The organism is Streptomyces sp. NPDC048612, from assembly GCF_043199295.1.
Lineage (GTDB): Bacteria > Actinomycetota > Actinomycetes > Streptomycetales > Streptomycetaceae > Streptomyces.
In genome coordinates this window covers 114,074-157,063 of record NZ_JBICVV010000016.1, presented here as the reverse complement: position 1 = coordinate 157,063, position 42,990 = coordinate 114,074, and the positions used below count along the sequence as shown (strand labels likewise).

General features: G+C 72.8%; 28 protein-coding genes (1 of these 28 running past the window's edge). 9 read left to right on the top strand and 19 right to left on the bottom strand.

Annotation, left to right across the window (positions count from 1 at the left end; translation table 11 throughout):
• Positions 1-136: 136 nt before the first annotated feature.
• From ACGFN2_RS23695 to ACGFN2_RS23675, 5 genes are all read right to left on the bottom strand, one after another.
• Entirely contained in the window at positions 137-2,692 is a 2,556-nt protein-coding gene (locus ACGFN2_RS23695; RefSeq protein ID WP_393363552.1) for an ABC transporter permease, read from the bottom strand.
• Positions 2,693-2,773: 81 nt separating this feature from the next.
• The gene (locus tag ACGFN2_RS23690; protein WP_362610462.1) at positions 2,774-3,574 is read right to left on the bottom strand and encodes an ABC transporter ATP-binding protein; all 801 of its coding nucleotides are present in this window, start codon (positions 3,572-3,574) and stop codon (positions 2,774-2,776) included.
• 173 nt (positions 3,575-3,747) lie between these two features.
• Positions 3,748-4,476 (bottom strand): helix-turn-helix domain-containing protein, encoded by a 729-nt coding sequence (locus ACGFN2_RS23685; protein WP_393363549.1) that lies wholly within the window; start codon positions 4,474-4,476, stop codon positions 3,748-3,750.
• 96 nt (positions 4,477-4,572) lie between these two features.
• Positions 4,573-5,262, bottom strand: coding sequence for a response regulator (locus ACGFN2_RS23680; RefSeq protein WP_393363546.1), 690 nt, complete (start codon positions 5,260-5,262; stop codon positions 4,573-4,575).
• A 40-nt stretch (positions 5,263-5,302) separates the two neighbouring features.
• A complete protein-coding gene (locus ACGFN2_RS23675) occupies positions 5,303-6,973 on the bottom strand; it encodes a sensor histidine kinase (protein WP_362610455.1) in 1,671 nt (556 codons plus the stop codon).
• 165 nt (positions 6,974-7,138) lie between these two features.
• On the opposite strand from ACGFN2_RS23675, the gene ACGFN2_RS23670 reads away from it, so the two are divergent.
• The gene (locus tag ACGFN2_RS23670) at positions 7,139-8,542 is read left to right on the top strand and encodes a cation:dicarboxylate symporter family transporter (RefSeq protein WP_393363543.1); all 1,404 of its coding nucleotides are present in this window, start codon (positions 7,139-7,141) and stop codon (positions 8,540-8,542) included.
• A 319-nt stretch (positions 8,543-8,861) separates the two neighbouring features.
• Here ACGFN2_RS23670 and glgB read toward each other — a convergent pair whose 3' ends face one another.
• The 6 genes from glgB to ACGFN2_RS23640 form a co-directional block, all read right to left on the bottom strand.
• Positions 8,862-11,351: a 1,4-alpha-glucan branching enzyme gene (gene glgB, locus ACGFN2_RS23665; protein WP_393363540.1), complete on the bottom strand. Its 2,490-nt coding sequence runs from the start codon at positions 11,349-11,351 to the stop codon at positions 8,862-8,864.
• Between the two features lie 82 nt (positions 11,352-11,433).
• The gene (locus tag ACGFN2_RS23660) at positions 11,434-12,942 is read right to left on the bottom strand and encodes a maltokinase (RefSeq protein WP_393363537.1); all 1,509 of its coding nucleotides are present in this window, start codon (positions 12,940-12,942) and stop codon (positions 11,434-11,436) included.
• 328 nt (positions 12,943-13,270) lie between these two features.
• Complete coding sequence (gene treS / locus ACGFN2_RS23655) at positions 13,271-14,989, bottom strand: maltose alpha-D-glucosyltransferase (RefSeq protein ID WP_362610446.1); 1,719 nt, start codon at positions 14,987-14,989, stop codon at positions 13,271-13,273.
• Entirely contained in the window at positions 14,986-16,989 is a 2,004-nt protein-coding gene (locus tag ACGFN2_RS23650; protein ID WP_393363534.1) for a maltotransferase domain-containing protein, read from the bottom strand. Before ACGFN2_RS23650 ends, treS begins: the two co-directional genes overlap by 4 nt.
• Before the next feature lie 614 nt (positions 16,990-17,603).
• Positions 17,604-19,169, bottom strand: coding sequence for a sensor histidine kinase (locus ACGFN2_RS23645; protein ID WP_393363531.1), 1,566 nt, complete (start codon positions 19,167-19,169; stop codon positions 17,604-17,606).
• A complete protein-coding gene (locus tag ACGFN2_RS23640; protein WP_393363528.1) occupies positions 19,166-19,855 on the bottom strand; it encodes a response regulator in 690 nt (229 codons plus the stop codon). The genes ACGFN2_RS23645 and ACGFN2_RS23640 overlap by 4 nt, the downstream gene beginning before the upstream one ends.
• A gap of 229 nt (positions 19,856-20,084) precedes the next feature.
• Between ACGFN2_RS23640 and ACGFN2_RS23635 the strand changes: the two genes are divergently transcribed.
• Positions 20,085-20,678, top strand: coding sequence for a hypothetical protein (locus ACGFN2_RS23635; RefSeq protein ID WP_362610437.1), 594 nt, complete (start codon positions 20,085-20,087; stop codon positions 20,676-20,678).
• 163 nt (positions 20,679-20,841) lie between these two features.
• Here the strand turns inward: ACGFN2_RS23635 and ACGFN2_RS23630 are convergent, their stop codons facing one another.
• The 7 genes from ACGFN2_RS23630 to glgX all read right to left on the bottom strand — a co-directional run bounded on the left by ACGFN2_RS23630 (position 20,842) and on the right by glgX (position 35,294).
• On the bottom strand, positions 20,842-22,473 hold the full coding sequence (locus ACGFN2_RS23630) for a M4 family metallopeptidase (RefSeq protein ID WP_393363524.1): 1,632 nt from the start codon (positions 22,471-22,473) through the stop codon (positions 20,842-20,844).
• Between the two features lie 287 nt (positions 22,474-22,760).
• Positions 22,761-25,040: a M4 family metallopeptidase gene (locus tag ACGFN2_RS23625; RefSeq protein ID WP_362610434.1), complete on the bottom strand. Its 2,280-nt coding sequence runs from the start codon at positions 25,038-25,040 to the stop codon at positions 22,761-22,763.
• Positions 25,041-25,494: 454 nt separating this feature from the next.
• Complete coding sequence (locus ACGFN2_RS23620) at positions 25,495-27,339, bottom strand: ABC transporter ATP-binding protein (RefSeq protein WP_393363520.1); 1,845 nt, start codon at positions 27,337-27,339, stop codon at positions 25,495-25,497.
• Complete coding sequence (locus tag ACGFN2_RS23615) at positions 27,336-29,144, bottom strand: ABC transporter ATP-binding protein (protein ID WP_393363517.1); 1,809 nt, start codon at positions 29,142-29,144, stop codon at positions 27,336-27,338. Before ACGFN2_RS23615 ends, ACGFN2_RS23620 begins: the two co-directional genes overlap by 4 nt.
• A gap of 28 nt (positions 29,145-29,172) precedes the next feature.
• Positions 29,173-31,077, bottom strand: coding sequence for an ABC transporter ATP-binding protein (locus ACGFN2_RS23610; protein WP_393363514.1), 1,905 nt, complete (start codon positions 31,075-31,077; stop codon positions 29,173-29,175).
• Entirely contained in the window at positions 31,074-32,960 is a 1,887-nt protein-coding gene (locus ACGFN2_RS23605) for an ABC transporter ATP-binding protein (protein WP_393363511.1), read from the bottom strand. The genes ACGFN2_RS23610 and ACGFN2_RS23605 overlap by 4 nt, the downstream gene beginning before the upstream one ends.
• An 84-nt stretch (positions 32,961-33,044) precedes the next feature.
• Complete coding sequence (glgX, locus tag ACGFN2_RS23600) at positions 33,045-35,294, bottom strand: glycogen debranching protein GlgX (protein ID WP_393363508.1); 2,250 nt, start codon at positions 35,292-35,294, stop codon at positions 33,045-33,047.
• Between the two features lie 235 nt (positions 35,295-35,529).
• On the opposite strand from glgX, the gene ACGFN2_RS23595 reads away from it, so the two are divergent.
• From ACGFN2_RS23595 to ACGFN2_RS23565, 7 genes are all read left to right on the top strand, one after another.
• Entirely contained in the window at positions 35,530-36,846 is a 1,317-nt protein-coding gene (locus ACGFN2_RS23595; RefSeq protein ID WP_362610422.1) for an Ig-like domain-containing protein, read from the top strand.
• Between the two features lie 177 nt (positions 36,847-37,023).
• Positions 37,024-38,262, top strand: coding sequence for an Ig-like domain-containing protein (locus ACGFN2_RS23590; RefSeq protein ID WP_393363504.1), 1,239 nt, complete (start codon positions 37,024-37,026; stop codon positions 38,260-38,262).
• An 83-nt stretch (positions 38,263-38,345) separates the two neighbouring features.
• Positions 38,346-39,113 (top strand): enoyl-CoA hydratase/isomerase family protein, encoded by a 768-nt coding sequence (locus ACGFN2_RS23585; RefSeq protein WP_393363501.1) that lies wholly within the window; start codon positions 38,346-38,348, stop codon positions 39,111-39,113.
• A gap of 275 nt (positions 39,114-39,388) precedes the next feature.
• Positions 39,389-39,916: an ATP-binding protein gene (locus ACGFN2_RS23580; RefSeq protein WP_393363498.1), complete on the top strand. Its 528-nt coding sequence runs from the start codon at positions 39,389-39,391 to the stop codon at positions 39,914-39,916.
• Between the two features lie 127 nt (positions 39,917-40,043).
• Complete coding sequence (locus ACGFN2_RS23575) at positions 40,044-40,520, top strand: hypothetical protein (RefSeq protein WP_393363495.1); 477 nt, start codon at positions 40,044-40,046, stop codon at positions 40,518-40,520.
• Positions 40,521-40,578: 58 nt separating this feature from the next.
• Complete coding sequence (locus ACGFN2_RS23570; RefSeq protein WP_362610414.1) at positions 40,579-41,361, top strand: DsbA family protein; 783 nt, start codon at positions 40,579-40,581, stop codon at positions 41,359-41,361.
• Positions 41,358-42,197, top strand: a complete 840-nt coding sequence (locus tag ACGFN2_RS23565) for a cytochrome c biogenesis CcdA family protein (protein ID WP_393363492.1) — start codon at positions 41,358-41,360, stop codon at positions 42,195-42,197. Before ACGFN2_RS23570 ends, ACGFN2_RS23565 begins: the two co-directional genes overlap by 4 nt.
• Positions 42,198-42,296: 99 nt before the next feature.
• Here ACGFN2_RS23565 and dgt read toward each other — a convergent pair whose 3' ends face one another.
• Positions 42,297-42,990: the 3' portion of a dGTP triphosphohydrolase gene (gene dgt / locus ACGFN2_RS23560; protein ID WP_393363489.1), read on the bottom strand. The gene runs 632 nt beyond the window's last position; 694 of the gene's 1,326 nt are visible here — the last part of the coding sequence; its start codon lies beyond the right edge, outside the window; its stop codon occupies positions 42,297-42,299.

The following is a 42,990-nucleotide window of genomic DNA, read 5'->3' as shown; positions in this document are numbered from 1 at the left end:
GGCCGGGGGGGGGGGTGGGCGCGGGCCGGGGGGTCCTCGGCCCCCCGGGCCCCCCCCCCACAACCCGGGGGGGGCGCCCGGGCCCGCGCCCGCGCCCGGCCCCCCCGCCTTTGTGTGGGGGGTGGCGGTCAGGTGGTCACTGGGCGCCGATGGCCTCCAGCATGTTCAGCCGGGCCGCCCGGCGGGCCGGCCACAGCGCGGCCAGCACCCCCACGACCAGCGCGATCAGCACGAACAGTGCGAGCCGGCCCCAGGGCAGCAGCAGCTCGTAGGTCGGCATGCCCTGGCTGACCAGGTTGCCCACGGCCCAGGAGCAGAAGACACCCACCGCGATGCCCAGGCCCGCGCCGAACAGCGCGATGACCACCGACTCCAGCCGGACCATCTGCTTGATGCCGCTGCGGGCCAGGCCGATCGCCCGCAGCATCCCGATCTCACGGGTCCGCTCGAAGACCGACATGGCGAGGGTGTTGACCACACCCACCACCGCGATGATGACGGCCATGCCCAGCAGCCCGTAAGAGACGTTGAGCACCATCTCGATGCTCCGGGCGTTCTCCGTGCGCAGGTCGGCGTGGTCCTGGACCAGCAGCAGCGGGCTGTCGCCGAGGGCGTGCCGGATCTGCTTCTCCAGCCCCTCCGACGGACCGTCCTTGCCGTTCACCAGCAGGGTCTCGACGTTCCGCTCGTACTGGTGCGGCGCCACCGTCGAGGCGGCTCCGATCGAGTCGCCGAGCAGCTCGTTGTCCGCGAAGATTCCGACGATCTTGAGCTTCGCCTTCTTCTCGTCGAAGAAGGTGCCGTCCAGGGTGTCGCCGGTCTTCCAGCCCTTCATCTTGGCCATCTCCTCGGAGACCGCGATGTCGTTGCCTCCGGCGCCCTTCAACGAACCGCTGATGAGGTCCAGTTGGACGACCTTGCCGATCGTGCTGAGGTCGGTGCCCTTCAGGCTCATGGAGGATTCAGGGGTGTCGAAGCTCGTACCGCTCAGCGGAGCCGCCGCCTCGACGCCGGGGAGATCCGCCACCTTCTGCGACCGCTCGGGGTCCAGACCGGTGTACGTCGTGGTCCCGATCTTGTAGTCGGCCTTCAGCCCCTGGGCCGTCATCTTGTCCATGGCCTGCCCGGCCGAGTTCCCGACGACCGTCATACCGGTGATCAGGGTGAGGCCGATCATCAGCGCCGAGGCGGTCGCCGCCGTACGGCGGGGGTTGCGCAGCGTGTTCTCCTTGGCCAGCTTGCCGCTGATGCCGAAGAGCCGGGTGGTGACGACGCCCGCCAGCGAGACCAGCGGCCGGGACAGCAACGGCGCGAGGATGATGACGCCGGTCAGCATCAGGACTCCGCCCACCATCGCGATCGGCAGGTCGTCGGACTCCTCCAGCGTGGAGACGTAGAACATGGTCGCGACACCGAGGCCGGTGATCACCGTGCCGAGGGAGTTGCGGAGCACCAGGCTGCGCAGGGCCGGCGGCGCCTCGACGGTGTTGAGCGCCTCCACCGGGGCGATCTTCGCCGCCTTGCGGGAGGGCAGCCAGGCGGCCAGTACGGTCACCACGACGCCCACACCGAGCGCGGAGAGCACCGCGGCCGGACTGATGACGACCGGTCCGTCCGGGAAACCCGCGCCGTTCGCCGCGAGCACCGCCCGCAGACCCACGGCGAGGCCGATGCCCAGCGCGAATCCGACGCCCGACGAGATCAGGCCCAGCAGGGCCGCCTCCGCGAGCACCGCGCGCACGACCTGACGGCGGGAGGCGCCGATCGCGCGCATCAGGGCGATCTCCCGGCTGCGCTGGGAGATCAGCATGGTGAAGGTGTTGGCGATGATGAAGACGCCGACGAACAGCGCGATCCCGGCGAAGGACAGCAGCGTCTGGGTCAGGGAATTGGTCGCCAGGGCGACCGACTTGGACTGCTCGGCGGCGAGCTCGGTGCCGCTGGTCGCCGTGGCGCCTTCCTTGGGCAGCGCCTCGCTGACCTTGGCGGTCAGCGCCTGCTGATCGGTGCCGGGCGCGGCACCGATCAGCAGCTCGTCGAACTGGCCGGGGTGCAGGAACAGCTTCTGCGCGGTGTCGGTGTCGAAGAGCGTCAGACTGCCGCCCGCGGTCACCTGCGGGTCGTCGGTGGTGACGATGCCGACCAGCTTCTTCGTCAGCACCGGCCCGTCGGTGGCGAACCGCACGGAGTCACCGATGGTGTGGCCGGACGCCTTCGCGGTCGCCTCGTCCAGCGCGATCTCGTCGGCGGCGGCCGGCCCGCGGCCCTTCAGCAGCGGGTAGCGGGGGTCGTGACCGTCCTTGCCCGGCTGGAAGTTGCCGGCGAGGTTCTGCCAGCCGTTGCCGAGCGGCACATTGTCCGGACCGGCGACGGTGGCCTGGCCGATGACATTGGTGCGTACGGACTGTACGCCGGGCAGTGCGCGGATCTTGTCCGCCAGCTTCTGGTCGACAAGGGTGCTGCGCTTGCCGTCCTTGCCGGTGCGCGAGGTGGCGTCGGGGCCCTCGCTGGCCTTGACGGAGACGGCCACCCCGTCGAGGTTCCTCATGGACGCCTTCTGGACGGCCGAGCCGGTGGTGTCACTGAAGATGAGGGTGCCGGTGACGAAGGCGACACCGAGCAGGACCGCGAGTGCGGTCATCATCAATCGGGCTTTGTGCGCAAGCACGTTGCGCAGGGCGGTTCGCAGCATGGTGGTGGTGTCAGTCCTGGTCCGGTGGCTCGGGATGAAGGGCGGCGCGTGGGGGAGCGCGGTGGTGCGAGGGGCCGGGCGTCAGCTCGTACGTCCCTTGGCTTCGAAGAGCCGCATCCGGTCCAGGACGGTGTCCGCGGTCGGCTCGTGCAGCTCCTCGACGATGTGACCGTCGGCCAGGAAGACCACCCGGTCCGCATAGCCCGCGGCGACCGGGTCATGGGTGACCATCACCACCGTCTGCTGCATGGCCCGCACCGACTCCCGCAGAAAGCCCAGCACTTCGGCGCCGGAGCGGGAGTCGAGGTTGCCGGTCGGCTCGTCCGCGAAGATGATCTCCGGCTGGGCGGCCAGCGCACGGGCCACCGCGACCCGCTGCTGCTGACCGCCGGAGAGCTGCGCCGGCCGGTGCGACAGGCGCCCGGACAGGCCGACCGTCTCGATGACCCGGCTGACCCACTCCCGGTCCGGCTTGCGGCCCGCGATGTCCATCGGCAGCGTGATGTTTTCCAGCGCGGTCAGCGTCGGCAGCAGATTGAACGCCTGGAAGATGAAGCCGATCTTGTCCCGGCGCAGCCGCGTCAGCTGCTTGTCGTTCAGCGACCCCAGCTCCACGTCGCCGATCCGGGCCGAGCCGGACGAGATGGTGTCCAGACCGGCCATGCAGTGCATCAGCGTCGACTTGCCGGAGCCGGAGGGGCCCATGATGGCGGTGAACCGGGCCTTGCCGAACTCGACCGAGACGGAGTCCAGTGCGACCACCCGGGTCTCCCCCTGGCCATAGACCTTGTTCAGATCCGTGGCGCGGGCAGCGACCGCGGCGGAGGCACGGGTGGGGGCGGGGGAACCGGGGACGCCCTGAAAGGCAGCCGCGTGGGACACGGGGACTCCTGGAGAAGGAACGGAAGATTTGCGACGTTCCTATTCTTGAATGCGCAGGTCAGCGCGGTCCTCACCCGGAGGGACCGAAAGCCGGACCGGCCGGAAGTGCGATCCCCCCTCCCGGCGTCATCCTCTGGACGGACGGCCCTCCGTCCGGAGGCCGACGGGAAAGATCAGGGTCGCCGACCGCTTTCGGTGTCCGGCTCGCCCGCCCGCGCCCAGAATTCCGCCACGATACCGGCGAGGAAGGCGCGCCCCGCCTTCCCGGATTCCTCTGCGCCGCCCCCGCCGCCCCACTGGAGCGTGCCGGCCATGAGCGTCTGATATGTGCTGTGCAGATCCCGCAGCACGTCCTGGAGCCGCTGCCGGGGCAGCGGTACCAGCTTGCCGACCGGCCGGACGCAGGCCTGCCAGCGGGTGGTGGCGGCGCTGGTCAGCAGCCCGGCCAGGGCCTCGTCCCGCCCGGTGAAACGGAGCAGCGCGGGCAGCGGCAGCCGCAGCACCTCGGCGAGCGCCGCGGCCTGCCGGTCGGTGCCGCGCCAGGTCCCGCCGGCCTCCAGACGCTCATAGGCACGCGGCTCCATACCGGTCCGCAGCGCGAGGTCCGCCGGGGCGAGGCCGAGCGCCAGCCGGTATTCGCGCAGGGTGCCCGGTGTGCCGATCAGTTCGCCCGGCGCGCACCACAGGGCACCGGCCAGCGCGGTCAGTTCGGCTTCCGTGGGACGGCTCTCACCCCGCTCCCAGGACGCCACGGTCCCGGGCGCGACGCGCATGCCGAAGGCGGCCCCTATCCCGTACGCGACATGGGCAGGCGTCATGCCGAGGGCCTCACGGAGCCGGCGGGCGGCCTCGGCGTCGAAAGGGGGGCGGTGCGGCTCCCCGGCATGCGTGTTCACCGGCACACGGTAGGTGACGGGGTGGAGCCGTACCTATGGTGCGGATGCCCAAGAAGGGAAGTCGTAGGAAGCTCCTAGCCGGCCGGTTTTCCGCCCGGCGGGTCAGTGGCCCGACCAGCGGTAGCGCAGTTCGGGGCGGCCGACCTGGCCGTACTGGGGGGCGCGGGCGGCCCGGCCGCTCTCCACGAGGTGTTCGAGATAGCGGCGGGCGGTGATCCGTGAGATGCCCACGTCGGCGGCCGCCTCGGTCGCCGTCAGCCCGCTGCCGGCGGACCGCAGCACCGTGGTCACCGCGTCCAGGGTGGCCGCGGTCAGCCCCTTGGGCAGCGCGGCAGGGCGCGGCGCGCGCAGGGCGGCGATCGCCCGGTCCACCTCGTCCTGCCCGCTGGCCTCGCCGGTGGCGGCCCGGAACTCCGCGTAGCGGGTGAGCCGGTCGCGCAGGGTGGCGAAGGTGAACGGCTTGAGGACGTACTGCACCACGCCGAGCGAGACGCCCTCGCGCACCATCGTCAGATCCCGCGCCGAGGTGACCGCGATGATGTCGGCGGTGTGCCCGGCCGCGCGAAGCGTCCGCACCAGCTGCAGCCCGTGGCCGTCGGGCAGGTAGAGGTCGAGCAGCAGCAGGTCGACGGCGTGCTGTTCGAGGTGGCGGCGGGCGTCGGCGCCGGAGTGCACGGTGCCGGAGACGGTGAAGCCGGGCACCCGCCCGACATACAGGGCATGGGCGTCCGCCGCGACCGGATCGTCCTCGACGACGAGGACCCGGATGTCGGAGGGGGTCACCGGTTCCATCCTCTCCCGGCCGGACGGCCCGCGCAGGGCGCCGGCCCGCTCATCCGGCGGCCCCGGCCCGCAGCGGCAGCCGTACGGTGAACCGCGCGCCGCCCTCCGGCGCCCGGTCCAGCGTGACGGTGCCGCCGTTGCGCCGTACCGCCTGCTGGACCAGGGCCAGCCCCAGACCGCGGCCCCGGGCGGGGGCGGCGGTGCCCGGCTTGGTGCTCCAGCCCCGGCGGAAGATCTCCCCGGCGGCGTCCGCGGCCACCCCCGGGCCGGTGTCCGCCACCCGCAGCAGCAGCTCGTCCCCGGCCGCCCGTGCGGTGACCCGCACCCGCGGCGGCTCGGTGGCGCCGTGCTCCGGGGTGGGCGCGGCGGCGTCGATGGCGTTGTCGAGCAGGTTGCCCAGCACGGTGACCAGGTCGCGGGCCGGCAGTCCGGGCGGCAGCAGCCCGTCGTCGATCCGGCTGTCGGGCGTCAACCGCAGGTCGACACCGCGCTCGTTCGCCTGCGCCGCCTTGCCGAGCAGCAGCGCGGCCAGCACCGGTTCGGCGACCGCGCCGACGACCTGGTCGGTCAGCACCTGCGCCAGTTCCAGCTCCGCGGTGGCGAACTCCACGGCCTCCTCGGCACGCCCCAGTTCGATCAGCGAGACCACGGTGTGCAGCCGGTTGGCGGCCTCATGGGCCTGTGAGCGCAGTGCCTCGGTGAAGCCGCGCACGGAGTCCAACTCCCCGGAGAGCGCCTGGAGTTCGGTGTGGTCGCGCAGGGTGACGACGCTGCCGCGCCGCTCACCGCCGGAGACCGGCGCGGAGTTGACGACCAGCACCCGCTCGCCGGTCAGCTGGAGTTCGTCGACCCGCGGACCGGTCGCCAGCAGCGCCTCGGTCAGCGCCTCCGGCAGCCCCAGCTCGGTGACCTGCCGGCCCACCGCGTCGCCGGACAGCCCGAGCAGCTCCCGCCCGCCGTCGTTGATCAGGGCGACCCGGCGCTGCCCGTCGAGCATCAGCAGCCCCTCGCGCACGGCGTGCAGCGCGGCCTGGTGGTAGTCGTGCATCCGGCTCAGCTCCCGGGCGTTCATCCCGTGGGTGTGCCGCCGCAGCCGGGCGTTGATCACGTACGTCCCCAGGCCGCCCAGCGCCAGCGCCGCCGCGGCCACGCCCCCCAGCGCGAGCACCTGGGCGCGCAGCTGCGCACTGATCGTCTTGATGGTGATCCCGGAGCTGACCAGCGCCGTGATCCGGCCGCCGTGCGCGGGGTCGCGCACCGGCGCGACGACCCGTACGGACGGCCCGAGCACCCCGAGGTGGGTCTCGGGGAAGATCTCGCCGCGCAGCGCCGGGCCGATGTGCCCGAAGTACTTCTTGCCGATCGCGGACGGCTCGGGGTGTGTCCAGCGGATGCCCTTCGGCGACATGACCACCACGAAGTCGACCCCGGCGTCGCGCCGCAGCCGTTCGCTGTACGGCTGGAGCGCGGCCGTCGGGTTCTTGGTGCGCGCCGCCGCCACGACCGCCGGGGAGTCGGCGACGGCGGTGGCCGCCGCGGTCGCCTGCCGCCGCGCGGTCTCCTCCGCCTGCCGTCCGGCGCTCACATACGCGAAGACGGCGCAGCCCAGCACGACCACCGCCACCAGCACCACCTGCATGGCGAAGAGCTGCCCGGCGAGGCTGCGGGGGCCGCGCAGCCGGCCGGGACGGCGCGGCCCGCGGGGTCGGGGGAGTCGCATGCAGAACAGTCTGCACGGTGACCACCGAACCGTCTGCACGGTCACTTTTACGTGAACGAAATGTACGTAAGGGTGACGGGCGCCACAGTGGCGTGCATAGTCGCCGGGACTTGTTGTGTGGCAGAGCCGCAGATCAGCGCACAGCCGTAGACCGAGGAGACAGCCGTGGCTGCACAGACCCCACCCGGGGGCACCACCGAGGAGACCGCGCCGGTGAAGCGGGACCGGACCCACTTCCTCTACATCGCCGTGATCGGCGCGGTGCTGCTCGGCATCGTCGTGGGCTTCGCCGCCCCCGGTGTCGCCGTCCAGCTCAAGCCGCTCGGCACCGGGTTCGTGAACCTGATCAAGATGATGATCTCGCCGGTCATCTTCTGCACCATCGTGCTGGGCGTCGGCTCGGTGCGGAAGGCCGCCAAGGTCGGCGCCGTCGGCGGCCTGGCCCTCGGCTACTTCATGGTGATGTCCACGATCGCGCTGGCCATCGGCCTGGTCGTCGGCAACCTGCTGGACCCCGGTTCCGGCCTCCACCTGACGGAGACCGTCAAGCACGCCGGGCACGCCCAGACCGAGGGCGGCGGGGAGTCGCTGCCCGAATTCCTGCTGGGCATGATCCCCACCACGCTGGTGTCCGCGTTCACCCAGGGCGAGGTGCTCCAGACGCTGCTGGTGGCGCTGCTGGTCGGCTTCGGCCTGCAGGCGCTGGGCACGGCGGGCGAGCCGGTGCTGCGCGGGGTCGGGCACCTCCAGAAGCTGGTCTTCCGGGTGCTGGCCATGATCATGTGGGCGGCGCCGGTGGGTGCCTTCGGCGCCATCGCGGCGGTGGTCGGCGAGACCGGCCTGGACGCGCTGAAGTCGCTGGCCGTCATCATGGTCGGCTTCTACGTCACCTGCCTGCTGTTCGTGATCGTGGTGCTCGGCACGCTGCTCCGGCTGGTCGCCGGCGTCAACATCTTCCTGCTGCTGAAGTACCTCGGCCGGGAGTTCCTGCTGATCCTGTCCACCTCCTCCTCGGAGTCGGCGCTGCCCCGGCTGATCGCGAAGATGGAGCACCTGGGCGTCAGCAAGCCGGTGGTCGGCATCACCGTCCCCACCGGCTACAGCTTCAACCTCGACGGCACCGCCATCTACCTGACGATGTCCTCGCTGTTCGTGGCCGAGGCGATGGGCAAGCCGCTGCCGCTCGGTCAGCAGATCTCCCTGCTGGTCTTCATGATCATCGCGTCCAAGGGGGCGGCCGGGGTCACCGGCGCGGGCCTGGCGACGCTGGCCGGCGGCCTTCAGTCGCACCGCCCCGAACTGGTCGACGGCGTCGGCCTGATCGTCGGCATCGACCGCTTCATGAGCGAGGCGCGGGCGCTGACCAACTTCGCGGGCAACGCGGTGGCCACCGTGCTGATCGGCACCTGGACCAAGGAGATCGACAAGGGCCGGGTGGGCGAAGTGCTCGCCGGAAAGGCCCCGTTCGACGAGAAGACCCTGGCCGCCGACGTGCCCGTCGCTCCGGTCCCGGCTGAGGTCGTCGCGCCGCGGGACGGCGGGACGGAGAAGACGTCCGCCACGGTCTGACGCCGGGCCGCAGGAGGGGAGAAGGGGCGGGTGCCGGACGCGGCACCCGCCCCTTCGGCACGACCGGGCGCCGGGCACCGCGCGACCGGCACCGCACCTCTCCTCAATGCCCCTCTGGCCTGCGGTTTTCCTGGCCCGGGCCGATTGTCAGTGCCCCCTGACACCATGGTGAAGACACGGAGAACGCGGCCGGTCGCGACCGGTTGCGCGGGGGTGCGGACAAGGAGGAACGGGTCATAAGGACAGGGGGGACGGATCTGTTCGGTGGGGGTGCCGCAGTCGCGGCTGACGGGTCCGACAACCATCAGCCGTGAGGTGGTCAGGACGGTCGCAGCCAGAGGGTGGTCAGCGGGGGGAGGACGAGGGAGACGGACGCCGGGCGGCCGTTCCAGGGGGCCGGTTCGGCCTTGAGCGGCTCGGGGTTGCCGACGCCGCTGCCGCCGTAGCGCGGGTCGTCGGTGTTGAGGACCTCACGCCAGGCGGGGAAGCGGTCGGGGACGCCGAGCCGGTAGGCGTGACGGACGACGGGGGAGAAGTTGGTGACCGAGATCAGCGGGGATGCGTCGGCGGCGAAGCGGAGGAAGGGGAAGACGTTGTCCTCGCTCGCGTCCCCGTCGATCCAGGAGAAGCCGGCCGGGTCGGTGTCGCGTTCCCACAGCGCGGGCGTGGCCGCGTAATGACGGTTCAGCTCGCGCACGAGATCGCGTACGCCCCGGTGGTCCGGCTCCGCCTCGTACGACGGGTCGAGCAGCCACCAGTCCGGGCCGTGGCTCTCCGCCCACTCCGCGCCCTGGGCGAACTCCTGCCCCATGAAGAGGAGTTGCTTGCCGGGGTGGGCCCACATGAAGCCGAGGTAGGCCCGGTGGCCGGCGCGCTGCTGCCACCAGTCACCGGGCATCTTCGACACCAGGGCGCGCTTGCCGTGCACCACCTCGTCATGGGAGATCGGCAGCACGTAGTTCTCGGAGTAGGCGTAGATCATCGAGAAGGTCATCTCGCCGTGGTGGTACTTCCGGTGCACCGGCTCCTTGGCGACATAGCCGAGGGAGTCGTGCATCCAGCCCATGTTCCACTTCAGGCCGAAGCCCAGTCCGCCGAAGCCGCCGGGGCCGACGTGATGGGTGGCGCGGGTGACACCGTCCCAGGCCGTGGACTCCTCGGCGACGGTGACGACGCCGGGGCAGCGGCGGTAGACCGTCGCGTTCATCTCCTGGAGGAAGGCGACCGCGTCGAGGTTCTCCCGCCCGCCGTGGACGTTCGGCGTCCAGTCGCCGTCCGCACGCGAGTAGTCCAGGTAGAGCATCGAGGCGACGGCGTCCACCCGGAGGCCGTCGATATGGAACTCCTCGCACCAGTAGACGGCGTTGGCGACCAGGAAGTTACGGACCTCGGTGCGGCCGTAGTCGAACTCCAGGGTGCCCCAGTCCGGGTGCGCGGCCCGTGCCGGGTCCTGCGGCTCGTAGAGCGGGCGGCCGTCGAACTCCGCCAGCGCCCAGTCGTCGCGCGGGAAATGCGCCGGCACCCAGTCCATCAGCACCCCGATGCCCGCCTGGTGCAGCGCGTCGATCAGGAACCGGAAGTCGTCCGGGCCGCCCATCCTGGCGGTGGGCGCGTAGAAGCCGGTGACCTGATAGCCCCAGGAACCGCCGAAGGGGTGCTCGGCGACCGGCATGAACTCGACGTGGGTGAAGCCCAGGTCCTTGACGTACGCGGGGAGCTGCACGGCCAGCTTGCGGTAGGTCAGACCGGGCCGCCAGGAGGGCAGATGCACCTCGTAGACCGAGAACGGGGCCTCGTGCACGGGGCGCGCGCCGCGCCGGGCCATCCACGCGGCGTCGTTCCAGTGGTGGTGCGAGGCCTCCACGACCGAGGCGGTGGCGGGCGGGCACTCGGTCCGCCGGGCCATCGGGTCCGCCCGCACGGTCCGGGAGCCGTCCGGCCGGGTGATCTCGAACTTGTACAGCTCGCCCTCGCCGAGGCCCGGGACGAAGAGCTCCCAGACGCCGGACGAACCCAGCGAGCGCATCGGGGCGCCGGTGCCGTCCCAGTAGTTGAAGTCGCCGACGACCCGGACCCCCTGGGCGTTGGGCGCCCAGACCGTGAAGCGGGTGCCGGTCACCCCCTGGTGCTCCATGATCCGCGCGCCGAGCGCCCGCCACAGCTGCTCGTGCCGGCCCTCGCCGAACAGATGCAGATCCAGCTCGCCGAGCGCGGGCAGGAAGCGATAGGGGTCCTGCACGGTCACGGTGTGCTCGCCGTAGTCCACCAGCAGCTCGTAGTCCGGCACGGTGCGCAGCGGCAGCACCCCGGCGAACAGCCCGTCGCCCTCGAAGGGCAGATCGGCGCGCAGCCCCTTCGCCAGGACGGTGACGCCCCGCGCGTACGGCCGCAGGACCCGGATGAGCAGCCCGCCGCGCACGGGGTGGGCGCCGAGCAGTCCGTGCGGATCGTGATGGGCACCGCCCAGCAGCCGGCCGCGGTCCTCGTCGGACAGCGGCGTGGCGGGCCGGACCCCGTGACTGCCGTTCGTGCGGGCCGGGCCCGCGGACCCGTCGTTCCGGCCGGGCGCCGCGGCCGCCTCCCGGAGACCGTGCGGCCGGCCGGTGAAGGTGGGGCCGGCGGTGCCCGGCCGGACCGGCGGCGCCGTACCGGAGGCGGGCGGCCGTGGCGCGGCCGGCCGGGACGGCGGCGAGCCGGCGGGGGAGGGCGATGTCATACCGGTAGAGCCGGTGGCAGGTGACGGGGCGTCGGAGGCGGACGGCGAAGCCGTTCCGGACGGAGGGGTGGCGGACGATGGGCGGGCGGTCACGGGAGGGGCCTCCTCGGTGCGCGGCAGCGGACGGGTCTCAGCGGTGGACGGGCGGCGGGTGCGGCGGTTCGGCTGCGGCCCCTCACCCCCGGCCGTCGGGCTCGCCGGACCGGGACGGGCCGGTCCCGTCCACCCCGACGGCCCGCTCCCCGCCCGCCGCCAGGCGCCGGACGGCGGCCATCGGGACGGCCAGCCAGTCGGGCCGGTGCCGGGCCTCGTAGAGCACCTCGTAGACGGCCTTGTCGGTCTCGTAGGCGCGCATCAGTTCGGGCGCGGAGCGGGGATCGAGCCCGCCGGCCTCCGCGTAGCCCAGGCAGTAGGCGTCGCGGGTGCGCCGTGCCCACTCCAGCGACCAGGGGTCGCCGCCCGCGGGTCCGCTGCGCGCGGCGTAGTCGAAGGAGCGCAGCATCGCCGCGACATCGCGGACCGCGGGCTGCAGCCGGCGCCGCTCGGCCAGCGGCCGGGCCGGTTCGCCCTCGAAGTCGATCAGCGACCAGCGGCCCTCGTCGGCGGAGCGCAGCGTCTGGCCCAGGTGCAGATCGCCGTGGATGCGCTGGGCGGCCCAGCTGCGGCCGTCCTGGCCGGTCGCGGCCAGCGCGTCGAAGGCGGTACGCAGCCGGGCCCGGTAGGGCTGGAGCACCGGCACGGCGCGGGCGGTGGCCGTCAGCCGCTCGTGCATCCGGGCGGCGATCGCCGCCAGCTGCGGGCGGCGCAGCTCGGTGGTCGGCAGCGTCTGGGCGAGCGCGGTGTGCACCTCGGCGGTGGCATGGCCCAGCGCCCGCGCCGAGCCGGTGAAGTCGGCGCGTACGGCCAGCGCGTTCAGCGCCAGCTGCCAGCCGTCCGCCGAGCCCGGCAGGAAGGGCTGCAGCACACCCAGCGTGGTCGGCTCACCGCCCCCCTCGGGGGCCGCCGACTCGAACCACGCCGCGGGCGCCGGCACCCGCGCGCACTTGGCGTCCGCGAGCGCCCGCGGCAGCTCCAGGTCCGGGTTGATGCCCGGCTCGGTCCGCCGGAAGACCTTCAGGATGAAGGAATCGCCGTAGACGATCGAGGAGTTGGACTGCTCGACGGCGATCGGCCGGCCCGCCAGCCCGGAGGGGATGTCGGCATCGGGCTCCCGGCAGAAACGCAGCGCGCCCATCCGGCCCGGCACCCGCAGCCGCTCCAGCAGCAGCCCGCAGAGCCGGCTGTCGAGGAGCGCGTCATAGACGGCGCGGCCGCGCAGCGGCCCGCCGCCGGGGCATCCGATCATCGCGGGCGCCAGCTGGGGCGGTGGTGCGGGGTGCACCCCCAGCAGCAGCTGGTAGCAGTCGCCGCCGGCCGGGGTACGGCTCGGTGGTGCGCTCTGGTGGGCGCGGACGAGCAGGTGCAGCAGGCCCGGTGCGGTGCCGTCGGGGGTGCACGGCAGCAGCTCGGTCGCCGAGAGCAGCGTGAAGCCGGTGACCAGCCGCCCCTTGCCGGCGAACCAGCGCTGGCGTGGCACCCAGTCGGCGAGCAGGGGAACCAGCGAGGGCAGCAGATCGGGGGCGGAGACGAGCGGGCGGCGGTCAGGGGTGTTGCGGGTGGCACGGGTCGAGGCGGTGTCCGACATGGCGTCGCGTCCTTTCCCCGGGCACACGACAGATAGGGCAAAGTGTCCCGGAATGCGGCCTTGACTGTGCGGCGGCGCGGTGGGGGTACCCCCAGACGGAGTCCGGGGCCCGGTGCGCGAGATCGTCCGTACGGCAGCGGTCTGCCGGCGTGTGCTGCTCCGCCGCCCGGCGGTCCCCCACCCGAGCCGGAGGGCCTACGAGGGCTCGCCCGGCCCGTGCGTACTAAGGAGGCTGCCCGAGCGAAAGGTCAGAAAACGCCCGTACGCGCCATGGTGCCGCGTACGGGCGTCCGTTCCGTCCGGCGCCCGTGCCCGGTCGGGGCACCGGCTACCCCGCGTTCCTGCGCAGCCGGAACCAGTAGAAACCGTGGCCCGCGAGGGTCAGCAGATACGGCAGCTCCCCGATGGCCGGGAAGCGGACCCCGCCGATGAGTTCCACCGGATGGCGGCCGCTGAACGACCGCAGGTCCAGCTCGGTGGGCTGGGCGAAGCGCGAGAAGTTGTGCACGCACAGCACCAGGTCGTCGTCCGCGCCGTCGGTGCCCGGAGCCTCCCGCAGGAAGGCCAGCACCGCCGGGTTGGTGGAGGACAGCTCGGTGTAGCTGCCGAGCCCGAACGCCGGATTCTGCTTCCGGATCTCGATCATCCGCCGGGTCCAGTGCAGCAGCGACGAGGGCGAACTCATCGCGGCCTCGACATTGGTGACCTGATAGCCGTAGACGGGGTCCATGATGGTCGGCAGGGACAGCCGCCCCGGGTCGCAGGAGGAGAAACCGGCGTTGCGGTCCGGGGTCCACTGCATCGGCGTGCGCACCGCGTCCCGGTCACCGAGCCAGATGTTGTCGCCCATGCCGATCTCGTCGCCGTAATAGAGGATCGGCGAACCCGGCAGGGACAGCAGCAGGGCCGTGAAGAGCTCGATCTGGTTGCGGTCGTTGTCGAGCAGCGGGGCCAGCCGCCGGCGAATGCCGATATTGGCGCGCATGCGCGGGTCCTTGGCGTACTCCGCGTACATGTAGTCGCGCTCTTCGTCCGTGACCATTTCGAGGGTCAGCTCGTCGTGGTTGCGCAGGAAGATGCCCCACTGGCAGCCGGACGGAATGGCGGGGGTCTTGGCGAGGATTTCCGATACCGGATAGCGCGATTCCCGCCGTACCGCCATGAAGATGCGCGGCATGACCGGGAAGTGGAAGGCCATATGGCATTCGTCGCCGCCGACGCGGTAATCGCCGAAGTAGTCGACGACGTCCTCCGGCCACTGATTGGCCTCGGCCAGCAGCACGGTGTCCGGATAATGCGCGTCGATCTCCGCACGGACCCGCTTGAGGAAGGCGTGCGAGGCCGGCAGGTTCTCGCAGTTGGTGCCCTCCTCGGCGTAGAGGTAGGGCACCGCGTCCAGCCGGAATCCGTCGATCCCCAGGTCGAGCCAGAAACGCAGGGCGGAGATCATCTCCTCCTGGACCGTCGGGTTCTCGTAGTTGAGATCCGGCTGGTGGGAGAAGAAACGGTGCCAGTAGTACTGCTTGCGGACCGGGTCGAAGGTCCAGTTGGAGGCCTCGGTGTCGACGAAGATGATGCGGGCGTCGGCGTACTGCTTGTCGTCGTCGGCCCAGACGTAGTAGTCGCCGTACGGCCCGTCGGGATCGGTGCGCGACTCCTGGAACCACGGGTGCTGGTCGCTGGTGTGGTTCATCACCATGTCGATGATGACCCGCATACCGCGATGGTGCGCGGCGTCCACGAATTCCACGAAATCGGCGAGGTCGCCGAATTCGGGAAGCACCGCGGTGTAGTCGGCGACATCGTAACCGCCGTCCCGCAGCGGGGATTTGAAGAACGGCGGCAGCCAGAGACAGTCGACCCCCAGCCATTGCAGGTAGTCGAGCTTGGCCGTGATGCCCTTGAGGTCGCCGATTCCGTCGCCGTTGCTGTCCTGGAAGGAACGCACCAGGACTTCGTAGAAGACGGCCCGTTTGAACCAGTCGGGATCGCGGTCCTTCGCCGGGGTGTCCTCGAACGTGTCGGGGACAGGCTCATTGACGATCAATTGGGTGACCCTCCGATCGGTGAGGACGGTCGCAGCGACAGCACATGGGCGGGCGCGAGTGAGCGGCCCGGCTCCAGGCGCACATAGTTGTCCCTGCCCCAGTGGTAGGTGTCGCCGGTGAGCTCGTCGCGCACCGGAATGGACTGGTGCCGGCCGAGGCCGAGTTCCGGCATGTCCAACGACACCGTCGCCTCGTGGGTGTGGTGCGGGTCGAGGTTGACCACGGTGAGCACCGTGTCGGCCCGGTCGCCGTGCCCCTCGCGCTTGGAGTAGGCGAGGACGGCCTCGTTGTCGACGTGGTGGAAGCGCAGATTGCGCAGCTGCTGCAGGGCGGGGTGCCGGCGGCGGATGCGGTTGAGTGCGGTGATCAGGGGGGCGATGGTGTGCCCCGCCCGGGCCGCCGCGTCCCAGTCGCGCGGCCTGAGTTGGTACTTCTCCGAGTCGAGGTACTCCTCGCTGCCGCGGCGCAGCGGCGTCGACTCGCAGAGTTCGTATCCCGCGTAGACGCCCCAGGTGGGGGAGAGGGTGGCGGCCAGCACGGCGCGCACCTCGAAGGCGGGGCGGCCGCCCTCCTGGAGGTAGGCGTGCAGGATGTCCGGGGTGTTCACGAAGAAGTTGGGCCGCAGGTAGGAGGCGCCCTCACCGGTCAGTTCGGTGAGGTAGTCGGTCAGCTCCTGCTTGGTGTTGCGCCAGGTGAAGTAGGTGTACGACTGGTGGAAACCGACCTGGGCGAGGGTGTGCAGCATGGCCGGGCGGGTGAACGCCTCGGCGAGGAAGAGCACGTCCGGATCGGTGTGGTTGATGTCGCCGATCACCTTCTCCCAGAAGGCCACCGGCTTGGTGTGGGGATTGTCCACCCGGAAGATCCGTACGCCCCTGGCCATCCAGAAGCGCAGCAGGCGTTCGGTCTCGCGGACCAGCCCGCGGAAGTCGGTGTCGAAGGCGAGGGGGTAGATGTCCTGGTACTTCTTCGGCGGGTTCTCGGCGTAGGCGATCGAGCCGTCCGCGCGGCGGTGGAACCACTGGGGGTGCAGGGTGACCCAGGGGTGGTCCGGGGAGCACTGCAGCGCGAAGTCCAGGGCCACCTCCATCCGCAGGTCACGGGCGGTGCGGACGAAGTGCTCGAAGTCGTCGAAGGTGCCCAGGTCCGGGTGGAGGGCGTCATGGCCGCCGGCCGGTGACCCGATGGCCCAGGGGGAGCCGACGTCGTCCGGGCCGGCCGACAGCGCGTTGTTGGGGCCCTTGCGGTAGGCGGTGCCGATGGGGTGGACGGGCGGGAGATAGACCACGTCGAAGCCCATGGCGGCGACGGCCGGCAGCCGGTCGGCGGCGGTGCGCAGGGTGCCGCTGACGGCCGTGCCGCAGGGGCCGACCGTGGCGCCCTCGGAGCGCGGGAAGAGTTCGTACCACGAGCCGTACAGGGCCCGGCGGCGCTCGACGACCAGCGGCATCGGGTGCGAGACGGTGAGCAGTTCGCGCAGCGGATGGCGTCCCAGCACCTCGGTGACCTGCGGGGACAGCGCCGCGGCCAGCCGGGTCGCGGCGGGCAGCCCGGTGTCGCGCAGGGTGTCCACGGCGGTGAGCACCGTCTCGCGTCCCTCGCTCTTGGGGACCTCCGCCGCCGCCCGTTCGTGGAGTGCGGCGCCCTCGGCGAGCACCAGCTCGGTGTCGATCCCCGCCGGGATCTTGATGGCGGCATGCCGCCGCCAGGTGGTGACCGGATCGGACCAGGCCTCGACGGTGAACGTCCAGCGGCCCTCCAGGCCGGGCGTGACCTCGGCGCTCCACCGGTCGGAGCCGGGCGCCCGTTCCTGCATCGGGGTCCAGGGCCCGCAGCGGCCGGCCGGATTGCGCAGCACCACGTTGGCCGCGACGGCGTCGTGCCCTTCGCGGAAGACGGTGGCCGAGACCTCGAAGGTCTCACCCACCACGGCCTTCGCCGGGCGGCGGCCGCAATCGATCTGCGGGCGGATGTCCAGAACAGGAATACGACCGATCATGGGCTCACCTGGTCTTGTGATGCTTTACGGCGTTTTGTCCTTTGTATCCGCTTCATGGCGGGCGGACCGGGTGCGGGCATGGGCGCTCCTGTCCGCTTTCACTCGGCTGGCGGAGGGTGCGGCGGGGCGGGTCGGCGCCCCTCCGGCCTCCGGTCGGTGGTTCCCCCGATGAATCCTGTGCGGGTGCGTGATGCGGGCGAGGGCCCTGACCGGCGGACCCTCCCGCGGGCGGTGACCGGGACGGCCGGCGGTGTGCCGCCCGCCGCCGCCTCGCCGCCGGCCCGCCTTGCCGCGGCGGACCTGCCTCGGCCCCCGCGCCGGCGACTGCGGCGCTGCGCTGACACGGTCGGCGTTCGCCTCCTCAACCCGTTCTGATCACAGCGGAGTTGCGGTGTGCGGATGTCCGGTGCCGCGCCGGGGCCCGTCGGCGCCACACCGCAGCCTCTCTCCAGGAGGGAGTCCGTACAAGAGCGCATGACGGGGTGGAATCAGCCATATCGGCGGACGGGGCGGTAGGGAGGCGCGAGGCCCCGGCGGGAGGGTGAAATCGCCGGTATGCAGGGCGAGTTGAGGGAGCACCCTACGGGATCGGATGGTGGGAGGGCTGGGGCGCTCTAACGGTCCCGCCGGTGGACCACGCGCTTCCTGACCAGCCGGTCGTCGGTGAAGCAGAGCTGATAGGCGTCGTCGGAGCCCGCGCGGACGCTGTAGTACCTGCAGGTCCAGTCGTGCGGGGGCGGTGGGGTGCCGTCCGGCGGGGCGTCCAGGGCGAAGAACGGCAGGAAGGACTCCACCCCGGAGCGGCCGGCGCCGGGGCGGAGCACCGCGTAGCGCTCCCGTTCCAGCACCGTCCAGGACGGGCTGACCAGATGGAAGGTGCTGCTCAGCACCACCAGGGCGGCCAGCAGCGCCAGCGGGACCGTCACCATCTGCCGGAGCCGGCGCTGCACCTTGTGCTGGGCCTGGGCCAACTCCCGTTCGGAAGCGGTGGGTTCGGGGAGCCGGACGGACTCCGGCAGGAGGGCGCCGGTCGTCGGCAGCCGCGCCGAGACGGTGAAGCCGCCCTCCGGGGTGGGGCCGGCCCGCAGGGTGCCGCCCGCCAGCCGTACCCGCTCGTCCAGCCCCACCAGGCCGCTGCCCCCGGAGACCGGGGCGGCCGCCGGCCCGTCCGGGGGAGCGGCGTTGGTCACGGCGACCCGCAGCTGTCCGCCGGCCCGCCCGATCCGGACCCGGACGGCCGCACCGGGGGCGTGCTTGGCGGCATTGGTCAGGGACTCCTGGACGACACGGTGCAGGGCGGGGCCGGTCATGGCCGGAAGAGGGGTGGTCCCGGTGTCGTCCGGCTGCTCCAGGTCCACCGTCATCCCGGACGTCCGCGCCCGGTCCACCAGCCGGGTCACGCTCGCGTCGGCCGGGGCCCGGGGCGCGCCCTCGTCGTCGGTGCGCAGCACGCCGATGATGTCCCGCAGCCGTTCGGTCGCCGTCCCGGCCGCGGCCCGCAGCTCACCGGCCGCCGCCTGACGGTCCGCGTCCAGCCGTGGATCGACCTCCAGCGCCCCGGCCCGCAGGGCGATCAGGGCCAGGTCGTGGCCGAGGGAGTCGTGCATGTCACCGGCGATCCGGGCGCGTTCGCGCAGCCGGGTGCGGTCGGCGACGGCCCGCTGTTCGCGCTCCATCCGCTCGGCGAGCTGCCAGCCGGTGCGGGCCAGCGCGGCGTACTGCCGGCGGTAGCGGCCCAGCAGCCACGGCAGCATCACATTGAGCAGCAGCGTCAACAGCAGCGAGAACCACGGCCACACCGTCCGGCCGACGACCGCGGCCAGCGGCAGCCCGCCGGCCGCCACCGCGGAGAAGAACCACAGCGCCGGGCGGGCCCGGGACATCCGGGCCCCGGCCAGATAGCCGAACACCGCCAGCGCCGCGCAGTAGGCGACGGTGAACAGGTCCAGCGAGATCACCAGGCTCGGCGCGACCGGCAGCGCCAGCGCCGTCAGCGGCCGCCGCCGGTGCAGCAGCACGGACACCGCGAGCAGCGGGAAGGCGGCCGCGGTGGCCCATGGGTGGGTGGCGGCGAGGGAGGGGAAGGCGAGCGCCGGCGGACCGCACACCAGGAGGTAGAGCCCCAGCCCGGGGACCAGCGCGCGCAGCTGCCGGGCGTCCGGGCGCCGCCGGCGCGTCATGACGCCGGGACCAGGCCCGCCTCGTAGGCGAGGACCGCCGCCTGGACGCGGTTGCGGACGTCCAGCCGGGCGAGGACCGCGCTGACATACGCCTTGACGGTGCCCTCGACCAGGGACAGCCGCTGGGCGATCTCCGCGTTGGACAGCCCGGCGCCGACCAGCCCCAGCACCTCGCGCTCCCGCCCGGTCAGCTCGGCGACCCGGGCCCGGGCGGTCACCCCGCGGCCCAACTGCCCGGCCGCCAGGTGCGAGATGACCCGCCGGGCGACGGACGGCGAGAGGCAGGCACCGCCCTCGGCGACGGCCCGGACCCCGGCGATCAGCTCCCGCGGATCGCCGGACTTGAGCAGGAATCCGGCCGCGCCCGAGCCGAGGGCCTCGGCGATGTACGCGTCCTCGGAGAACGTCGTCAGCATCACGACGGCGGTGCCGGGCAGCTCCCTGGCCAGTTCCGCGGCGACGCCGAGGCCGTCCAGACGGGGCATCCGGATGTCCAGCAGACAGACGTCGGGCCGGTGCCGGAGCGCCAGGCCGACCGCCTCGCGGCCGTCGGCGGCCTCCGCGACGACCTCGATACCGGGTGCCGCGCCGAGGATCGCACGCACCCCGGCCCGTATCAGGGGCTCGTCGTCGGCGAGGAGGACCCTCGTACAGCTCGTGGGCGGGCCGCCGCGGGGCTCAGTCATACCGCCAGATTATGCGGCGGCAGGCCCACTCCATGCGGGGAAGAGGCGCATTCCCGTGCCGGGACCCCGCGGACCGGACGGAGTGCGCGGCGCGTGCCGTCCGTCGCCGCGCCGGTGGGCGCGGTGCCTCCCCCAACCGGGCGGGGGCGCGGGCCCGTCCGGCACGGTGCCGGGGCCGGCGGCGCGGGGTGCCGGATGCTGGGGGCCTTCCGAACCGCAGGAGCGGCCCGTGAACCAGCCCAGCCCGCACGGCACCCGGGGACCGGCACCCGCCGGCGCCGGCCGGGGCGCCGGTCAGCCCGGGGTCATCGGCATCGCCCTCGCCGCCGTGCTGACGGCCACGCTCGCGCAGGGTTCCTGGCAGTGGTTCGCCACCTACATCGGGGTGACGCTGCTCGCCGTGGTCTTCTCGTTCTACGGGCTGCCGGACTGGACGCCAGGGGTCCGCACCCCGTACGTCCGCCAGCTGACCGCGTTCTCACTGACCGTCGGTCTGTGTGTGGCGATCGCGCTGGCGCCCATGCTGCAGCGCTGGGGCTGGCTGTTCCCGATGCCGGGGACCCGGAACGTGTGCCCCGCACTGGGCCGGTACGAGGGCATCCGGGCGGAGGCCGAGCTGGCACAGCTGACCGGCCGCGACCGGGCCGCGCTGGCGCACGCGCAGGAGGCCCGGAGCCATGTGGCGGTCTCCGAGTGCCTGTCGGCCACCACGACGCAGTGGCTGCCGGTGTACGGGGCCGGGGCGGCCCTGCTGGTGGCCGCGGGGGCCTGGACCCGCGACCGGGCCCGGTCGCGGAAGGAGAGCCGGCCGGAGTCGTCTTAGGCCGGAGCCGCCTCAGGCCGGTGGCCCGGTGGCCCGTCGGCCCCGCGGAGGGATGCCCCGTCGGGCCCGGGACGCGCGAAGGCGGTGCCCGGAGAGTCTCCGGACACCGCCCGCTCCGGGGTCAGTTCACCCCGGGATGTTCAGCACGTTCCCGCATGTTGCGTCACTTGACGGCGACACCGGTCCAGGCGGCCTCGACGCCCTTGACCTCGGCGCTGTCGGCCTTGTACAGGTCGGTGGCGGCCTTGACGGTCGCCTCGCGCGCGGCCTTGTAGTCCGTGTTCGAGGTCATGTACTCGGTCAGGGCCTTGAACCAGATCTTCTCGGCCTTGTCCCGGCCGATGCCCTCGACCTTCTTGCCGTCCGCCGTCGGGCTGTCGTACTTCACGCCACCGATCTCCTTCGCGCCGCTGCCCTCGGACAGCAGGTAGAAGAAGTGGTTGGCGACACCCGAGGAGTAGTGCGGGTCGAGGCCACCGGTCTTGGAGTCCCAGTTGTCCTGCGACTGACCGTCCTTGGACGGCTTGTCCATGTAGCGCAGCGGCTTGCCGTCACCGTTGATGTCGATCTTCTCGCCGATGAGGTAGTCGCCCGGGTCCTTCTCGCTCTTGGCGAAGAACTCGGCCGACGTGCCGAAGATGTCCGAGGTGCCCTCGTTGAGACCGCCGGACTCACCGCTGTAGGTGAGGTTGGCGGTGGCGGAGGTGACACCGTGCGACATCTCGTGCGCCGCGACGTCCAGGGCGGTCAGCGGCTTCTTGTCGCCCTCACCGTCGCCGTACGTCATGCAGAAGCAGCTGTCGTCCCAGAAGGCGTTGACGTAGCTCTTGCCGTAGTGCACGCGGGACGAGGCGCCCTTGCCGTCGCCCTTGATGCCGGCGCGGCCGTGCACCTTCTTGTAGTAGTCCCAGGTCACGGCCGCACCGTAGTGCGCGTCCACGGCCGCGGTCTGCGGGTCGTCCGGCTTGCCGGTGCCCCACTTGTCGTCCTCGTCCGTGAAGGCCTTGCCGTCACCGGACTCGCTGTTCTCGAGGTTGGTGGTCTTGTGGTCACCGCGGTCCTTGTCGGTCAGCGTGTAGCCGCTGCCCGACTTGGTGGTGCCCAGCTCGACGCTGCCGCTGTACTCGCTCTCGCCCTTGCCGGTACGGATCTCGTCGTACTGGAACAGCTTCTTGCCGCTGTTGGCGTCGGTGATGACGTGCATCCGGCTGGGGGTGCCGTCCTTCTTCACGCCGTTGACGACGGTGTCGTAGGCGAGAGTCGGGGTGCCGGAGGCGGCCCAGACGACCTTCTTGGGCGCCTGCGCGTCGGCCTTCTTCGCGCTGAGCGACTTCACCGCGGTGCCCTGCGCCGACTTCGCGGCGGCGGTCGGGGCGATCTTGGCGGTGGTGGAGGCCACCTTGACCGTCTTGTCGGTCGACTTGGTGGTGCTCTTGACCGCGCCGCCCTTGGCGGTGTGCACGATCAGGTCGCCGCCCAGCACCGGCAGGCCGGCGTAGGTGCGGTCGTAGCGGGTGTGCGTGGTGCCGTCAGCGTCCTTGATGACGTCCTTGACGACCAGCTTCTCCTGCGCGCCCAGGCCCAGTTCCTTGGCGGCCTGCGCCTTGGTGGCGCTCGCGTCACGCAGCAGTTCCGCGCGGTGCGAGGCACTGAGCTTGAGGGGCGAACCGTCCGCGGTGGGGGTCTGGGCGGGGGAGGCGCCGGCGGTACCTGCGGTGATGCCGGCGGCCACGAGGGCGGCGACGGCGAACGAGGTACCGATGACACGGGTCTTACGGGATATGCGGGGGGTCACGCGTGCTCCTTCAACTTTGCCAAGTGGTGGGGGTGCAAAGCGATGCGGGTGTGACGTGCGTTCGGAGAGACTGCCATTCGAACGCGTGCATGTCAGGAGGGTGTAAAGGGATTGGCTGAAAAATGTCCGTGGAGAGGTGAGCGCCGTTCGCATAACGGAGCTGGGCGCCGCCCCCGGCTATCAGGGGGCGACGCCCAACGCGCTTGCCTCGTACCTCAGTTGTGCGGTGGCGTGATCTATGACCCGCCTATGTCATACCCGGGTGACGGCTGGGTGCCGCCACCAGGTCAGAACGTCAGCTTCCAGCCGTTGATGTAGCCGGTGTCCTGGGAGTAGACGTCCTGGACCCGGAGCTTCCAGGTGCCACTGGCCTTCTCCGAGGAGGCGTTGACGGTGTACGTGGTCTTCACGTTCGCCGCCGAGTCGAACGCGCTGGCGTTCTTGAGCCGGTAGGCCGTGCCGTCCGGGGCGATCAGGTCCACGACCAGGTCACCGCGGTAGGTGTGCACGATGTCCACCCCGACCTTCAGGGTGCTCGGCGCGTTGCCGGTGCGGCCGACGGTGATCGGCGAGGTGACCGCCGAGCCGGCGTCCGGGATCTGCACATCGGCGGCGTTCTCGAAGACATTGCCGCCGCCGGCCGGGTTGACCGTCCAGGTGAAGGCGGCGGTACCGGTCTTCTTCGCGGCGTCGGTGACCGTGACCGTCACGTTGCTGGTGCCGGCCGCGGTCGGCGTACCGGAGATCAGACCGGTGGTGGCGTTGATCGAGAGCCCGGCGGGCAGCCCGGTCGCCGCGTACGTCAGTGCGCCCGCGGTACCGCTGCTCGCCTTGATCTGGAGGCTCGCCGCCTGGCCCACGGTGCCGCTCTGGTTGCCCGGGTTGGTGACGGAGACCGCGCCGCTGTCCGGGACGCGGGAGCCGACGTTGACCGCCGCCCAGGTGTTGGCGACCGTGTTGTAGGAGGCGCTGCCCTCACCGAACAGGTCGGCGGCGGCCTTGAGGGTGGCGGTGCGGGCGGCCGCGTAGTTGGTGTTGGCGCTCATGTACTGGCTGAGTGCCTTGAACCAGACCTTCTCGGCGTTGGCCCGCCCGATGCCCGGGACCGGCAGGTTGTCGGAGGTCGGGCTGTCGTAGTGGACGCCGCCGATGTCCTTCGGGCCGCTGCCCTCGGACAGCAGGTAGAAGAAGTGGTTGGCGACGCCGGACGAGTAGTGCACGTCCTTGTTGCCGACGTTGCTCGACCAGTAGTCGGCCGAGGCCCCGTCCTTGGACGGCTTGTCCATGTAGCGCAGCGGGGTGCCGTCGCCGTTGATGTCGATCTTCTCGCCGATGAGGTAGTCACCGGGGTCGGAGGTGTTGTTGGCGTAGAACTCCACCGCCGTACCGAAGATGTCGGAGGTCGCCTCGTTGAGGCCGCCGGACTCGCCGCTGTAGGTGAGGTCGGCGGTGGCCGCGGTGACACCGTGCGACATCTCGTGGCCGGCCACGTCGATGGAGGTCAGCGGGGCGGCGTTGCCGCTGCCGTCGCCGTACGTCATGCAGAAGCAGCCGTCGTCCCAGAAGGCGTTGACGTAGCTGTTGCCGTAGTGCACCCGGGAGTAGGCGCCGACGCCGTCACCCTTGATGCCGCTGCGGCCGTGCACGTTCTTGTAGTAGTCCCAGGTCACCTGGGCACCGAAGGCCGCGTCGGCACCCGCCGTCTGGGCGTTCTGCGGGGTGCCGTCGCCCCAGGTGTCGTCGGCGTCGGTGAAGAGCGAACCGGTGCCGGACGAGCCGTGCTTGAGGTCGTAGGTCTTGTGGTTGCCGCGGGTGGGGTCGGTCAGCGAGAAGTTCGGCGCCGAGCCCGACGATCCGACGGTGACCTTGCCGCTGTACTGGGTGTTGCCGACGCCGTTCTCGATCCCCTGGTACTGGAAGATCTTGGCGCCGGTCGTGGCGTCCGTGATGACGTGCAGCTGGTTGGGGGTGCCGTCGTCCTGCAGCCCGCCGACCACCGTCTCGTAGGCGAGCAGCGGCTTGCCGTCGGCGACCCAGACCACCTTGCGCGGCGCCTTCGCGGCCTCGGTCTTCTTCGAACCGAGCGACTGCGCGGCCTTGACGGCCTTCGACTCGGCCGTGGCGGGCCGCACCTTCGCGGTGGTGCTCGCGACCTTCAGCTGGGAGCGCACGGCCTTGGTGACGCCCTTGAGCGTGCCGCCCTTGCTCTCGTGGACCACGAGGTCGCCGCCGAGGACGGGCAGCCCGTCGTAGGTGCGCTCGTAGCGGGTGTGCACGGTGCCGTCGACATCCTTCGAGACGTCCTTGACGACCAGCTTCTCCTGCGCGCCGAGCTTGAGCTGCCGCGCGGTCTCGGCGGTGGTGGCCCCGGCTGCCCGTATCAGCTCCGCACGCTGGGACGGGGACAGCTTGGCCGGCAGGGCGCCGGGATCGGGGGTGGCGTGCGTGGTGCCCGGCCGCGGGGCGGCCGCCGTACCGGTACCGGCCTGGACTCCGACGGCCAGCATCGCGGTGACAGCGACGAGTGCGCCGGTGGCGACGGCGCGTCCATGGGGGGTGCGTCTCACACTGACTCCTTCTGCGGTGGCCGCCATGAAGCGCTGCGGCCGAGGGGGACCGGGCGGCAAAGCGGCCGTCCGGGCAGAGCGAGGCAGAACTCTTGGAGCGTGTGGGGGGAGACGTACGGGAGGTGCTGGGCGAACGGGTGGAACGGGTGGTGCGGATGAAGCCTCCGGCCGCAGGGAGCTGATGCTGTGGGGGTCCGTGCGGCGGTTGCGGGGAAGAGTCCCACCACCGGTGGCTTGTTGTCAGGCTCCGTTCAACTAATTGGCCGGAAACCGTCCGTTGCCCGAAATCGGTGTCCGGAAGCCGGACAGCCCGTGATCGGCCACGCAAGCCGTCCCCGGCCCTCCACAGCACCGGAAACCGCCCGGACGGCAGTTCACAGCCGTCCGGATCACGACCCCCGCACGGCGGGCCGGGCGGGGGCGCGATCCGGACGCCCCGGTCCGGCGACGCGCCTCAGCTGTGCCAGGAGCGCCACAGGGCGGCGTACGCCCCGTCCGCCGCCACCAGCGCGTCATGGGTGCCGAGTTCGGTCAGCCGGCCCTCCTCCATGACGGCCACCCGGTCCGCGTCGTGGGCGGTGTGCAGACGGTGCGCGATGGCGATGACCGTACGGCCCGTCAGGACGGCGGCCAGCGCGCGCTCGGTGTGCCGGGCCGTCCGCGGGTCGAGCAGCGCGGTCGCCTCGTCCAGGATCACCGTGTGCGGGTCCGCCAGCACCACCCGCGCCAGGGCCAGTTGCTGGGACTGCGAGCCGTCGGGGCGGTGGCCGCCGTCGCCCAGCTCGGTGTCCAGGCCGGCCGGCAGCTCCGCGGCCCACTCGGCCCCCACGGCGGCCAGCGCGGCACACAGCGCTGCGTCCCCGGCGCCGGGCGCGGCGATCTGCAGGTTGTCCCGGAGGGTGCCCAGGAACACATGGTGCTCCTGGGTGACGAGGACGACCTGCCGGCGCAGCGCCGCCGGGTCCAGCGCGGTGACCGGCACCCGCCCGACCGTCACCGAGCCGCTGCGCGGTGCGTCGATCCCGGCCAGCAGCCGCCCCAGGGTGGACTTGCCGGCGCCGGACGGGCCGACCACGGCGAGGCGCTCGCCGGGGCGGACCGTCAGGTCCACACCGCGCAGCACGTCACGCCGCGCGGCGGGCTCCCGGCTGCCGCCCGCGGCCCCGTAGGCGTAGTGGACGCCGGTGACCTCGATGCGGTCGTCGGCGGGCAGGGCCGGGGCGGCGGACTCCGGGGCGGGATGCGGGAGGTGGGCCACGGCGGCGGTCCCCGCGGTCCGCCGGGCCTCCCCGAGCCCCTCGACACGGGCGAACGCGGCGCCGCTGCTCTGCAGTTGCTCGGCCCAGAACAGCACCGTCGCCAACGGGTCGGACAGCTGCCGCAGATACAGCGCCGCGGCGATGACCACACCCAGGCTGATCCCGCCCCGCCCGTGCAGCGCCCCGCCGGCCAGCAGGACACCGGCCACCGGGAGGACGTAGGCGACATCCACCGCGGGCAGCAGCACACTGCGCAGGAACAGCGTGCGGGTGCGGGTGCGGCGGCACCGCTCGACGGCCCGCTCGCCCGCCGCCGCCCGGCTCTCCTGGAGGCCCAGCGCCTCCACGGTCCGGGCGCCCTCGGCGGTGGCCGCCAGGAGCTCGGCGAGCGCCGAGGTCGCCGCGCCCTCCGCCAGATACGCGCCGTGCGCCCGGCGCAGATACCACCGGACCGCGAACACCCCGCTGAACACCAGCAGCCCGCACAGGCCGAGCCGCGGATCGAGCACCACCACGGCACCCAGCAGGAACAGCGCCTGCGCCGCGGCGACACACACCTCCGGCACGGCGTCCCGCAGCGACCGGGCGACCGAGGCGACGTCCGACGTCCCGCGGGCCGTCAGATCGCCGGTGCCGGCCCGCTCCACAACCGCGGCCGGCAGCGCCAGCGCCCGCTCCACGTACTGCTCGCGGACCCGCGCCACGGTCCGCTCGCCGAAACGGTGCCCGACATACCGGGCGTAGCGCGCCAGCAGCAGCTGCGCCAGCCCGCACACCAGGATGACCAGCGCCAGCCGGTCCACCGCGCGCACCCCGCCGCCGGCCCGCACCGTGTCCACGATCCGGCCGAGCAGCCAGGGGCCGGCCACCCCCGCGGCGGCCGCCAGCGCGTTCAGCGCGAGCATCAGGGCGAAGGCCCGGCCGTCCCGCCGGATCAGCCGGCCCGCCGCCCGCCGGGTCGTGGCCGGACCGGCCACCGGCAGCGCACCGTCCGACGGCGCGTCCGCGGACCGTCCGGGCCGGGTGGCGGTCGCCGTCATCGTGCGTCCTCCTTCGTCACGGGCGCCCCGGCCGCCTGCGCGCGCCGGGAGCCGCTGCCCTCGTCCGGGCCGTCCGCGCCCTGCACGCCCTCCGCGTCCCGGACGTCCTCCGCGTCCTCGCCGCGGGACACCAGACGGCGGTACCCGGGCTGCTCGTCGAGGAGTTGCCGATGGCTGCCGACGGCGGCGGTCCGGCCGTCGACGAGGTAGTAGACCCGGTCGGCCCGGTCGAGCAGCAGCGGGGAGGTGCTGGTGACGACGGTCGTACGGCCTTGCCGCGCGTGGTGGAGCCGGGCCGCGACACCGCCCTCGGTGTGTGCGTCGACCGCCGAGGTCGGCTCCACCGCCAGCAGCACCTCGGGGTCGGCCAGCAGCGCCCGCACCAGCCGCAGCCGCTGCCGCTGCCCGCCGGAGAGGCTGCGGCCCTGTGCCTCGACCGCCGAGTCCAGCCCGTCCGGCAGCCCCCGGACGATGTCCTCGGCCAGCGCCGTGCGGAGGGCCTCCCCGATCGCCTCGTCGGTACGGTCCCGGCGCCCGGACACCACCTCGCGCAGCGTCCCGGCGAACAGCGTGGCCTCGTTGTCCGCGACCAGCACCCGGTCGCGTACCTGCGGCAGCGCGATCTCGTCGAGACGTACCGTGCCCCAGGTCGCGGCCGAATCCGCGAACCGGCCCAGCCGGTCGGCCACCGCCGCCGACTCGGCCGGCCGGGCGGCGGCCAGCGCGGTCAGCAGACCGGGCACCACCTCGACACCCGACGCCGGATCGTGCAGCACGGACGCGGCCTCGGGGGCGTCCGCCGTCCCGTCGGCGGCATCCGGCTCCAGCCGCAGGAACCGGATCACCCGCCGGGCCGCGACCAGCCCGCGGGTGAGGTCGTAGCCGCCCTCGATGAAGAACGACACCGGCACCACCAGCGCCGCCGCGTAGCCGTACACGGCCACCAACTCGCCCACACTGATGGCCCCCTGGGCCGCCATCCGGGCCGCGAGCCAGGTCACCGCGGCCAGGAACAGCGTCGGCAGGCCGACGCCGAGGGCCTGCACCCAGCTCGTCACCGCGCCGACGCGGTAGCCCTCGCCCTGCAGCGCCCGGGAGTCGCGCCGGTAGCGGTCGGTGAACACCTCCTTGCCGCCCAGGCCGTTGAGCACCCGCAGCCCGCCCACCAGGTCCGTGAGCCGGGCCGCCAGCCCGCTCTGCCGCTCGCGGTAGCGCGACTCGGCCCCCTGCAGCCGCCCCAGCAGCGGCCCGACCAGCACCGCGAGCAGCGGGACCCCCAGCAGCACCACCCCGGCGAGCAGCGGCGACACGGTCAGCAGCAGGACGGCGACGGCCCCGTAGGCCAGCACCGCGCCGACCCCGGGACCGGTCATCGTCAGGGTCTGGCTGATCACCGCCACATCGCCGATCCCGATCGTGACGACCTCCCCGGCCGTCACCTGGCGCGGCAGCGCCGCCCCCAGCCGCAGGGTGTGCGCCACGATGACCCGCACCGTACGGAACGTGGCGTCCATCCGGATGCGGGTCATGGTGCGGTGCCGCATGACCGCCAGCCAGGCGTTCGCCACCCCGACCGCGAGCAGCACCGCCACCCAGCCCAGCAGCACCGGCAGCCGGCCCGGCACCAGCCCCTCGTCGATGGCCCGGGACAGCACATAGGGCGGCAGCATCAGCCCGACCATCCACAGGCTCCCGTACGTGGCCCCCGCCGCCGCCCGCCCCCGTTGACGGACCACCAGCCACCACAGATACCGTCCGGCACTGCGGCGGTCGGGGACCTCCGGTCTCCTCGCGGTGTCGGTCATGCCGCGTCCCCCTCGCGTCGTCTCCGCCCTACCCCACGCTGTCCCGCCACGCCTGGTGCAGCTGCGCGAACCGGCCCCGCCCGGCGATGAGTTCGGCCGGCGGGCCGTCCTCGACGATCCGGCCGTCGGCCATGACCAGCACCCGGTCGGCGATGTCCACGGTCGACAGGCGGTGGGCGATCACCAGGGCCGTACGGCCCTCCAGGACAGTGTCCATGGCGTGCTGCACCGCGCGTTCGCCGGGTATGTCCAGCGAGCTGGTGGCCTCGTCGAGGAGGAGCACGACGGGGTCGGCGAGCAACGCGCGGGCGAAGCCCACCAGTTGGCGCTGGCCCGCGGAGATGCGGCCGCCGCGCTTGCGGACGTCGGTGTCGTAGCCGTCCGGCAGGGCGGCGATGAAGTCGTGGGCGCCGATGGCCCGCGCGGCGCCCTCGATCTCCGCGCGGGTGGCGTCCGGGCGGCCGAGGGCGATGTTGTCGGCGACGGTGCCGGAGAACAGGAACGCCTCCTGGGTGACCATGACGACATTGCGGCGCAGCGCGGCCGTGGACAGCTCGCGCAGATCGACGCCGTCGAGCAGCACCTGGCCCTCGGTGGGGTCGTAGAAGCGGGCCAGGAGCTTGGCGAGGGTCGACTTGCCGGCGCCGGTGGCGCCCACCACGGCCACCGTCGTCCCGGCGGCCAGGGTCAGCGCGAAGCGCGGCAGCACCTCGCCGCCGGTGCGGTAGGCGAACCGGACGTCCCGGAAGGTGACCTCGCGGCCCGGCCGCCCGGCGGCGGCGGGCGGCAGCGCGGCGGAGGTGGCCGGCTCCGGGACACCGGGGCGCCGGGCGAGCAGACCGGCGATCTTCAGGAGTGAAGCGGCCGCGGACTCATAGGAGTTGAGAAACATCCCGAGCCGGTCGATGGGGTCGTACAGCCGGCGCAGATAGAGCACCGCGGCGGCGAGCACGCCGAGCGCCAGACCGCCCGTGGCCACGCGGTAGGCGCCCCACAGGACGATCCCGGCGACCGCGGTGTTGGCCACCAGCCGGGAGGCGACGACATAGCGCGCCATCTCCAGCAGCGTGTCGCCGTTGAGCCGCTGGTGGCGGTGGTTCAGCCGGGCGAAGACGGCGTCGTTCGGGCGCTCGCGGCGGAACGCCTGCACCGGGCGGATGCCGTTGAGCGTCTCGGTGAACTTCACGATCACGGCCGCCGTCGCCGTGGACTTGGCGCTGTAGGCCCGGTGCGAACGGCGCCGGAAGGAACGGACCAGGAGGGCCAGCGGCCCGGCGGAGGCGAGGGCGGCGGCGCCCAGCCCCCAGTCCAGCCAGAGCAGGGTCACGCTGATGAAGACCGTCGAGAGGACGATCATGACCAGCTCCTGCAGCCCCTCTTCGAGGAGTTCGCGCAGCGACTCCACGTCCGTGGTGGCCCGGGAGATCAGCCGGCCGGAGGTGTAGCGCTCGTGGAAGTCCAGGCTCAGCGCCTGGCCGTGCCGGAAGATCCGGCCGCGCAGGTCGAGCAGCACATCCTGGCTGACCCGCGCGGACAGCTCGACGAAGCCGAACTGCAGCCCGCCGGACGCCGCCGCGCACAGCGCCGCCGCCACCGCCACGGCGAGCAGCGGCCCGTGGTCACCGGCCCGCAGTGCGGGCACCGCGCGGTCGAGCGCGTAGGCCACCAGCAGCGGCCCCGCCTGCACGGCGGCCTGCTGGAGCAGCAGCAGGACGGCCACCAGCCCGACGCGGCGCCGGTGCGGGCCCAGCAGGGAGGCGAGCAGCGCGCGGGCGGCCCCCTTGGGCGCGGGCAGGGCGTCCTGGGCGAGCGCGTCGGGGGAGAGGTCCTCGGACTCCGGTGGCGGCGGCGCGGGCTGCTGCCGGGGGCCGGGGCGGTCGTCGGGGTGGTCGTCGGGGCCGTCGGACGGGCGGCCGGTCGTGGTGGTGGTCATCGGGCACCCGCTCCCTCGCCGGACATCAGGATCGCGTACTCGGGGTGGTCCCGGAGCAGTTCGTGGTGGGTGCCGACGGCGGCGATCCGTCCGCCGGACAGCAGGGCCACCCGGTCGGCGAGCAGGACCGTGGACGGCCGGTGGGCGACGACCAGGGCCGTGGTGGTCGCCAGGACCTGGCGCAGCGCCGCCTCCACCCGTGCCTCGGTGTGCACATCGAGGGCGGACAGCGGGTCGTCGAGGATCAGGAAGCGCGGCCGGCCGACCACGGCACGGGCCAGGGCGAGCCGCTGCCGCTGCCCGCCGGACAGGCTCAGGCCCTGCTCACCGACCTGGGTGGCACCGCCCTCGGGGAGCGCGTCGACGAAGCCGTCGGCCTGCGCCACCTCCAGCGCCCGCCGCAGGTCGCTCTCCTGGGCACCCTCCCCGCCCATCAGGACGTTCTCCGCCGCGGTCGCCGAGAACAGCGTCGGCTCCTCGAAGGCCACCGCGACCAGCGCACGGACCTCCTCCCGGCGGAGCGTCGCCAGATCACGGCCGTCGAGGCTGATCCGGCCCGCGGTGGGGTCGTACAGCCGCGGCACCAGCGCCGTCAGCGTGGTCTTGCCGCTGCCCGTCGCCCCGACCAGCGCCATGGTCTCGCCGGGCCGGATGTGCAGGGTGATGTCCTGGAGCAGCGGCGGGGAGCCGGGCGGCGCGTCGGGGTAGCGGAACTGCACACCGGAGAAGAGCAGTCCGCCGGTGTGGGCGGTGTGGGCGGTGTGGGCGGTGTGGGCGGTGTCGGCGGGAGCCGCTGCGCCGGGCGCCGGTGCGGCCCCGGCGTCCCGCGCCAGGACCCCGGCGCCCGCCTCCGCCGCCGCCCCGTCCACCGCCGGTTCGTCCAGCACCTCGAAGTACCGGTCGGTGGCCGTCGCCGCCTCGTTGCTCATGGCCAGCAGGAAGCCGATCGACTCCACCGGCCAGCGCAGCGCCAGGGCGGTGGACAGGAAGGCGACGAGGGTGCCCGCGGACAGCTCGCCGTCGGCCACCTGGAGCGTGCCGAGCACCAGCGCCCCGCCGATCGCCAGCTCCGGCAGGGTGGTGATGCACCCCCAGATCCACGCCAGCAGCCGCGCCTTGCGCAGCTCGGAGGTCCGCAGCGCACGGGTCAGCCGCCGGAAGGCCTCCGCCTGGCTGCGGTGGCGGCCGAAGCCCTTGATGATGCGGATGCCGAGCACCGACTCCTCGACCACCGTCGTCAGATCCCCGAGCTGGTCCTGGGTGCGGCGCGCCGCCCGCCCGTACTTCGCCTCGAAGACGGCGCACAGCACGATCAGCGGCGGCACCGGCGCCAGCAGCACCAGCCCCAGCGACCACCGCTGGGCCAGCAGCAGCACCGCGCCCACCAGGATCGTGACGCCGTTGACCAGCAGAAAGGTCAGCGGGAAGGCGAGGAACAGCCGCACCGTCTGGAGATCGGTCGTGCCCCGCGACAGCAACTGGCCCGAGGGCCAGCGGTCGTGGAAGGAGACCGGCAATCGCTGCAGATGGCGGTACAGCGCCGCACGCATCGCCGCCTCGACCCCGGCCAGCGGACGCGCCACCAGCCAGCGCCGCAGCCCGAACAGCAGCGCCTCCGCGAGCCCGAGCAGCAGCAGACACCCGCCGCCGAGCCAGGCCCCGCCCGGATCGCGCTCCGCCACGGGCCCGTCCACCAGCCACTTGAGCACCAGCGGAATGACCAGGCTGACGCACGAGGCGAGCACCCCCACGCACGCGGCCGTGAACAGCCGCGCCCGCACCGGCCGGGCGAACGGCCACAGGCGCAACAGCGAGCGCACGGCGGAGCGTTGGGGTACGTCGGTTCGGTCGGTCCGGTTCGTCGTCTGCGCGGTGTCGGCCATCACTCGTGAGCGTACGGCGCGGCACTGACAACGCTCATGTGGATTTCCGCCGGCGGCCCCGCCCCGCGCCCCCGCCCGTGGACCTCAGCCCGGCACCGCCCGGAACAACAGCACCGACCTCCCGCCCACCGTGACCGGGGCGCCCGCCGCGTACGGCTCCGCCCCCGGCTGCTCCTCCCGCCCGGTGTCGACCAGAAGCTCGTAGCTCTGGGCCCAGGGCGGCCCGGGGAGGGTGAACGGGCGCGGGGAGTCGGCGGCGTGGAGCACCGCGAGGAAGCTGTCGTCGACGATCCGCAGGCCCCGGGCGTCGCGCTGCGAGATGTCGTTCCCGGAGAGGTACATCCCCAGCGTGGCCCCCGGGGTGTACCAGTCCCGTTCGGTCATCTCCGTGCCCTCCGCGGTGAACCACGCGAGGTCGCGCAGACCGCCCTGCCGGTGCGGCCGGCCGGAGAAGAACGCCCGGCGGCGCAGGACGGGGTGGGCGCGGCGCAGCGCGACGAGACGGGCGACCAGACCGGCCAGCGGGCGCCACTCCGGGTCTTCCAGGAGCGACCAGTCGACCCAGCTGGTCTCGTTGTCCTGGCAGTAGGCGTTGTTGTTGCCGTGCTGGGTGCGGCCCATCTCGTCGCCGGCGACCAGCATCGGCACGCCCGTCGACAGCAGCAGGGTGGTCAGCAGGTTCCGCAGCTGGCGGTGGCGCAGCGCGGTGACCGCCCGGTCGTCGGTCTCGCCCTCGGTGCCGCAGTTCCACGACCGGTTGTCGTGGGTGCCGTCGCGGTTGCCCTCGCCGTTGTCCGCGTTGCGTTTGTGCTCGTAGGTGACCAGGTCGCGCAGGGTGAAGCCGTCGTGTGCGGTGATGAAGTTGACCGAGGCGTACGGGCGGCGGCCGCCCCAGGCGTAGAGGTCGCTCGACCCGGAGAGCCGGTAGCCCAGGTCGCGGACATCGTGCTGGGCGCCGCGCCAGAAGTCCCTGACGGTGTCTCGGTAGCGGTCGTTCCACTCCGTCCACAACGGGGGGAAGGCGCCGACCTGGTAGCCGCCGTTGCCCACGTCCCAGGGTTCCGCGATCAGCTTGACCCGGCGCAGCACCGGGTCCTGGGCGATCACGGCGAGGAACGGGGAGAGCATGTCGACGTCGTGCAGGGAGCGGGCCAGCGCGGCCGCCAGGTCGAAGCGGAAGCCGTCCACGCCCATCTCGGTGACCCAGTAGCGCAGCGAATCGGTGAGCAGCCGCAGGACGTGGGGCTGGACGACGTGCAGGGTGTTGCCGCACCCGGTGTAGTCGGCGTAGCGGCGGGCGTCGCCCGCGAGACGGTAGTAGCCGCGGTTGTCGATGCCCCGCAGGGAGAGCGTCGGGCCCAGCTCGCCGGCCTCCGCGGTGTGGTTGTAGACGACGTCGAGGATGACCTCGATCCCGGCGTCGTGCAGCGCCCGCACCATCCGCTTGAACTCGCCGACCTGCTGCCCCCGGGTACCGGTGGCGGCGTATCCGGCGTGCGGCGCGAAGTAGCCGATGGAGTTGTAGCCCCAGTAGTTGCGCAGCCCCCGGCGCACCAGGTGGTCCTCGTGCGCGAACTGGTGGACGGGCAGCAGCTCGACGGCGGTGACCCCGAGCCGGACGAGGTGCTCCAGCGCCGCGGGGTGCGCCAGCCCGGCATAGGTGCCGCGCAGCCGCTCGGGGACACCGGGGTGGCGCATCGTGAAACCGCGCACATGCAGTTCGTAGAGCACCGAGTCGGGCCAGGGCGTCTTGGGCCGGCGGTCGTCCCGCCACTCGTCGACGCCGTCCTCGCCCCCGGTGTCGTCGCCGACCACGACGCCCTTCGGGACGTACGGCGCCGAGTCCCGGTCGTCGCGCACGGTGTCGGCGGCCTGCTGCTGCGGCCAGTCGCGGACGTGCCCGTAGAGCTGGGCGGGCAGCGCGGCCCCGGAGCCGGATTCCTCCGTCCGCGTGCCGAAGTCGCCGTCGACGGCCCGTGCGTACGGGTCGAGCAGCAGCTTCGCCGGGTTCCAGCGGGCGCCGGACCAGGGGTCCCAGCGGCCGTGCACCCGGAAGCCGTAGCGCTGTCCGGGGCGGACCCCGGGCAGGAAGCCGTGCCAGATCTCATGGGTGAGCTCGGTCAGCGCATGGCGCGTCTCGCGCTCCGCGTCGTCGAAGAGACACAGCTCGACGGCCTCGGCGCCGCCCGCCCACAGGGCGAAGTTGGTACCGGCGACGCCATCGGGGCCGGTGCGGTAGCGGGCCCCCAGGGGGGTGGGACTGCCGGGACGGATGTCCGCGGGTGGGGCGAGTGGTTCGTCCGCCACTGCCTCCTGCTCGGGTGCGCTCGACACGTGCCCGCCTCCTGCGGCTCATGGCTCGGTCGGGCGGTGGGTCCCGGCAGGGGGTACCGCCCGGCGCGCGCCGGGGAGTCCCGTGCGGGTGTCCGCCCTCCCCGTTGTTCTTCCCGCAACCGGGCGTTGCCTCACGCTTCCCGGGCGAGGCTCCTGGCTCCGCTCCGGTCCGTCCGTGACATTCCGCTCCGCGGCATACCTCCTAACCTGGGCATCATCCGTCACAATTCGGTATATGACCGCCCATCAGCACGACCGAGCAGGGGACCGAGCGAACCGCAGCGGCAGCACCCGTGGACGCGACCGGCTGCCGGACCGGGCGGGCGGCCGGACGGCCCGTGGCGCGGCGGTGCGGGCGGCCACCCGCACCCGCGTCGCGCTCCTGGTCCTGGCCGGACTCGCCGGGGCGGCGGCGCTGGCCGGCTGCGGGGACCCGGAGGCCCTCGTCGGCGGCACACCGCGCTCCACGGAACAGACGATCCGTGTCGTCCCGCACCACGGCGCGCACGGCGTACGGGCCGACGGGCGCTTCGAGGTCCGGGTCCCCGAGGGGCGGCTGGAGCGGGTCACGGTCAGCCGGACCGGTGACGCCGGCCGGCGGTCCGTCGCCGGGCGGCTCTCCCCGGACGGCATGGTCTGGCGGCCCGCCCCCGGGCGCCTCCAACTCGGCGCGAAGTACACCGTCGACGCGATCGCCCTGGACGGCGCGGGCCACCGCTTCGCCCGCCACAGCACCTTCACCACCGCAGCCCCGGTCCGCCGCCTCGTCGGCCACTTCGCGCCCCAGCGCGACGCCACCGTCGGCACCGGCCTGATCTTCTCGATCGTCTTCAACCGGCCGGTCGCCGACCGCGCCGCGGTCGAACGCGCCGTCCGGGTCGGCGCCCGCCCCGGTGTCGAGGTCGCCGCCCACTGGTTCGGCCGCCGGCGGCTGGACTTCCGGCCCCGGGAGCGCTGGCGGCCGGGCACCGAGATCACCGTGCAGCTGCGGCTGCGCGGGGTGAAGGCCGCACCGAACGCCTATGGCACGCAGCGCAGAACCGTCCGCTACCGGGTGGGCCGGGACCAGGTCAGCACCATCGACGCCGCCCGGCACACCATGACCGTGCGCCGGGACGGCCGGGTCGTGGCGGTGCTGCCGGTCACCGCGGGCGATGCCGAGAACCCCACGTACAACGGGCGGATGGTGGTCCTGGAGCGCCACTCGCGCACGCGGATGGACGGGGACACCGTCGGCTTCGGCGGCGAGTACGACATCCCCGACGTGCCGCACGCCATGCGTCTCACCAGGTCGGGGACCTTCCTCCACGGCAACTACTGGGCGCCGCCGGAGGTCTTCGGCGGGGTCAACACCAGCCATGGCTGCGTCGGGCTGAAGGACATCAGGGGCGGCGGCCCGGACACCCCGGCGGGCTGGTTCTTCGGCCAGTCGATCGTCGGCGACACCGTCGTGGTGCTCAACTCCCCGGAACGCACGGTCGCGCCGGACAACGGCCTCGGTGGCTGGAACATGCCCTGGGAGTTGTGGCGGGCCGGGTCCGCGCTGCGCTGAAGGGGGGAGCCGGGCGCCGGGGCAAGTCCCCCGCACCACCCCCGCACTTGGGACTGAACAGTGACATTCAGGGGGAGTTCACTGTCACCGCGGTGTGGTTATCTAACGGCAAGCGCGCGGCTGCCCGCATCTGCGTGCGGGGGACCGCGGGCCGTGCGAGGGGAAAAGGGGCCAGTCGTGAACGTCCAGCCGAATTCGGGGGTGCCGGCTCGCCGGCGTCGGTGGTCGCGGAGGGGCGGTGGCCCGCTCGCCGCGGTGCTCGCCGCCACGCTGTTGCTGGTGACGGGGTGTGGCGGCGACGACGGTGACGGCAAGAAGGCCGGCCCGGCGGGCGGCGGCAAGACCGCCTCGCAGGCCGCGGTGACGATAGCGCCCAAGGACGGCGCGGACGACGTCGCCACCAGCGGCGCGCTGAAGGTGACCGCCCAGAAGGGCCGCCTCACGTCCGTCAGGGTCAAGGACGGCAAGGGCAACGAGGTCGACGGGAAGATATCCGGCGACGGCGCCGTGTGGAAGCCGAGCGGCCATCTGGGCGCCTCGACGAAGTACACCGTCGACGCGATAGCGGTGGACGGTCAGGGCCGTAAGGCCGCCGAGCACTCCGGCTTCACGACGCTCGTCCCCAAGAACACCTTCATCGGCCAGTACAGCCCCGAGAACGGCCAGCGGGTCGGCGTCGGTATGCCGGTCTCGATCCGCTTCTCGCGCGGCATCACGGACCCCGGGGCCGTCGAGGACGCCATCAAGGTCAGCGCCGAGCCGTCGGTCCCGGTCGAGGGCCACTGGTTCGGCAACGACCGGCTCGACTTCCGCCCCGAGAAGTACTGGGCGCCCGGCACCAAGGTCACCCTCGAACTCGACCTCGACGGCGTCCAGGGCCGGCCCGGTGTCTACGGCACCCAGACCAAGAAGGTCTCCTTCACCGTCGGCCGCAGCCAGGTCAGCACGGTCGACGCCGAGTCGAAGCAGATGACCGTGGTCCGCGACGGGAAGAAGATCAAGACCATCCCGATCACCGCGGGCGCGCCGGGCACCGAGACGTACAACGGCAAGATGGTGATCAGCGAGAAGCATCTGGTGACGCGGATGAACGGGGACACCGTCGGCTTCGGCGGGGAGTACGACATCAAGGACGTGCCGCACGCGATGCGGCTGAGCACGTCCGGCACCTTCATCCACGGCAACTACTGGTCGGGCCGCCCGGCGTTCGGCGCCCGCAACGCCAGCCACGGCTGTGTGGGCCTGTTCGACCAGCGCGGCGGCGGCGACGGTTCCACCCCGGCGGCGTGGTTCTTCCGGAACTCCGTCATCGGCGATGTGGTCGTCGTCAAGAACTCGCACGACGAAACGATCCAGCCGGACAACGGCTTCAGCGACTGGAACATGTCCTGGGAGAAGTGGAAGGCCGGCCGGTAGGACGGACGGCAGGCGACCGGGCCCGCTGCACTGTGACCGAGTGCACCGGGTCCGGTGTCGTTAACGCGTACTAACCTTCCGGCATGACTGTGAATCTCGAGGTCGCCGACGGCGTCGGCACCATCCGCCTGGACCGTCCGCCGATGAACGCGCTCGACATCGCCACCCAGGACCGGCTGCGCGAGCTGGCCGAGGAGGCCACCCGCCGCGACGACGTCCGCGCCGTCGTGATCTGGGGCGGCGAGAAGGTGTTCGCGGCCGGAGCGGACATCAAGGAAATGCAGGTCATGGGCCACGCGGACATGGTCGTGCGGTCCAAGGCCCTGCAGGACGCGTTCACCGCCGTGGCCCGCATCCCCAAGCCGGTGGTCGCCGCGATCACCGGCTACGCACTGGGCGGCGGCTGTGAGCTGGCGCTCTGCGCCGACTTCCGGATCGCGGCGGACAACGCCAAGCTCGGCCAGCCGGAGATCCTGCTGGGGCTCATCCCCGGCGCCGGCGGCACCCAGCGGCTGGCGCGGCTGGTGGGCCCGTCCAAGGCCAAGGACCTGATCTTCACCGGCCGTCAGGTGAAGGCGGAGGAGGCGGTCACCCTCGGACTGGTCGACCGGGTGGTGCCGGCCGCCGAGGTCTACGAGCAGGCGCACGCCTGGGCGGCGCGGCTGGCGGCGGGCCCCGCGCTGGCGCTGCGGGCCGCGAAGGAATCCGTCGACGCGGGCCTGGAGGCGGACATCGACACCGGCCTCACCATTGAACGGAACTGGTTCGCGGGGCTGTTCGCGACCGAGGACCGGGAGACCGGCATGCGCAGCTTCGTCGAGGACGGTCCGGGCAAGGCCAAGTTCCGCTGAAACACCTGGTGTTGACGGGACGTCTGGGGTTTGGCCGGGACGTGATGCCCCTTGTGGGGGAACGAGACCCGGCTTAAATGCGCCTTAAGGCAGCCTTGTTGGGGCCTTCCGACGGCTCTGCGTGCGGCGGTCGTCGTCGCAGGTCAGCAGGCACGGCCCGGAACCTTAACTGCCTTTGGCATATGTCCCGGCGCGGGGATGGAACCGACGATTCCGGACAGCTCATTCCGTCGGTTCCACCCCCGTGACCGTCAAGTAGCAGCCATGATGGGGGCATGGCGGGCCTCGAAGGAATGGAGCAGCCGCGGCCGCGGAGCGATCCGGCCGCCGCGCCCCCGGGCATCCCCGACGCGGACCCGGACCGGACACCGGCTTCCCGCAGACCGCTGAACGCGGTACCCGAACCGGCCGGGGAGCAGACCCTCGGCGAGGTCCGGCTCCCCTCGCGCCCCCAGTCCGCCGGGATCGCCCGCCGGCTGACCGCCGCCGTCCTCCTCAGGCAGTGGTCCCTGACGCCCCAGCTCGCCGAGCACGCCGTGCTGCTGGTCTCCGAACTCGTCGGCAACGCCGTACGGCACACCGGCGCCCGCACCTTCGGGCTGCGGATGCTCCGGCGCCGCGGCTGGGTCCGCATCGAGGTGCGCGACCCGTCCCGCGGCCTGCCGTGTCTGATGCCGGTGCAGGAGATGGACATCAGCGGCCGCGGGCTCTTCCTCGTCGACAAGCTCTCCGAACGCTGGGGCGTGGATCTGCTGCCCCGCGGCAAGACCACCTGGTTCGAGATGCGGATCGCCGACCGCTGAACGCCGTTCCCGTACCGCCGGACCCGCGGGCCGCGACAGGCGCCGGGGCCCGGCGGTGCGCCGTGCGCGCGGCGACGGTCCGTAGGATGGGCTGTTGATGCTCGCGCCAGGTACGGAGAGGAAGGACATGCACCATGTGCGCCGGTCGGCCGCGCTGACGCTGCTGCTCCTCCTCACCGTCGCCTTCGGGCCGCTGCTCTGCCGCAGCGGCGGCGACCTGGCCTGGCTGGAGGGCCGGGCGGCGACGGCCACCACGGCCTGGCGGACGGCTGACGCCGCGCCGGCGGCCGCCCCGGATGCCACGGCCCCGGACCGGCCCGCCACCGGGCGGCCCGCCGCCGCGCACGGCGGCCCGCGGCTCGACCCCGACGCCCCCCTCGCCGTCGCCCAGGCACCCAAGCGCTGTTCGGGCCGGCACGCGCCGTCGCCCGACGAGTCCGCCCCGCTGCCCGCACCGCAGCGCGGTGAGCCGCTCGCCCCCGCGACCACCGGGGCGGGCCCGCTCACCATGGACCTGCCCGCGCAGTGCGCGCTCGCCCGGCCGCCGACGGACAGCGCCGCCGCCACCGACCACACCGCGCTCCTCCCCGTACTGCGGATATAGGCCGCTGCCCCGACGCACCCGGCCCTGACCCTCCCCTCCGTACGTCTGGAGCTTCCGCATGCCCGCTTCCCTCCCTCCCGCCCGCAAACTGGCCGCCATCGGCGCGGTCATCGCCCTCGTCGTCGCCGTGATCGCCATCGGTGTCGCGGTCGGCACGTCCGTCGAGGGCGGCCGTGACACCGGCCGCGCCGACACCCCCGAGGCCGCCGCCTCCAGCGGTCCCGAGGAGGACCCCGCCCAGCAGAAGATGTTCGACGACCTCGCCGAGCGGACCAGCCGGCGCGCGGACGGCGACCCGCTGGCCGTCGGCAAGAAGGACGCCCCGGTGGTCCTGGTCGAGTACGCCGACTACCAGTGCTCGTTCTGCGGCCGCTTCACCCGCGAGACCCAGCCGGACCTGATCAAGAAGTACGTCGACGCGGGCACCCTGCGCATCGAGTTCCGCAACTTCACCGTCTTCGGCGCGCACTCCGAGCGGGCCGCCCGCGCCTCCTGGGCCGCCGGGCAGCAGGGGAAGTTCTGGCAGCTGCACGACGCGCTGTACGCCAAGACCCGCAAGGGTGCGGCGCTCGCCGAGGACAAGCTCGTCGACCTGGCCCGCAGCAGCGGCGTGCCCGACCTCGACAAGTTCCGTTCGGACATGAAGAGCGCGGACGCCGACCGGGCGCTGAAGAAGGATCAGGACGAGGGCTACCAGCTCGGTGTGCAGTCCACCCCGTCCTTCCTGGTCAACGGCCGGCCGGTCGCCGGGGCGCAGCCGTACGAGGTCTTCGCGCAGGCCGTCGAGCAGGCCGCCGACCGCGCCGGGCACGGGCCCGGGGCCAAGGGGGCCGCGAAGTGAACGACATCGGCTATCTCGCGGCGTTCCTGGGCGGTGCGCTCGCCCTGCTCAGCCCGTGCAGCGCACTGCTGCTGCCGGCGTTCTTCGCGTACTCGCTGTCCACGCCCGGCCGGCTGGTGGCCCGTACCGGTGTGTTCTACCTGGGACTGGCCACCACCCTGGTGCCGCTCGGCGCGGCCAGTACGGCGGCCAGCCGGCTGTTCAACGGCCACCGTGACCTGCTGATCTCCGTCGGCGGCTGGGTGGTCGTCGCGATGGGCCTGGCCCAGATCCTCGGTCTGGGCTTCGCCTCCCGGCGCGCCCAGGCGGCCGCCGCCCGGATCACCCCGCGCTCCGCCGTCTCCACCTTCCTGCTCGGCTGTGTCTACGGCCTGGCCGGCTTCTGCGCGGGCCCGATCCTCGGCGCGGTGCTGACGGTGACGGCGGTCAGCGGCTCACCGGTGTACGGCGCCTCGATGCTCGCCGTCTACGCGCTGGGCATGGCGCTGCCGCTGTTCGTGCTGGCGCTGCTGTGGGACCGCTGCCAGCTCGGCACCCGGGGCTGGCTGCGGGGCCGCGAGTTCACCCTCGGCAGGCTGCGGCTGCACACCACCTCGCTGCTGTCCGGGGTGTTCTTCATCGGCATCGGCGTGCTGTTCCTGCGCTTCAACGGGACCAGCGCACTGCCCGGAATCCTCGACGCGGACAGCGAGTTCCGGGCCGAGGAATGGGCGACGCGGATCGGCAACGGCGTCCCGGACACCGTCCTGATCGCCGTGGCGGCGCTGGTCGTCGCCGCGGTGCTCGGCCGGTTCGCGCTGCGGCCGGAGAAGAAGCAGCGGGACGGCACCGAATAGCCGGGGACGGGAGCGGGGCGCCGAGGGGGCGGTGCCCCGCGCCCCGGGCTCACCGCCCCGCGGTGCCCCGGGGCGCACGTCCCCCTCCCGTCCCGGGCCTCAGAGCCACACGTTGTCGTTGACCGAGCCCAGGCCCGTACCGGACAGCCGCCGGTGGAGGGCCAGCGCCTGATCCTCGGTCAGCGAGGCGACATGGTCGGCCGCGGCACGCAGCCGGTCGCCGTGCAGCGCCAGCTCCTCGGCGCGGTCCGGCGGCAGCAGCTCGGGCGCGTCATGGGACCAGCGCAGCAGCTCGCTCACCACCCGCCGCTTGCCGTGCTGCTGGGTGGCCAGCGCCGGGCGGTCGATGACGTAGCACCACACCAGCTCCTTGAGCAGATCGCAGGCGGCCCGCCGGTCCGGCGGGATCACCAGCCGCGCCCCGTAACGGATCGCCGCCGCGCCGCCCACCTCCAGCTCGATGCCTCGGGTGAAGTACGAGATCAGGTCGGCGGTGCGGCGGTTGACCGCCACCGCGTCCTCATGGCTGCCGCTGTACGGTGCCGGGACCGCCAGCCGCTTGCCGATGTCCGCCATCATCACCAGCGCCGCCGCCCGGTCGAAGACCTCGCCCGCCCGTGCCCGCTTGGCCTGCACGTAGTCCAGGAAACGGCAGGTCTCCCGCTCGGTGTCGCTGCCTGCGGCACCGTCCGGCGGGAACAGCGCGGCCAGCGGGATCAGGCCCGTGCGGTAGAAGTCCTCGACGTCATGGCAGGCGTAGGTGACATCGTCCGCCCAGTCCATGACCTGTTCC

Coding starts and splice junctions, on each gene's coding strand:
- ACGFN2_RS23605 (WP_393363511.1), bottom strand. CDS start 32,960: ATGGCCGACACCGCGCAGACGACGAACCGGACCGACCGAACCGACGTA.
- ACGFN2_RS23620 (WP_393363520.1), bottom strand. CDS start 27,339: ATGACGGCGACCGCCACCCGGCCCGGACGGTCCGCGGACGCGCCGTCG.
- ACGFN2_RS23595 (WP_362610422.1), top strand. CDS start 35,530: ATGACCGCCCATCAGCACGACCGAGCAGGGGACCGAGCGAACCGCAGC.
- ACGFN2_RS23585 (WP_393363501.1), top strand. CDS start 38,346: ATGACTGTGAATCTCGAGGTCGCCGACGGCGTCGGCACCATCCGCCTG.
- ACGFN2_RS23695 (WP_393363552.1), bottom strand. CDS start 2,692: ATGCTGCGAACCGCCCTGCGCAACGTGCTTGCGCACAAAGCCCGATTG.
- ACGFN2_RS23615 (WP_393363517.1), bottom strand. CDS start 29,144: ATGACCGACACCGCGAGGAGACCGGAGGTCCCCGACCGCCGCAGTGCC.
- ACGFN2_RS23645 (WP_393363531.1), bottom strand. CDS start 19,169: ATGACGCGCCGGCGGCGCCCGGACGCCCGGCAGCTGCGCGCGCTGGTC.
- ACGFN2_RS23610 (WP_393363514.1), bottom strand. CDS start 31,077: ATGACCACCACCACGACCGGCCGCCCGTCCGACGGCCCCGACGACCAC.
- ACGFN2_RS23570 (WP_362610414.1), top strand. CDS start 40,579: ATGCCCGCTTCCCTCCCTCCCGCCCGCAAACTGGCCGCCATCGGCGCG.
- ACGFN2_RS23575 (WP_393363495.1), top strand. CDS start 40,044: ATGCACCATGTGCGCCGGTCGGCCGCGCTGACGCTGCTGCTCCTCCTC.
- ACGFN2_RS23675 (WP_362610455.1), bottom strand. CDS start 6,973: ATGCGACTCCCCCGACCCCGCGGGCCGCGCCGTCCCGGCCGGCTGCGC.
- ACGFN2_RS23650 (WP_393363534.1), bottom strand. CDS start 16,989: ATGATCGGTCGTATTCCTGTTCTGGACATCCGCCCGCAGATCGATTGC.
- ACGFN2_RS23640 (WP_393363528.1), bottom strand. CDS start 19,855: ATGACTGAGCCCCGCGGCGGCCCGCCCACGAGCTGTACGAGGGTCCTC.
- ACGFN2_RS23660 (WP_393363537.1), bottom strand. CDS start 12,942: ATGTCGGACACCGCCTCGACCCGTGCCACCCGCAACACCCCTGACCGC.
- ACGFN2_RS23680 (WP_393363546.1), bottom strand. CDS start 5,262: ATGGAACCGGTGACCCCCTCCGACATCCGGGTCCTCGTCGTCGAGGAC.
- ACGFN2_RS23580 (WP_393363498.1), top strand. CDS start 39,389: ATGGCGGGCCTCGAAGGAATGGAGCAGCCGCGGCCGCGGAGCGATCCG.